Source organism: Paraburkholderia sp. AV2, from assembly GCF_054968425.1.
Map to the genome: position 1 here is coordinate 1 of NZ_JBANLK010000051.1, position 42,337 is coordinate 42,337.

36 protein-coding genes and 2 tRNA genes are annotated in these 42,337 nt (G+C 64.9%); 8 read left to right on the forward strand and 30 right to left on the reverse strand.

The genetic code is table 11. The annotated features are described in order from the left end of the window. Window positions 1-224: 224 nt before the first annotated feature. Window positions 225-362 carry an entericidin A/B family lipoprotein gene (locus V8683_RS25985; protein WP_411189986.1) on the forward strand — a complete coding sequence of 46 codons (138 nt, stop codon included), beginning with the start codon at window positions 225-227 and terminating at the stop codon, window positions 360-362. A 51-nt stretch (window positions 363-413) separates the two neighbouring features. Here V8683_RS25985 and V8683_RS25990 read toward each other — a convergent pair whose 3' ends face one another. Continuing rightward, the gene (locus V8683_RS25990; protein ID WP_411189987.1) at window positions 414-1,382 is read right to left on the reverse strand and encodes an EamA family transporter; all 969 of its coding nucleotides are present in this window, start codon (window positions 1,380-1,382) and stop codon (window positions 414-416) included. A 335-nt stretch (window positions 1,383-1,717) separates the two neighbouring features. Here V8683_RS25990 and V8683_RS25995 point away from each other — a divergent pair, with 335 nt between their 5' ends. From V8683_RS25995 to V8683_RS26005, 3 genes are all read left to right on the forward strand, one after another. Next, complete coding sequence (locus tag V8683_RS25995; RefSeq protein WP_411189988.1) at window positions 1,718-2,125, forward strand: GreA/GreB family elongation factor; 408 nt, start codon at window positions 1,718-1,720, stop codon at window positions 2,123-2,125. 361 nt (window positions 2,126-2,486) lie between these two features. Continuing rightward, on the forward strand, window positions 2,487-4,418 hold the full coding sequence (gene thiC / locus V8683_RS26000) for a phosphomethylpyrimidine synthase ThiC (protein WP_411189989.1): 1,932 nt from the start codon (window positions 2,487-2,489) through the stop codon (window positions 4,416-4,418). A gap of 434 nt (window positions 4,419-4,852) precedes the next feature. Beyond that, on the forward strand, window positions 4,853-6,451 hold the full coding sequence (locus V8683_RS26005; RefSeq protein ID WP_411189990.1) for an L-lactate permease: 1,599 nt from the start codon (window positions 4,853-4,855) through the stop codon (window positions 6,449-6,451). A gap of 107 nt (window positions 6,452-6,558) precedes the next feature. Here the strand turns inward: V8683_RS26005 and bamC are convergent, their stop codons facing one another. The 8 genes from bamC to xylA form a co-directional block, all read right to left on the reverse strand. Then, a complete protein-coding gene (gene bamC, locus V8683_RS26010) occupies window positions 6,559-7,848 on the reverse strand; it encodes an outer membrane protein assembly factor BamC (RefSeq protein ID WP_411189991.1) in 1,290 nt (429 codons plus the stop codon). A gap of 367 nt (window positions 7,849-8,215) precedes the next feature. Then, complete coding sequence (locus V8683_RS26015) at window positions 8,216-8,782, reverse strand: hypothetical protein (protein WP_411189992.1); 567 nt, start codon at window positions 8,780-8,782, stop codon at window positions 8,216-8,218. A gap of 64 nt (window positions 8,783-8,846) precedes the next feature. Next, window positions 8,847-11,708 (reverse strand): ATP-dependent Clp protease ATP-binding subunit, encoded by a 2,862-nt coding sequence (locus V8683_RS26020; RefSeq protein WP_411189993.1) that lies wholly within the window; start codon window positions 11,706-11,708, stop codon window positions 8,847-8,849. A 447-nt stretch (window positions 11,709-12,155) separates the two neighbouring features. After that, window positions 12,156-13,355, reverse strand: coding sequence for a sugar ABC transporter permease (locus V8683_RS26025; RefSeq protein WP_411189994.1), 1,200 nt, complete (start codon window positions 13,353-13,355; stop codon window positions 12,156-12,158). Further along, window positions 13,352-14,893, reverse strand: a complete 1,542-nt coding sequence (gene xylG, locus V8683_RS26030) for a D-xylose ABC transporter ATP-binding protein (RefSeq protein ID WP_411190576.1) — start codon at window positions 14,891-14,893, stop codon at window positions 13,352-13,354. The genes V8683_RS26025 and xylG overlap by 4 nt, the downstream gene beginning before the upstream one ends. An 87-nt stretch (window positions 14,894-14,980) precedes the next feature. Next, window positions 14,981-16,009, reverse strand: coding sequence for a D-xylose ABC transporter substrate-binding protein (xylF, locus tag V8683_RS26035; RefSeq protein WP_027793450.1), 1,029 nt, complete (start codon window positions 16,007-16,009; stop codon window positions 14,981-14,983). A 180-nt stretch (window positions 16,010-16,189) separates the two neighbouring features. Then, window positions 16,190-17,680 (reverse strand): xylulokinase, encoded by a 1,491-nt coding sequence (gene xylB, locus V8683_RS26040; protein WP_411189995.1) that lies wholly within the window; start codon window positions 17,678-17,680, stop codon window positions 16,190-16,192. Window positions 17,681-17,813: 133 nt separating this feature from the next. Continuing rightward, entirely contained in the window at window positions 17,814-19,136 is a 1,323-nt protein-coding gene (gene xylA / locus V8683_RS26045) for a xylose isomerase (RefSeq protein WP_411189996.1), read from the reverse strand. Window positions 19,137-19,366: 230 nt separating this feature from the next. On the opposite strand from xylA, the gene V8683_RS26050 reads away from it, so the two are divergent. Together V8683_RS26050 and V8683_RS26055 are read left to right on the forward strand one after the other, a co-directional pair. Further along, on the forward strand, window positions 19,367-20,572 hold the full coding sequence (locus V8683_RS26050) for a XylR family transcriptional regulator (protein WP_411189997.1): 1,206 nt from the start codon (window positions 19,367-19,369) through the stop codon (window positions 20,570-20,572). Between the two features lie 30 nt (window positions 20,573-20,602). Continuing rightward, window positions 20,603-21,694, forward strand: coding sequence for an aldose epimerase family protein (locus V8683_RS26055; RefSeq protein ID WP_411189998.1), 1,092 nt, complete (start codon window positions 20,603-20,605; stop codon window positions 21,692-21,694). Between the two features lie 41 nt (window positions 21,695-21,735). On the opposite strand, the gene V8683_RS26060 is transcribed toward V8683_RS26055, so the two are convergent. The 19 genes from V8683_RS26060 to V8683_RS26150 all read right to left on the reverse strand — a co-directional run bounded on the left by V8683_RS26060 (window position 21,736) and on the right by V8683_RS26150 (window position 39,621). Further along, complete coding sequence (locus V8683_RS26060; protein ID WP_411189999.1) at window positions 21,736-22,590, reverse strand: 3-hydroxybutyryl-CoA dehydrogenase; 855 nt, start codon at window positions 22,588-22,590, stop codon at window positions 21,736-21,738. Between the two features lie 168 nt (window positions 22,591-22,758). After that, entirely contained in the window at window positions 22,759-23,079 is a 321-nt protein-coding gene (locus tag V8683_RS26065) for a DUF190 domain-containing protein (protein WP_411190000.1), read from the reverse strand. A gap of 65 nt (window positions 23,080-23,144) precedes the next feature. Then, the gene (locus tag V8683_RS26070) at window positions 23,145-23,711 is read right to left on the reverse strand and encodes an acyloxyacyl hydrolase (RefSeq protein WP_411190001.1); all 567 of its coding nucleotides are present in this window, start codon (window positions 23,709-23,711) and stop codon (window positions 23,145-23,147) included. A 711-nt stretch (window positions 23,712-24,422) separates the two neighbouring features. Then, window positions 24,423-25,322, reverse strand: coding sequence for a DMT family transporter (locus V8683_RS26075; RefSeq protein WP_411190002.1), 900 nt, complete (start codon window positions 25,320-25,322; stop codon window positions 24,423-24,425). A 388-nt stretch (window positions 25,323-25,710) separates the two neighbouring features. Next, window positions 25,711-25,787 (reverse strand) — tRNA-Pro (locus tag V8683_RS26080). 71 nt (window positions 25,788-25,858) lie between these two features. Then, a complete protein-coding gene (locus tag V8683_RS26085) occupies window positions 25,859-26,260 on the reverse strand; it encodes a MerR family transcriptional regulator (protein ID WP_411190003.1) in 402 nt (133 codons plus the stop codon). A gap of 95 nt (window positions 26,261-26,355) precedes the next feature. Next, window positions 26,356-26,766 (reverse strand): integration host factor subunit alpha, encoded by a 411-nt coding sequence (locus tag V8683_RS26090; RefSeq protein WP_027793438.1) that lies wholly within the window; start codon window positions 26,764-26,766, stop codon window positions 26,356-26,358. Window positions 26,767-26,882: 116 nt separating this feature from the next. Continuing rightward, window positions 26,883-29,312: a phenylalanine--tRNA ligase subunit beta gene (gene pheT / locus V8683_RS26095; RefSeq protein WP_411190004.1), complete on the reverse strand. Its 2,430-nt coding sequence runs from the start codon at window positions 29,310-29,312 to the stop codon at window positions 26,883-26,885. A 104-nt stretch (window positions 29,313-29,416) separates the two neighbouring features. Further along, a complete protein-coding gene (gene pheS / locus V8683_RS26100; RefSeq protein ID WP_411190005.1) occupies window positions 29,417-30,430 on the reverse strand; it encodes a phenylalanine--tRNA ligase subunit alpha in 1,014 nt (337 codons plus the stop codon). A 214-nt stretch (window positions 30,431-30,644) separates the two neighbouring features. Beyond that, a complete protein-coding gene (gene rplT, locus V8683_RS26105; protein WP_028229343.1) occupies window positions 30,645-31,004 on the reverse strand; it encodes a 50S ribosomal protein L20 in 360 nt (119 codons plus the stop codon). Window positions 31,005-31,032: 28 nt separating this feature from the next. Beyond that, window positions 31,033-31,230 (reverse strand): 50S ribosomal protein L35, encoded by a 198-nt coding sequence (gene rpmI, locus V8683_RS26110; protein ID WP_027793434.1) that lies wholly within the window; start codon window positions 31,228-31,230, stop codon window positions 31,033-31,035. Window positions 31,231-31,526: 296 nt separating this feature from the next. Next, the gene (gene infC / locus V8683_RS26115; RefSeq protein WP_411190577.1) at window positions 31,527-32,048 is read right to left on the reverse strand and encodes a translation initiation factor IF-3; all 522 of its coding nucleotides are present in this window, start codon (window positions 32,046-32,048) and stop codon (window positions 31,527-31,529) included. A gap of 50 nt (window positions 32,049-32,098) precedes the next feature. Continuing rightward, entirely contained in the window at window positions 32,099-34,006 is a 1,908-nt protein-coding gene (gene thrS, locus V8683_RS26120; protein ID WP_411190006.1) for a threonine--tRNA ligase, read from the reverse strand. Window positions 34,007-34,303: 297 nt separating this feature from the next. Then, window positions 34,304-34,380 (reverse strand) — tRNA-Val (locus tag V8683_RS26125). 97 nt (window positions 34,381-34,477) lie between these two features. Next, window positions 34,478-36,703: a RelA/SpoT family protein gene (locus V8683_RS26130; protein WP_411190007.1), complete on the reverse strand. Its 2,226-nt coding sequence runs from the start codon at window positions 36,701-36,703 to the stop codon at window positions 34,478-34,480. Between the two features lie 59 nt (window positions 36,704-36,762). After that, on the reverse strand, window positions 36,763-37,116 hold the full coding sequence (locus V8683_RS26135; RefSeq protein WP_411190008.1) for a RidA family protein: 354 nt from the start codon (window positions 37,114-37,116) through the stop codon (window positions 36,763-36,765). Window positions 37,117-37,185: 69 nt separating this feature from the next. Then, the gene (locus V8683_RS26140) at window positions 37,186-38,079 is read right to left on the reverse strand and encodes an alpha/beta fold hydrolase (RefSeq protein WP_411190009.1); all 894 of its coding nucleotides are present in this window, start codon (window positions 38,077-38,079) and stop codon (window positions 37,186-37,188) included. A gap of 177 nt (window positions 38,080-38,256) precedes the next feature. After that, window positions 38,257-38,898 (reverse strand): CoA transferase subunit B, encoded by a 642-nt coding sequence (locus V8683_RS26145; protein WP_411190010.1) that lies wholly within the window; start codon window positions 38,896-38,898, stop codon window positions 38,257-38,259. 15 nt (window positions 38,899-38,913) lie between these two features. After that, window positions 38,914-39,621, reverse strand: a complete 708-nt coding sequence (locus tag V8683_RS26150) for a CoA transferase subunit A (RefSeq protein WP_411190011.1) — start codon at window positions 39,619-39,621, stop codon at window positions 38,914-38,916. A gap of 277 nt (window positions 39,622-39,898) precedes the next feature. Here V8683_RS26150 and V8683_RS26155 point away from each other — a divergent pair, with 277 nt between their 5' ends. Further along, window positions 39,899-40,465 carry a LuxR C-terminal-related transcriptional regulator gene (locus V8683_RS26155; protein ID WP_411190012.1) on the forward strand — a complete coding sequence of 189 codons (567 nt, stop codon included), beginning with the start codon at window positions 39,899-39,901 and terminating at the stop codon, window positions 40,463-40,465. An 84-nt stretch (window positions 40,466-40,549) separates the two neighbouring features. Here V8683_RS26155 and V8683_RS26160 read toward each other — a convergent pair whose 3' ends face one another. Further along, window positions 40,550-40,990, reverse strand: a complete 441-nt coding sequence (locus V8683_RS26160; RefSeq protein ID WP_411190014.1) for an acyl-CoA thioesterase — start codon at window positions 40,988-40,990, stop codon at window positions 40,550-40,552. Window positions 40,991-41,005: 15 nt separating this feature from the next. Continuing rightward, entirely contained in the window at window positions 41,006-41,785 is a 780-nt protein-coding gene (locus V8683_RS26165) for an SDR family oxidoreductase (protein ID WP_411190015.1), read from the reverse strand. A 176-nt stretch (window positions 41,786-41,961) separates the two neighbouring features. On the opposite strand from V8683_RS26165, the gene V8683_RS26170 reads away from it, so the two are divergent. Continuing rightward, window positions 41,962-42,337 (forward strand): NAD(P)/FAD-dependent oxidoreductase (locus V8683_RS26170; RefSeq protein WP_462880693.1); only part of this gene is annotated, 376 nt, incomplete at its 3' end.

Sequence of the window (42,337 nt, forward strand, 5' to 3'; positions counted from 1 at the left end):
GGAAATCTTCAGCCTCGAAGACGTCGAGTCCTGAGTGTTGGCGGCATCCGGCGGGGTCCCCCCCGCTCGGGTGGGCCCCCCGGGGGGGTTTAAACAAAACAGAGCCCCCGCGCCGCCCGGGGGGGGGCGGGCGCCGTGGCGCCCCGCCCCCGCGAAACTGGCAAAAATGCCCGGGCACGCTACGTGCTGATCAGGCAATCTCTTGACTACGGTGGAGATCGCTCATGAAACGCTTGATTGCCCTGGTGCTCGTTGCCGCTTCGGTTGGGGCGCTTGCCGCATGCAATACCGTTGCGGGCGCGGGTGAGGATATGTCCGCGGGCGGCCACGCCATCACGAATAGCGCCGAACAGGCGAAGTAACGCACGCGGAATCCGCCGCACGACCGCACCGACGCCCGTCGCCAGTCTCTGTCAAGCGCCGCGGCGCCGGTCGTCGAACACGAACGAGAGTCCCACGCTGCCGAGTATCAGCACGGTCGCCACGATCGTGCCGACCGTCACGGGCTCGCCCAGCAGCAACGCGCCCAGGGCAACGGCCACGACGGGATTCACGTACATGCAACTGCTCGCGACGAGCGGACTGGTATGGCGAATCAGATAGCCGTAGGCGACATAGGCTGCCATCGTGCCGATCAGCATGAGATAGACGAACGCCACGGCCGGCAGGAAATGCAGCGGCATCATGCGTTCGCCGCTGATCCACGCGATGAGCGTCGAAATCGCGCCGCCCAGCCCGATCTGCAGGGCTGTGGCGAGGAACAGATCCGAAGGCAGCTTGAGCCGCCCGGCCAGATGCGCGCCGATCGCCCAGAACAGCGCGCCGGCCAGAATCGCGAGACAGCCGCCGGCGGTGCCCGAAGCCCCGCCGCCGTGGCTCAGGATGCCGATGCCGGCGAGACCCAGCGCGACGGCCAGCCACTCTGCCCTCGCGACGTGCCGGCCGGTGGCCGCCGCAATGATCGTCGCAAAAAGCGGGACCGTGGCGACCATCACGGCTGCCGTGCCGGTGCCCACGGTGCGCATGCCGTACGCGAGCATGCCGCTCGACAGCCCCACGAGCGTCGTCCCGACGATGCCGGCATTGCGGACCTCCATGAGCGTCGGCATGACGGGACGACGACGCATGGCGAACACGAAGAGCCCGATGCCCGCCAGCAGGTTGCGCAGGCCCGAAAGCAGCAGCGGCGGAAACGAGCCGAGCGCCACGTGCACGGCAAGGTAGGTCGAACCCCACACGAAATAGACGACGGCCAGCGAAAGCGCGACGCGGCCGCCGCGCGATTGCGGCAAGCGCACCGAGCGGCAGAGCCGCCAAAATGCACTGGCCGCACCGGCGGCGAACTGCAGAGGCCGTGAAGGCGAACGGGGAGGCATAGTCATGGCGTCGCGGAAGAACGCGACGCGCACACCTTGGAGCCTCGCAGGCGCGCTGCGGGGCGGGTGGAGCTCGACGGCATGATGGAGTGGCGAAGAAACGGTAGTGCGCGGCCCGCAGCCCGGCGGCAGGCAGGTGCGGCGGCGACGGTTGGGTAACCGTAAGCCGGGCGCCCCGAATTATGCAGCAAGCCGGCCGGCCAGGGTCATGCGCGAAACGTTTTATGCTCGCTGGCTATCGCATGGGTCGAGGCAGAAGGCAGTAGCGCCTGTGCTAACATGGCCAATCCTTTCTTTTTCCTTTCGATCCCCCACTCCCAAGGATCGCAAAGAAAATCGCCATGACCCGGAAAATCCGTTACCTGACCGAACTCGACGTCGCCCGCCTCGAAAAATGCGCCGCGGAACCGGGCGCCGCGCCGGCACGCCATGTCATGCTCGACGAACTGCTGGAGCGCGCCGAAGTCGTCGCGCCGAAAGACATCGCCGCCACCGTCGTCACGATGAACTCCCAGGTCACGCTCAGGAACGAGCAGTCCGGCGAAATGCTCATCTGGACCCTCGTTTATCCCAAGGGCGCGGACGTCGACTCCGGGCGCCTGAACGTGTTCTCGCCCGCCGGTCTCGCGTTGCTTGGCCTGAAACGCGGCGACACCGTACGTTTCACGCCCCCCAGCGGCGCACAGCAAACGCTGAAGATCGACCGCATCCTTTACCAGCCCGAAGCATCGGACGATTTCACGCTGTAATCCCCCGCTGTCATCTACTTTACGATTCGCCGCTTCATTCATTTCGCGCGTAGCGCCTCGTGCCGCTATACCGCGAATTGCGGCGCCGGACACTTGCCAGATCGTCGCAGCGCGGTGTATTGTTTGGCCTGCTTACGCGGGGGTCCTGCGTCATGCGTCGCTTCGAACGAGTCTGAACGAAAGTCGAGCGGCGTATTGCGCGGGTGAGAAATACCCTTTGAACCTGATCTGGATAATGCCAGCGCAGGGAAGCGTCCGGACTTCGCAGCATCGCTATCCACCTCATCCCAGCGAAGTCCGTCCACGTTCCGTCTCGTCTCCTGCGAAGCTGCTGTTCCCATATTGCTTTAGAGAGAGATACATGAACGCGAACCCGAAGTTCGTTTCCGCCAACGCGCACGTCGACGAAGCCGCGGTCGCGCCGCTGCCCAATTCCCGCAAGATCTACGTGACCGGCTCGCAGCCGGACATTCGCGTGCCGATGCGCGAGATCACGCAGTCGGACACACCCACGGGCTTCGGCGGCGAGAAAAATCCGCCGATCTACGTCTACGACACTTCGGGCCCCTACACCGATCCCGAAGCGAAGATCGACATTCGCGCGGGCCTGCCCGCACTGCGTCAGCGCTGGATCGAAGCGCGCGGCGACACCGAATCGTTGCCCGGCCTCTCGTCGCAATACGGCCTCGAGCGCGCGGCCGACCCGGCCACGGCCGAACTGCGCTTTCCTGGCCTGCACCGCACGCCGCGCCGCGCGCAGGCCGGCAAGAACGTGACGCAGATGCACTACGCGCGTCAGGGCATCGTGACGCCCGAGATGGAATTCATCGCGATCCGCGAAAACCAGCGCCGTGCCGAGTACCTGGAGAGCCTCAAGGCGAGCGGCCCGAACGGCGCGAAGCTCGCCGCGATGATGGGCCGCCAGCACGCGGGCCAGGCGTTCGGCGCCGCGGCCTTCGGCGCCGACGCGCTCCAGGCGATCACGCCCGAATTCGTGCGCGAGGAAATCGCGCGCGGCCGCGCGATCATCCCCGCGAACATCAACCACCCGGAAAGCGAGCCGATGATCATCGGCCGCAACTTCCTCGTAAAAATCAACGCGAACATCGGCAATTCGGCCGTGACCTCGTCGATCGGCGAGGAAGTGGACAAGATGACGTGGGCGATCCGCTGGGGCGGCGACACGGTGATGGATCTCTCCACGGGCAAGCACATTCACGAAACGCGCGAGTGGATCATCCGCAACTCGCCGGTGCCCATCGGCACGGTGCCGATCTACCAGGCGCTCGAAAAGGTCAACGGCAAGGCAGAAGATCTCACGTGGGACATCTTCCGCGACACGCTCATCGAGCAAGCCGAGCAAGGTGTGGACTACTTCACGATCCACGCGGGCGTGCGCCTGCAGTACGTGCCGCTCACGGCCAATCGCATGACGGGCATCGTCTCGCGCGGCGGTTCGATCATGGCCAAGTGGTGCCTCGCCCATCACAAGGAGTCCTTCCTTTACGAGCACTTCGAAGAGATCTGCGAAATCATGAAGGCCTACGACGTGAGCTTCTCGCTCGGCGACGGCCTGCGTCCCGGCTCGATCTACGACGCGAACGACGAAGCGCAGCTCGGCGAACTGAAGACGCTCGGCGAGCTCACGCAGATCGCGTGGAAGCATGACGTCCAGGTGATGATCGAAGGTCCGGGCCACGTGCCGATGCAGCTCATCAAGGAGAATATGGATCTCCAGCTCGACTGGTGCAAGGAAGCGCCTTTCTACACGCTCGGGCCGCTCACCACCGACATCGCGCCGGGCTACGACCACATCACCTCGGGCATCGGCGCGGCGATGATCGGCTGGTTCGGCACGGCCATGCTCTGCTACGTCACGCCGAAGGAACACCTGGGTCTGCCGAACAAGGACGACGTGAAGGAAGGCATCATCACGTACAAGCTCGCGGCACACGCGGCCGACCTCGCCAAGGGTCATCCGGGCGCGCAGGTGCGCGACAACGCCCTTTCGAAAGCGCGCTTCGAGTTCCGCTGGGAAGACCAGTTCAACCTCGGCCTCGACCCCGACAAGGCGCGCGAATTCCATGACGAGACGCTGCCCAAGGACTCGGCCAAGGTCGCGCACTTCTGCTCGATGTGCGGCCCGCACTTCTGCTCGATGAAGATCACGCAGGACGTGCGCGACTTCGCGGCGAAGCAGGGTATGAGCGACGACGAAGCACTGAAGAAGGGCATGGAAGTGAAGGCCGTCGAGTTCATCAAGCAAGGCGGCGAGATCTACCAGCGCCAGTAACGCGCCTCGCGCGAGACTGGAAACACTCTCTTACGATTCCAACGGCTCGCTGACAAACGCGAACAACCAGATACGGAATCGGCCGATACGATGGGGTTATCGGCGCGGCGGTTTGTGCCGGACCCCCATAACGACAGGCAGTAACGGCAATCAGAGAGGCAACGCGGCGCATACCCGGTCACGGGATGCGCCGCGTTTCATTTGGACCCGCCCATCGCACGCCCCCACCCTGCGCTTACGGCAGCGCAACACGCGCCATTTCATGCCGGACCGTACTTTCCCTGCTTGACACCCTACCTGCATTTTCTATGCTCGACGTGGGCATCGGGGATTGAAACACCGCCTTACTTAATGTTCACGCCCACCTTCGCAAGCGCCCCGGCGCAATGAGCCGCATCGATTGCGCCGATTCCAGACAGCACAAAGGAGACGCCATGTTTCACCAGCTGTTGACTCCCATCGGTAATTCGCTACTGCCTTCGTTCATCGTCGCCGCACTGCCCATCGTCACCGTGCTCGTCCTGCTGGGCTGGGCACGGCGCCCGGCGTGGCAGGCCTCGCTCGCCGGACTCGTGGTCGGGCTCGTGGTCGCCATCTTCGGCTGGCAATTCCCGGCCGGCCTCGCCTTCGACTCCGTCGCCGCCGGTATCGTGTTCGCGCTGTGGCCGGTCATGTGGATCGTCGTCGCGGCGATCCTGCTCTACAACATCGCCTTGCGCTCGGGGCGCTTTGCCGCCTTTCGCATGTGGATGCTCGACAACCTGCCCAACGACCGGCGCATCGTGCTCGTGGTGATCGGCTTCTCGTTCGGGGCGCTGTTCGAAGGCATCTCCGGATTCGGCACGCCCGTCGCGATCACGAGCTCGCTCCTCATCATGCTCGGCTTCCCGACCCTCGAAGCGCTCACCTTCACGCTGATCTTCAACACGGCGCCCGTGGCTTTCGGCGCGCTCGGCGTGCCGATCACCGTGCTCGGCGCGGTCACGCACCTCCCCGCCGACGTGCTCGGACAGATGGTGGGCCGCCAGTTGCCGTTCTTCGCGCTCGCGCTGCCGTTCTACGTGATCGCCATCTATGCGGGCGTGGGCGGCATGCTGCGCATCTGGCCGGTGCTGCTCGTAGCCGGCGGCAGCTTCTCCCTCACGCAGTTCGTGACCTCGAACTACGTCAACTACAGCCTGACCGACGTGCTCTCGTCGCTTGTCTCGCTGATCGTCACAATTGCGTTCCTGCGCGTGTGGAAGCCGGCGCCCGATCCGCAGTTCGAGATCCGCGTCGACCGCGCCAAGGAAGTGCGCGGCAACGTGCCGGGCGTGCAAGGCTGGTATCCGTGGCTGATCGTATCGGTGGTCGTGATCCTCTGGACCATCGCGAAGGTCTTCGCGATCGGCGACGTGAAGCTCCCCTGGCCCGGCCTCGACAAGGCGGTGTACATCACGCTCTACAAGGTGCCTTACGGCGCGGTCTGGGACTTCCAGCCGCTCGCCACCGGCACGGCAATCCTCGTGGCGGCGATCATCACGGCCCTCGTCGTGCGCCTCAAGCCCGCCGATTTCGGCGGCGCGATCGTCGATACCTGGGTGCAGACGCGCATCGCCATCCTGACCGTCGCCGCCATCGTCGGACTCGCCTATCTGATGAACTACTCGGGGCTCACTTATACGCTCGGTCTCGGCGCCGCTTCGGTAGGCGCGTTCTTCCCGCTCGTCTCGGCGTTCCTCGGCTGGGTGGCCGTGTTCCTCTCGGGCAGCGACACCTCGGGCAATGCGCTCTTCGGCAACCTCCAGGTGGTCGCCGCGCATCAGCTCAACCTGAATCCCGTGCTGATGGCCGCGACCAACTCGTCGGGCGGCGTGATGGGCAAGATGATCTCGCCGCAGAACATCTCGACGGGCGTCGCCACGACCGAACTCAAAGGCAAGGAAGGCCACGTGTTCGCCCGCACGTTCAAGCACTCGATCCTGTTGACGGTGCTGCTCGGCATTCTCGTCTGGCTCCAGCAGAACGTGTTCACGTGGATGATCCCGCACTGAGCACGGGGCCGGCCGCGAGGCCATTGCAGAGGACGTAAAAAAGCCCGCCTGCGCGCACGTCGCGCAGGCGGGCTTGCTTCAGCCGGGGATCGAACCCGAACCTTTCTTTACTGCAGTTCCGAGACGACTAGGCCCATGATCTCCTGAGCGGGGCGCGACGTATCGACCTGACCTTTGTCGTCGACGACGGCGATACGCGTCTGGTTCTCGGTCACGGCGCGCACGTTCAGCATGTACTGCTTCGCTTCCTTCTCCTTGCGGCCATGGAACACCTGGTTCCAGAAGCCCTGCTCGTCGGACGTCATGTCCTTCGGATCGACGTAGCGAATGTAGTAGATGCCCTTCCCACGGTCGCTGTCGTCCACCGTGAAGTTCGCGCGGTCGAGTGCATGGCCCACGCGCAGCCAGGCGCTGTCGTACGACTCGCCGAGCGTGAGCTCGGTGGACGTGTAGTGGCCGCCCGTCTCAGCCGACGGCTGACCCTTGCCCGGCTGCCCCGGCTGCCCCGGCTGCCCCGGCTGCTGACCGGCGCCCGTCTGCTGGCCCGCTGCCGCCACGTTCTGCGCGGCGACGGCGGCCGCGGCCGCATCCGGACCGCTCGAATTCGAACCGACCGCGCCAGCCGCCTTGCTCTTGACCTGCGCATCCGCCGCGTCGGCAATCTGCACGTCGGGCACGCCCGGCTTCGCGCGCGAGAGCGACAACATGAGGCGCTTCAGATACTCGGTTTCGAGCGCGGGGTCGTTGGGCTTCGGCACCCACTTGCTGCTCTCGTCGTTGGTGCCCGACACTTCTTCGGCGAGGCCCTTCTGGCTGACGAAGATATAAGTGCCGCCGGTCGGCGACGTTTCGAGACGCGTGCGGTACTTGTTGCGTTCCGCGCCGACGTACGAGTTGCCCATGGCCCACGTGAGCGAGTTGCGGATGATGCCGTCCGAGATCTTCGGACGCGTCTCGTTCCAGTCGGTTTCCATCAGACCCTTGTCGCGCTGGTCGACCACCAGCAGGAAGCCCTGCTCCTGCCAGAAGCGGCGCACCTGGGCCCAGACCTGGTCGGGCGTCTTGTCGTCGATGACGAGCCAGCTTTCCGTGCCGTCACGCTGGATATGCATGCCGGGCACCTGCGGCAGCACCTGGTTTACGTCCGACGGCGGCGCGTCGGTCTGGACCTGCTTGAGCGTGGAGAGCGAAGTCTCGCCGCCCTGCGGAGCCGTCGAGCGCTGGTCGGGGGTTTCGTCGAGCAAGTTCGGCGGCACGGCGAGCGACGACTCCTTCGCCTTTTGGTCACTGCGGTAATCGATCTTGGTCGGCGACGGCGTGCTGCAGCCGGCGACCAGCCCGCCCGCCATCAGGAGCGCGACGGCGCGGATGGCAAGACGTTGATGAAAATCACTCATGTTCGGGTAATCCTTCGGCTACGCCACGGCCAGTTTCCGTGGATCAACCAGCCATTTTACCGGGCGAGAGGCACCCTGTGCAAAAACCGCCGTGCGGCGCGGCATTGCCAGGTCTGTCGAACGCCTCCGAGGGAGGCGAAGCTCGGTATTCTAACGTTTCTCAACATTTAAAAAACACCTCAGCCCCCCTTTCACGGAGATTTTTTCTTTTTATTTCAAAGCATTAAAGAGAAGGGGCGCCACCACCCGGCGTCACCCAGCGTTACGCGGGCCGACATGCAGAGAATGCCGCTCTTGCACGGCAGAAACCAGCGCTAGCTTCGGCGCACATCTCAAAACAAACCACCGGATTGCTGCGCGGGCGATGTCAGTCGTCGGAGGCGTGCGGGTCGGGGGTCGTTTTGGCGAGCTCGGGGGGAGCAAGCCAGCGGAAGGAAGCAAGACCGGATTCGTTGAAGAGGCACTCGGCGGCGGCGGGTGTGTGCACAGGCTTCTTGATGCCCAGCTTCTGGGCAAGCGCGGCGACCGGCGTGCCGGGCTTGGGCTCGACCTTGACAGCCGAAGCACCCGACGCCGCGGCGGCCACCACCGCCCCGCTTGCCGCGGCGGCCTGCGATCCCGAAGCTGCGGATGCCGCGGACGCAACCGATACCGCCGATGAGCCCGACGCCGCTTCAACTGCGGAAGCCCCCGATGCCCCCAATGCCGCGACCGCCGGCTTCAGCGCTTTGTCGAGGTGCCCTTCGACCACCACGCGCTGGCCGCGATAAGCGACCGCGCTATCCGTCACGGAAAGCTTGCCCAGCGACGTTTCCGCGAGCCGGTGCCGCATCTCGTCTTCGCACGTGCTGGGGTTGCGGTATTGCGCGACGCATCCCGCCAGCAGGGTGGCAACGGCCGCAAGGCCGACGAAGCAAGCTTTCCGTTTGTTCATCGCGATTCCGTATTCAGGCAGCCGCAATTGTAGCCGAAGGGCCACAGCACCCCGCAGCGCCCGATCAGACGGACTTCGACTTGCCCGCGCCCTTGCCGTTCTTTTTCTTCGACGGCGGAGGCGGTTCGGCCGTCACGTCGTCGGCGGCGATATCCGCGGCAATCGCCTTGCCGTCCGGTACCGGATCGGCGGCGCCGTCCCGCGCCTTTTTGGCGGGTTTGCCCTCCTTCACGTCGGCCGGCACGGCGAGCTTGTTGAACGTGGTCTCGTCGTTCTCCTTGTCGTAGCCGATCTCGACGGTGTCGCCCGACTGCAGCGCATCGCCGAGTATCTCCTTCGCCAGCCGCGTTTCCACCTGTTGCCGGATCTGCCGCTTCAGTTCCCGCGCGCCGAACTCGGGCTGATAGCCCACCTCCACCAGATGATCGACGAGCGCCTCGCTCATCTTCAGCGTGATGTCCTGCGCCGCCGCCGTGCGCACCACCCGGTCCAGCTGGATCCGCACGATCGAGCGGATGTTCTCCTTCGAGAGCGCATGGAACACGATGATCTCGTCGATGCGGTTCAGGAACTCGGGACGGAAGTGCCCCTTGAGCACCTTCATGAGTTCCTCGCGCACGACCTTCTCGCTCTTGCGCTTCGCTTCGGGCTGCTCCAGGTTCTCCATGATGATCGAAGCGCCCAGGTTGCTCGTGGCGATGATGATCGTGTTGCTGAAGTCCACCACGCGGCCCTTGCCGTCGGTCAGCCGCCCGTCGTCGAATACCTGCAGCAGCACGTTGTAGACGTCCGGGTGCGCCTTCTCGATCTCGTCGAGCAGGATCACGCTATAGGGACGGCGCCGCACGCGCTCGGTCAACTGCCCGCCCTCGTCGTAGCCCACGTAGCCCGGCGGCGCGCCAATGAGGCGCGCGACCGCGTGGCGCTCCATGTACTCGCTCATGTCGATGCGGATGATGGCCTGCTCGTCGCCGAACACGCTTTCCGCCAGCGCTTTCGCGAGCTCGGTCTTGCCCACCCCCGTCGGCCCGAGGAACAGGAACGTCGCGATCGGCCGGTGCTCCTGGCCGAGACCCGCGCGCGAGAGGCGTACGGCGTCGCTCACCGCGACCACCGCATCGGCCTGGCCCACCACACGCTCGCGCAGCTTGTCCTCCATCTTCAACAGCTTCTGGCGCTCTTCCTGCGTAAGGTCCGCCACCGGTATGCCCGTGAGGCGCGAAACCACATCGGCAATCGAGGCCACCGTCACTTCCAGCGTCTCGGAGCCGGTCTTGCGCTGCCACGCTTCCATCTGCCCGTCGAGCTGCTTCTGCTTCTCGCCGATGCGTTCCTCGAAGCCCTTCGCCGCGTCGTAACGCTTGCGCGAGGCCGCGTAGTCCTGCTCGCGCCTGAGCTGCGCGATCTCCGCTTCGAGCTCCTGAATGTCCGCGGGCCGCGACGTGGCGCTGATGCGCACGCGCGCCGCCGCCTGGTCGATCAGGTCGATGGCCTTGTCGGGCAGGAAGCGCGAGGTGATGTAGCGGTCCGAAAGCTCGGCGGCGGCCACGAACGCGTCATCGGCGAAGGTCACCTGGTGGTGGGCCTCCAGTTTGTCGCGCAGGCCGCGCAGGATCACGATGGTCTGCTCGACCGTGGGCTCCGGCACGAGCACGAGCTGGAAGCGCCGTTCGAGCGCGGCGTCCTTTTCGATGTACTTCTGGTATTCGTTGAGCGTCGTGGCGCCGATCAGGCTCAGCTCGCCGCGGGCGAGCGCGGGCTTGAGCACGTTCGCGATGTCGAGGCCGCCTTCGCCGCCGCCCTGCCCGGCGCCCACGATCGTGTGCAGTTCGTCGATGAAGAGGATCAGCTCGTCGTTCTTTGCCGTCACCTCGTCGATGAGCTGCTTCGCGCGCTCTTCGAATTCGCCGCGATACTTCGCGCCCGCGACCATCGAGTTGATGTTGACCTCGACGAGGCGCTTGCCGCGCAGCACTTCCGGCACGTCGCCGTTGACGATGCGCTGCGCGAGCCCTTCGACGATAGCGGTCTTGCCCACGCCCGGCTCGCCGATCAGCACCGGGTTGTTCTTCTTGCGGCGCGCGAGCACTTCGATCGTGTTCTCGATCTCCTGCGCGCGGCCGAGCACGGGGTCGAGCTTGCCCTGGCGCGCCATGGCGGTGAGATCGCGCCCGAACTTGTCGAGGTTCGGCGTACCGGTGGGCGTATCCACACGGCCGTCTTCCGCGCCCTTGCCCACCACTTTCACGACTTTCTGGCGCAGCGCCTCGGGCGTCACGCCGTACTTCTTCAGCAGCGCGCCCGCGATACTGTCGGGCACGGCCGCGAGACCGATGAGCAGATGCTCGGGCCCGACGTACGAGTGGCCGAGATCGCGCGAGGCCTGGAACGCGTACTGGAACGCCTTTTTCAGGCGCGGCGAGACGGTCATCCTGTCGAGGGCTTCGTCGTCGCCGGCGGTGCCTTGTCTCGCGTGCTCGTCGATATAGTTCCTGATGTCCTGGGGCGAGAGCTTCAGCTCTTTCAGGAGTGCGGTGCAGACGTCCGTGTCGGCCAGCACGTAGAGCACGTGCTCCGTATCGAGCTCGTTGCGGTGCAGCTCGTGGGCTTTTTCGGCCGCGCGCTGCAGCAGTTCCATCGTTTGTTCGCTGAAGGCGTCGGTGGCGTCCACGGACTCGCGCGGCACTTCGGCCGCGAGGCCCGGCCCCTCGTCGTCGTGGTCGCCTTCGCCACCGGGTCCGCCGAAGAAGCGCGACAGCCCGCCGCCGCCCAGCAGCGAATCGAACGGATTGAGCATGCTTTGATGGCGCATCAATTGCCGGTAGTCGTAGTCGCAGATCGATAGCGACTTGCGCTGACCGTCCTGCACGACAGTCACGCGCGCGACGGCGGGCCGGGCATTGCAGATTTCACATAGGGCTGGCATGGTCGACTTGTCTCCAGTTCGGCGCCGCACGGCGCGCGGCCATGCGGCTCGGCGCAACGCAGCGGTGCGCCGGAAAAGTGACGAAGCGGCAGGCGGCGCGCGAGGGAGCGCGACGCTGCGGCGGACGAGCCCCGTGCCGGCGGCGGGATCGCGCGCGTGCGCAGGAACCGGGCAGCACAGGTCGAAAATATTCTGGCAGGAATCGGCATGGCACGCGCGCTACGTGCAACGCCCCTTTTTGCACACGAATCGCAGACGGATCGCACAAAAGAAAAAAGGCGGGACAGACGTCCCGCCGAATAGCGTGCGTTCAGGTGCACGCGAGGAGAACAACGGCAGACCCGCTGCGCCACCAGACCACTGACGCGCTACAACGCGGACCCTGCGCAAGACAAGGAAAATCCCGTCTGCCGATACCTCATGGGTAACAGGTTTGCAATCGTGCGATCAACGCCGGTTCGATCCCGAGACCACATCGATCCACACGGCTAGCACGAGAATGCCGCCCTTCACGATCATCTGCCAGTAAGCATCGACGTCGAGCATCGACATGCCGTTGTCGAGGCTCGCCATCACGAGCGCGCCGATCAGCGCGCCATAGACCGTGCCGGAGCCGCCGCGCATCGAGGTGCCGCCGATGAAGCACGCCGCGATCGCGTCGAGCTCGCCCATCGTTCCCGCGGAAGGCGAACCCGCCGCGAGACGCGCCGTGTTGACGATACCGGCGAATGCGCACATGAGCCCCATGAGCGCGAAGATCGCGAGCTTCACACGGTTCGTGTTGACGCCCGAAAGACGCGTGGCTTCGAGATTCGAGCCCACGGCGTAGATGCGGCGGCCGAACACGGTCTGCGTCGCGATCCACGTGAAGATGCCGAGCATCGCGAGCAGCAGCAGCACGGGCACGGGAATGCCGCCGTAGCTGTCGAGCGTCACGACGAACGCCAGCACGATTGCGCCGGCGCCCGCGATCTTCACGCCGTCCTGCCAGACCGGCACGACCGGCAGTTGATAGCGCCGCCGGTTCGCGCGCTGGCGCACCGTGAGGAGCGCCAGCAGCAGGAACAGCACGAGTGCGAGCACGTCGCCCGCGAGACGCGGCAGATAGCCCTGGCCGATGAATACGAAGTTGTCGGAGACCGGCGCAATCGTCGAACCGCCCGTGATGCCCAGCAGGATGCCGCGATACGCGAGCATGCCGCCCAGCCCCACGATGAACGACGGCACGCGCCGATAGGTGGACCACCAGCCGTTGAACAGCCCGACCAGCACGCCGAGCGCGAGCACGGCCGGGACGGTCGCCACGATCGGCCAGTTGTGATTGGCGTCGAGGATGGCGCCCACGCCGCCCAGCAGGCCCAGTAACGAGCCTACCGACAGATCGATCTCGCCCGCGATGATCACGAACACCATGCCGCACGCGAGCATGCCGGTGACGGACATCTGCCGCAGCAGGTTCGAGACGTTGCGCGGCGTGACGAACGCGCCATGCGTGAGCACCGAGAAAAATGCCCAGATCGCCGCCACGGCGATGAGCAGCGCGAGGATCTTGTAGCGCGCGAACAGTTGCTGGAAACGCAGGGCGAAGCCGCTGCCGCCGTGTGGCGCGCCTTCGCGCGCAGGTTGGGAAGTGACGTCGGGGGTCATGCTGCACTCGCTCGGTTGGATGGCGGGCGCGCGCTCTGGATCGCCGCGCCCAGTATGTGTTCCTGTGTCAGGCCCTCGTTGACGAAGTCGCCGCGCAACTCGCCCTCGCCGATCACCAGCACGCGATCGCTGACCCCCAGCACCTCGGGCAGCTCCGACGACACCATGACGATGGCAACGCCGCGCTTCGCCAGCTCGAACATGAGCTTGTAAATCTCGTACTTCGCGCCCACGTCCACGCCGCGCGTGGGCTCGTCGAGAATCAGCACCTTGGGATTCGTGAGCAGCATCTTCGTGAGCACGGCCTTCTGCTGGTTCCCGCCCGAAAGGCTCGCGATCGAGAGCATGGGATTCGCCGCGCGCACGGAAAGACGCTGCATCTCCGTGCGGATCGTGTCGAGCTCGGCCGCCGTATCGATGCGCCCGCCCTTCGTATAGCGTTCCAGCACCGAAAGCGTGATGTTGTGGCCCACGCCGAGCTGCGGGACGATGCCGTGGCGCTTGCGGTCCTCGGGCACCATGGCGATGCCGGAACGAATCGCTTCGAGCGGCGAGCGGATCTTCAGCGCCTTGCCTTCGAGCAGCACCGTCGCCGAACAGGCGCCCGCGTACGAGCCGAAGATGGCCTGCATCGTCTCCGTGCGCCCCGCGCCCACGAGCCCGGCCACGCCGAGAATCTCTCCGCGCCGCACCGTGAACGACACGTCGTCCACGCGCTTGCGGCGCGGGTTCGTCACGTCGTAGCAGGTGACGTTGCGCGCCTCGAACACCACTTCGCCGATATCGTGCGGCTCGCGCGGAAAGAGGTTGCGGATCTCGCGGCCCACCATCATGGAGATGATGCGGTCCGTGGTCATCGTCGCCATCGGCTCGGTGGCCACGTGCCGGCCGTCGCGTATCACCGTGACGGTATCGCATACGGCCTCGACTTCGTCGAGCTTGTGCGAGATGTACACGCAGGCCACACCGCGCCGCTTGAGGTCGCGCACGATGTCGAGCAGGATTTTCGTTTCGGCGGCGGTGAGCGACGACGAAGGCTCGTCGAGAATCAGCAGCTTCGCGCGCTTGTTGAGCGCCTTGGCGATCTCGATGAGCTGCTGATGTCCGCCGCCGTAGTTCATCACGGGCTGCGCCACGTTGATGGCGTCGATCTTCAGCTCGCGCAGCAGTTCGTCCGCGCGCCGGTACATCGCCGCGTAATTCATGCGGCCGCCCGGCAGGGTGATCTCGTTGCCGAGGAAGATGTTCTCGGCAACGGAAAGCTCCGGCACGAGCATCAGCTCCTGATGGATGATGACGATGCCCGCGCGTTCCGTGTCGCGCACGCTCGCCGCCTTGAGCGGCTCTCCTTCCCAGCGGATCTCGCCATCCCAGGTGCCGTGCGGATACACGCCGGAGAGCACCTTCATGAGCGTCGACTTGCCGGCGCCGTTCTCGCCGCACAGGCCCACGCACTCGCCGGGCCGCACGGTGAGATCGATGCCGTCGAGCGCCTTCACACCCGCAAAGGACTTGACGATGCCGCGCATCGTCAGCAATGGTTCGGTCATACGGTTTACGCCTCGCTGCTAAGGCCCGCGCACATGCCGCCGCCATGGCGGCGCATGCGCGCGGGCCGGCTGCCGTTACTGGCTGGCCAGTTGTTGCTGCGTATAGAAGCCGTCCTTGACCACGATGTCGACGTTGCTCTTCGTGAGCAGCGTCGGCTGCAGCAGGACCGTATCGACCTTCTTCTTGCCGTTGTCGTACTGGGCGTTGTACGCGGGCTGCTCGCCCTTCGCGAGTTCGACGGCCAGCTTCGCGGCTTCGCCCGCGATCAGCTTGAGCGGCTTGTAGACCGTCATCGTCTGCGTGCCGGCGATCACGCGGCGAACGGCGGCGAGATCGGCGTCCTGGCCCGACACCGGCACCTTGCCCGCGAGATGCTGCGCGGCAAGCGCCTGGATCGCGCCGCCCGCCGTGCCGTCGTTCGAGGCCACGACCGCGTCGATCTTGTTGTTGTTCGCCGTGAGCGCGTCTTCCATGATGCTCAGCGCCGTCGAAGCGCTCCACTCGGGCACCCACTGCTGGCCGACCACCTTGATGTCGCCGCGGTCGATGGCGGGCTGGAGCACCTTCAACTGGCCTGCGCGCAGCATCTTCGCGTTGTTGTCGGTCGGCGCGCCGCCCAGCAGGAAGTAGTTGCCCTTCGGCTTCACGTTATAGACGCCCTGAGCCTGTAGTTCTCCTACCTTTTCATTGTCAAATGAAATGTAGGCGTCGATGTCGGCATCGAGAATCAGGCGGTCGTACGAGATGACCTTGATACCCGCCTTCTTCGCCTCGGCCACCACGTTGCCGAGCGTCTTCGAGTTGAACGGCACGATCACGATCACGTCGACGCCGCGCGAGATCAGGTTTTCGATCTGCGAGATCTGGCGTTCCTCGCTGGCGTCGGCCGACTGCACCGACACCTTGGCGCCCATCTTCTCCGCGGCCGCGACGAAGTAATCGCGATCGCGCGACCAGCGCTCGACGCGCAAGTCATCGATACAGAAGCCGATCTCCGGATGATCCTTGCTTGCGTGCGCAAGCGGCGCCGCGAGCGACAGGCTCGCGAGCACGGCCCCGCATACCAGCGAACCCAGAACCGAACGGCGTTTTGCGAATTTCATGTCTCCACTCCTCTTGATGGTCGAAGGCCATCCCCACGCGATGCGCGGAAATGGCACGGCTATGGTGGTTGGACGCACACGCGCCGGCACAATGCGGCGCTTCGGCATGACCACAGGACTGCCAGGCATGCGCGGCTGCTTTGGCCGCGCGTTCTTTTTGCGTCACCGGCGCCGGATGAATCAGGCGCCGGTTGCAAAAACGGGTTCGAGCGCGCGATAGAGCGCGCCGAAGGTGGGACGGCGCGCCTCGCGATACCACGCGTGGCGAGCGGTGTCGGGCTCGCGCACGGCAATCACGGGCGGCTGCGGACAGACATCAGCGAGCGCGGCGTCCGGTTCGAGCGCGAGGTGCGCGAGGCGCGCCGCACCCAGCGCGGGCCCAACTTCTCCGCCCGCACGCAGCGTGAGCGCGCGTCCGCTGATATCGGCGAGCATCTGCGTCCACCACGCGCTGCGCGAGCCTCCGCCGATCACGGTGATCGAGTCCGGCACGAGACCCGCCGCATGCAGCGCATCCATGCCGTCGAGCAGCGCAAAGCCCACGCCTTCGAGCGTCGCGTTCGCGAGATCCGCACGCGTGGTCTGCGGCGTCATGCCGTAGAACACGCCTTTGGCGTTGACGTTGTTGTGCGGCGTACGCTCGCCGCTCAGATACGGCAGGAACCACGGACGGCGCGCATCGGTCTGCGGGCTCGCATGCGCCTCGGCATCGGCGAGCAGGGCCGCCACGCTCTCGTAACCCGTCAACTGGGCCGTGAAGTCGAGGCAACTGGCCGCGTTCAGCATCACCGACATCAGATGCCAGGTTTGCGGCAGTGCGTGGCAGAAGCTGTGCACGGCGGAATCGGGATTGGCGCGAAAGCCGTCCGAGACGGCGAAATACACGCCGGACGTGCCGAGCGAGAGCATGGCGTCGCCGGGGCGCACGATGCCCACGCCCACCGCACCCGCCGCGTTATCGCCGCCGCCGGCCACAACCGGCACTTCGCGCAGGCCGAACTCGCGCGCCAGTTCCGGGCGCAGCGTACCCGTGATCTGGTTGCCTTCGAAAACGCGCGGCATCTGCTCGCGCGTCAGCCCGCAGGCGGCAAGCAAAGCGTCGCTATAGTCGCGCTTCGCGATGTCGAGCCAGAGTGTTCCCGCGGCGTCCGAAGCGTCGGTGGCAAACTCGCCCGTCAGCAGATAGCGCAGATAGTCTTTCGGGAGCAGCACGTGGGCGACGCGCGCGAACACCTCGGGCTCGTGCTTGCGCACCCACAGCAGCTTGGGCGCCGTGAAGCCCGGCATCGCCAGATTACCCGCCACGGCATGCAGTTCGGGAACCGCGCGTTCGAGCTCGATACATTCGGCATCCGAACGACCATCGTTCCAGAGAATGGCCGGCCGCAGCACTTCGCCGTTCGCATCGAGCAGCGTGGCGCCGTGCATCTGGCCCGTGAGGCCGATAGCCTCAATACGCGCGGCCTCGATACCCGCGCCCGCCGCTTCGGCAATCAGCGCGCGCAGCGCCGTGCGCGCGGCCTGCCACCAATCCTGCGGCGCCTGCTCGGACCAGCGCGGCTGCGGGCGGCTCGCCGTGAGCGGCGCGCTCGCACTGCCGAGCACGTCGCCCGCGCGATCCAGCAGCACGGCTTTCACGCCGGACGTGCCGAGGTCGATTCCGATGAACATGTCTCCATCCTTCCTGGTCGCGCACCTGCGCGTCGACAGCGCGTACCGCTTTCGCAGCGGCTTGCGCGCGTTCGTTCAAGTGCTGCACATGCGCCCGCGCGCCCTGCCCTCGCGGCACGGCGCGTGCGGAGGCTCAGCGCTGCCCGTAGATCGCCTGGTTGACGATGTTTTCGAGCCGCTCCTGCTGGCCGCTCACGTGGTGCGGATTCACGCCGTGCGCGACGGCATCCGCGGCGAGCGACGACAGCGAATAGCCGCCGGCCAGGATCTTGCGGCCGAACTCCGTGTCCCAGCCCGCATAACGTTGCTTGCGCAACTGATCGAGGCGTTCGTTCTCGACCAGCACGGCGGCACGTTCGAGCGCGATCGCCAGCACGTCGATCGCACCGGCGTGGCCGTAGAACAGGTCTTCGGGGTCGACGCTCTGGCGCCGCACCTTCGCGTCGAAGTTCATGCCGCCGGTCGTGAAGCCGCCGTGGCGCAGGATCTCGTAGAACGCGAGCGCGAGTTCTTCCACGCTGTTCGGGAACTGGTCGGTATCCCAGCCGTTCTGCGGGTCGCCGCGATTGGCGTCGACGCTGCCGAACACGCCGAGCGCATACGCCGAGGCGATTTCGTGGTGGAACGAATGACCCGCGAGCGTGGCGTGGTTGGCCTCGATGTTCACGCGGATTTCGTTCTGCAGCCCGTATTGCGTGAGGAAACCGTGCACCGTCGCGACGTCGTAGTCGTACTGATGCTTGGTGGGCTCCTGCGGCTTCGGCTCGATCAGCAGCATGCCCGTAAAGCCGGTGCGATGCTTGTGCTCCACGACCATCGAAAGGAAGCGGGCGAACTGCTCGCGCTCGCGCACGAGGTCGGTGTTGAGCAGCGTCTCGTAGCCTTCCCGGCCGCCCCACAGCACGTAGTTCTCGCCGCCCAGCTTGCGCGTGGCGTCGAGCGCGTGGCACACCTGGGTCGCCGCGTACGCGAACACCTCGGGATTCGGGTTGGTCGCCGCGCCCGCCGCGTAGCGCGGATTCGAAAAGAGGTTCGCCGTGCCCCACAGCAGCTTCACGCCGCTCGCCTGCTGGCGCTCGCCGAGGTAGTCCACCATGCGGGAGAAGTTTTCTGTGTAGTCCTTCAGGTCCTTGCCTTCGGGCGCAACGTCGGTGTCATGGAACGTGTAGAACGGCGTGCCGAGCTTCGAGAAGAATTCGAAAGCCGCGTCGGCCTTCTGGCGTGCGCGCTCCATGGCGTCGCCGGGCTGCTGCCACGGCCGGTGGAACGCGCCTTGCCCGAAGATGTCGTTGCCCGGCCACACGAACGTATGCCAGTAGCACACCGCAATACGCAGGTGCTCTTCCATCGTCTTGCCGAGCACCTTTTTCGTGCGGTCGTAGTAATGGAAGGCGAGCGGGTTGTCGGACTGCGGCCCCTCGTAGCGGAGCGCGGGAATGGATTCGAAATACGACATGGTGTCTCCAGTCATGTTGCGGCGCAGCGATGCGCGCCTTGCTGTGTGACGCCATACTGCCCGCCGCGCGCGATGAGCGGCAATTGCGAAATTGCGGGATACCGATAATGTTTCCTGCCAGCCCCGCCTCCCCTCTGCACGGCAGCCGCGATGTCGGCCTAAAATAGCCGCACGCCTAAAACACGAGACAACGGACGAGACGCCCCGCGCCGCCAGCCATCCGCGCCCCCATGACCCGCCCTTCCCAGACGTCGCACCGCATCGCACTGTTGTTCAACGCGAACAAGGTCTATGACCGCGAGATCATCGCGGGGATCGGCCAATATCTGAGCTCCACGCGCGTGGCATGGGATCTCTTTCTGGAGGAGGATTTCCGCTGCCGCCTCGTGGGCATCGAGCGTTTCGACGGCGACGGCATCATCGCGGACTTCGACGACCCCGCCGTGGCCGACGCCCTCGCGGGCTGCCGGCTGCCCGTGGTCGCGGTGGGCTCCTCGTTCGAGGACGCCGCGCAGTACCCGCCCGACGTCCCCTACATCGCCACCGACAACGCCAAGCTCGTCTCGCTCGCGTGGACCCATCTGATCGGCGCGGGGTTGCCGCATCTCGCGATGTACAGCCTGCCCGCCGCCGAGGAAAACCGCTGGGCCCAGCAGCGCGAGCTCGCCTTCCAGAAGCTCGCGCACGACGAGGGGCTCGATGCGCCCGTCTACCGCGGGCTCGCGACGAGCGCCCCCTCCTGGAACCAGGCCATCGAGCAACTGAGCGTCTGGCTGCACAGCCTGCCGAAGCCCGTCGGCGTGATCGCCGTGACCGACGCGCGGGCACGCCACCTGCTGCAGGCCTGCCTGATTCACGGTATCGCCGTACCCGAGCAGGTCGCGATCCTCGGCATCGACAACGATCCGCTCACGCGCACGCTCACGCGTATTCCGCTTTCGTCGGTGATCCAGGGCACGGGAGAAATGGGCAAGACTGCCGCCCACCTGCTGCATCAGATGCTGCGCGGCGCACGCTTTCCCGGGCGGCGCATTCTGGTGCCGCCGGTCGGCATCAACGTGCTCGAATCGACGAAGCACGAGCCGCTCTCGAGCCCGCACGTCATGCGCGCGCGCCACTTCATCCGCCAGTACGCGTGCCAGGGCATCAAGACCGAGCAGGTGGCGGACTATGTCGGCATCTCGCGCTCCTCGCTGGAAGAGTATTTCCGGCGCGAGCGCCAGTGCACCGTGCATCAGGAAATCCTGCGCCACAAGCTCGACGCCGCGAAGGCCATGCTCGCGAGCCGCGACGCGTCGAGCGCCGAAGTGGCCATCCGCTGCGGATTCACCTCGCTGCAGTACATGTATGCCGTCTTCAAACGCGAGCTGGGCTGCACGCCGCGCGAGTACCAGGACAGCGCCGCACCCGCGCCTGCCGCGCCGCCCCGAGCCTGACGCCCGCGCCCGCTCAGACCCCGGCCACCCATGAATTCAACCGAACCGCGCCTCATGAACAGCCTCGCCCATCTGCCTTCCGAATCCTGGGGCACCCTGCCCGGCGGCGACCCCGTCCGGCTCTACACGCTGCGCAACGCGCAGGGCATGAAAGTCACGATCAGCGATCTGGGCGCGACCCTCGTTTCATGGTTCGCGCCGGACCGCGCCGGGCGCCTCGCCGATATCCTGCTCGGCCACGACACACCCGCCGCCTACTACACGGCCAGCACCTATATGGGCGGCCTGGTCGGCCGTTGGGCGAACCGCATCGGCGGCGCGCACTTCACGCTCGACGGTGTCGGCTACGCGCTCGACCGCAACGAAAACGGCAATCTGCTGCACGGGGGAGCGCAAGGTTTTCATCGGGCGATCTGGGAGGTCGTCGACGACCGTGGAGCACTCACGCTACGGCTCGACTCGCCCGAGGGCGACGCGGGATTTCCGGGCAACGTGAGCGTGGAGGTGCGCTATACGCTCGACGACGACGGCACCCTGACACTCGACTACGAAGCGCTCACCGACGCGCCGACGCCGCTCAATCTCACGAGCCATCCGTATTTCAATCTTTCGGGGGAACCCGGTTCCGATATCCGCGGCCACGTCCTCACCATCGACGCCGACGCCTACCTGGAAGTCGATCCGCAGATGATTCCGCTCGGCATCGCGGACGTCTCGGGCAGCGCGTTCGACTTCCGTCATGGCGCGCCGCTGGGGGCGCGGCTCGACTGGCCAAACGCGCAGCTCGCGCGGGCAGACGGCTTCGATCATTGCTACCGGCTGCGCAAGCCCGGGGGCGAAGCGGCGCTGCGCGCCGTCGCGAGCGTCTACGAGCCCGCAAGCGGGCGCGAACTTTTCGTCGCGACCGACCAGTGCGGGCTGCAGTGTTACACGGGAAACCACCTGGAGGGAACGCCTGGCCGCCACGGCACCGCCTGCGTACGCCACGCGGGTCTATGCCTCGAAGCCGGCGGCTTTCCGAACCAGATCAACATGGGCGAGCCCGAGCACGAGGCCGCGGTGCTGCGCCCCGGCTCGACCTACCGCCAGGTGACGCAGTACCGCGTGGGCGTGCGGGGCTGAGGAAGCGGCGGCGATAGCGCGGGAGCCCCGCGCTATCGCCGTCATTTGTCGTACTGATACACGCCGCGGCCGGTCTTGCGGCCCAGATGGCCCGCGGCCACCAGCTCGCGCAGCAACGGGCAGGCGCGATACTTCGAATCGCCGAAGTCCTTCAGGAACACGTCCATCACCGAAAGGCAGACGTCGAGGCCGATCAGGTCCGCCAGCGCGAGCGGCCCGATCGGATGATTCGCGCCGAGCTTCATGCCCGCGTCGATCTCCTCGGCGCTCGCAATGCCGTCCGCGAGCACGAAGAACGCTTCGTTGATCATCGGCACGAGGATACGGTTCACGACGAAGCCTGGGGCATTCTTCACGGCAATGGGCGTCTTTTCGAGGCGCAGCGCGAGCTGCCGCACGTCCTCGGCCACCTGCGCACGCGTTTGCAGACCGCGGATCACCTCGACGAGCGGCATCATCGGCACGGGGTTGAAGAAGTGCATGCCGATGAAGCGCGACGGGTCGGCCAGCGTCGTGGCGAGCGCCGTGATGGAGATCGACGAGGTGTTCGACGCGATGATCGCGTCCGGGCGCGCGGCCGCCTCGATCTGCTTGAGAATGCGCGTCTTGAGTTCGGCGTTCTCGGTGGCGGCCTCGATCACGAGGTCCGCGGCGGCGAGGCGCTGATAGTCGGTGGAGGTTTCGACGCGCGCGAGCGCGGCATCGCGCACGGCTGCATCGAGCTTGCCCTTCGAGACGAGCCGCTCCATGCTGTGCGCGAGCGTCGCCATGCCCCTGGCGAGCGCCGCATCGGTCACGTCGATCATCACGGCCTTCAGGCCCGCCACTGCCACGGCCTGCGCGATGCCGTTGCCCATCGTGCCCGCGCCCACGATCCCTACTGTTTCGATTGCCATCCTCGTCCTCGCTCCTGGGTCTGCGACGCCGGCCGATCGCGTATCGGAATGAATGCCGGCGAGGCGGTGCGTGCTGCACCGCGTCAATAGCCGACAGTTTAGCGGGTTGCGGGACGCGACCGGAACTCGCGCGTCGGGTGGGTGCCGCGGGCTACGGCCGGCGGGCGTTCACGCGCCGCCGATGTGCCCGAATTCGAGCGGCGTGCGCGTGTAGAAGAGCGGCACGCCGCCCTTGCCGAGCGTGGCGAGCAGTCCGTCGATAACCGCGTCCTCGGCGATGAGCACGACCATGGCCGGCTCGTCCGCCAGCTCGAAGAAGCGCGCCGCATGCAGACGCCCGCGCGCGTCGACGCCCTCGGAGCCCTCCATCACCGTCGCGCCCTGCACGCCCGCGGCCCTGGCCGCGTCGAGAATCCAGTCGACCGCGGACTGGTGACCGTGCTTCAGACTACGGCTCGCGTAGAGCGTGAGCTGACTGCCAACTGCCATGACGTCTCCTCTTCGCGCCATAGCGCGAGGGTTGAGGTGCTGCAGGCCGCCGCGAGCGGCCGGGTCTAGAAGTTGTACTGGATATAAATCTCGCTGAAATCCTCGCCGGGATTCGGTTCCTTGATGTCCGCGTTCGAAATGTGCTGAAAGCGGAACCCGGCCTGGTAGTTCTGATGCTCGCCGAACTGCGCGCCGATGCCCACCATGTCGGCGAACTGGAACGACGTCGACAACGTTCTATCGGGCGTCAGGCGCGTATGGGAAAGCAGCCGCACGCCCACGCCGGCCTCGAAGAACGGCCGGAACCAGCCCGTGTCCTTGATGATGCGGAATACCGGCGTTACACCGAATTCCCAGATGTTCGGACGCACGGCATCCTGCGCATGCAGGTCCCAATATGCCGCATGGGCCTCGCCGACCACCGTGAAATGGAATCCGCCAATATGCCACCACTGCAGGCCCGGATCCCAGACAAGGCCGAGATCGAGCTTCTTCACGTCGTGGTCGGCCACGCCAGCCGCCATTTGAACGCCGAACTGGTCAGCCTGCGCGCCGGCGGCCCCGAACGCCAGCAGCGCGGTCAGCGCGCCGCACACGGCACGCCTTTGCCAGACCGATTGCTTTTCAGTCATATAAGTCCCCGAGACGAATGTCGACCGCACTGCACCGTCGCCTCGTTCGCCCCGCGCATGGGTGACTGGTGCGACGTACGTTCAGGCCTCGCCGCATACGTGGCCTGCCCTGCGCGGTTCAAGCTTGCTCATTCGCGCCACACACATGGACAATGCGTCCCCCTGCCTGGCGCGGGGCTAAAACTACCGGTTCTTCTGTTCCCGATAAATCTTCAATACCGCAATTCAGCGTTACGCAATTGGTGCAGGCTCGATATACGCCGCCCGCCTCATTGCGAAAGCCGCGGCGGATAACCGAAGATTACACCGCTGACCCAACGACATTAACGCAGTTTAAACGCGAATCTCCGCGGCTGCCCGGACGTGGCCACGGCTAGTCGTTCGAAGGCCTTGTGGAGAGCCAGAAGTCATACGAAATTGAGTGCGCTCCGCCTGACCAATGGCTTTCACACGCGCATTATGAAACGCGCCAATGGCGCATTAATTCGGCATTTCGAGGTAGTTTTTTCTTGCGAGTACAGTCATTGCATTCCGATTTACCGACTACTTCACATTAAACCGTGAATGTCTGTATCGCACTGCACATGGCGTCCAATATCACGGCCGGTGGATGAAAAAATGCCGTGTATTCACGTATTTAAGTGCAAGGGAATAGCGTGTCGCCGGAGCGCGGCGGCTCGAGGCGACCGAACGACGGTTGGGGCCACGCGCCTATTGCTTCGCGCCGGCCTCGCCCCGGCGTGCGCCGAAGCCGGGCAGGCGCTTGACGAAGCCTGTCGCGAGCGCCGTGCCGGCGAGGATGGCAAGACACGCTTCGACCATGCCCGGCGATACGCGCTCGCCGAGAAAGAGCGCACCCCACAGGATGCCGAACACCGGGATCACGAACGTGACGGTGATCGTGCGCGCAGGGCCGATGGCCGCGATGAGCTTGAAGTACAGCAGATAGGCGACACCCGTGCAGACAACACCGAGCGCCAGCACCGAACTCCACGCGGTGAGCGAAAGAGCCCCCGTGGGCCAGGTGGCCACGGCGAACGGCAGAAGCACGATCGTCGCGCCGGTCAGATGGCGCTTCGTGTAGCTCGCGGCGATGCCATAGAGCAGCGCGGCAGCCAACGCGGCGAGCGCCGCGAGCGCCGTGGCCGTCGAAGACGCGCCGTCGCCCGCATGCGTGAAAATCTGGTCGCCGACAAGCGCGAGCACGCCCGCGAAACCGATCACGAGGCCCGCGACACGCAGTCCGCTCAGACGGTCCTTGAGCCACAGCCAGGCCACGACCGCGCCCCACAGCGGCGTGGTCGCATTGATGACCGACGTTACACCGGCCGAAAGCGTCAGTTCGGCCCACGCGAAAAGACAGAACGGCGCCGCCGAGTTAAGGATGCCGACCACCAGCAGCGGCCAGGCGCGCTCGCGCAGGGTGCTGATCGCCTCGCGCGCGCTGCGGCGCGAAAACAGCACGAGCAGCAGGAACAGCGCCCCAATGCCGACGCGCAGTGCCATGAGCGGCGCCACACCGAAGCCGGTCACGCCAAGACGGATGAACAGGAACGAACCGCCCCAGACAGCGGCGAGAAAGAGCAGTTGCGCGAGATTGGCGGGATTCATGACGTGGGGGCTCGAAAAAAGCTTGCCGGACGCGGGCGGGCGCGCGCGAGGCGCATCGCATATCGTACGGTGCGCAGCGCAGGGTTCATAACGAAGGATTCTCACCGATATGTGAGAAAAATTGACAGCCGATTCTTGCTCGCTCATTCGAGCGGTGTTGCGAAGCGGCGCCCTCCTTCCGAGAGCCTTCGCGCCAACGGTGCGCGGATTCCATCAGTCCGACGATCGGCGACGGCCCACGGGTGCCGCAACCTGTTCGCACTGCCAGGTCTATGCGTTGCGAATGCAACCAACCGGGCCACTTGCGGGAATGAAGCAAGCCGAAGGAATTTCTGCCGGCGCAAAGAAAAAGGGTTACAGACCGAAATCTGTAACCCTTTGATTCTTCTGGTCGGGGCGAGAGGATTTGAACCTCCGACCACCTGCACCCCATGCAGGTACGCTACCAGGCTGCGCTACGCCCCGAAAGAGCTAAACAGTATAACAGAGCCTTTGGCCAATTAGAACCGCCGCCACGAAAATTCGCGCCGGGCACTTCATTGCCCCAGCAAGTCGAGCACGTGCAGCAACTCCTTGCGCAGCTGATCGACGTCCACCATCGCCATCGTCCCCTGCCCGCCTGCCGGCGCCTGCACCACCTCCGGCTGCCCCGGCTCCTCGACCATGCCGCCGTGCGCATCCAGACGGTTGCGCGCGCCATTGATCGTGAAACCCTGCTCGTACAGCAGCTCGCGTATGCGCCGGATCAGCAGAACCTCGTGATGCTGGTAATAGCGGCGATTGCCGCGCCGCTTCACCGGCTTCAACTGCGTGAACTCCTGCTCCCAGTAACGCAGTACATGGGGCTTCACGCCGCAGAGTTCGCTCACTTCGCCTATCGTGAAGTAGCGCTTGGCGGGGATCGGAGGCAGGACGACCTTTTCGCTTGTCGATGTCATCGCCGGGTTGCCGTCGTGGTGGTTGCGCAATATCGCGTGGCCGCTTCGTCATGCTCCCCGCCTCACTGTCCCGCGGCGGGAGCACCGCTGCGGCTCTAACGGGTAAAGCTCGCTTCAGCGCCGCTTTCCACCAGCGCCTTCAATTTCTGGCTCGCATGAAACGTCACCACGCGGCGCGCGGCGATCGGAATCGCCTCGCCCGTCTTCGGATTGCGGCCAGGGCGTTGCGGCTTGTCGCGCAACTGGAAATTGCCGAAGCCCGACAGCTTGACGCTGTCGCCGCTTTCCAGCGCGTCGCGGATCACTTCGAAGAATGCTTCGACCATGTCCTTCGCTTCGCGCTTGTTGAGCCCGACGTTGTCGAACAGCAGTTCCGCCAGCTCGGCCTTGGTCAGCGTGGGCGTGTCCGTCGTGGTGTTCGACGACGAGGCAGGAATTTCGCGAATCATGGCGCTACGCTGTGCCGCAAGGAGGGCTTCGAAATCACTCGAGTTCATTTCGTTCATCTATCTTTGAAATGGCGCGCTTCCGGTTGCAACGAAGTCACATGCCGGAAGCCTGTCAACGGAACGCGTGAGCCTCTGAGGCTTTAAGTCTGAGGCCTTGAGTTTCTACCGAGGCCTCAGCCGCGCAGCCGGGCGCCATACACTCGAGCCAGGCGATCCACCAGGGACTTGATGGCCGCATCGACCGTCTCGTCCTGAAGGGTCCCGCCAGTATCTTGCAGGGTCACCCGGAAGGCAAGGCTTTTCTCGTCCGCGCCAAGTCCGGAAGTATTTGATTTTGCACGAAATTCATCGAACAGCGCAACCCTCTGGACAATCCGGCACGGCTCGTCCTGCATGCCCTGGTGGAACTCGTCCAGCAGGGCTTGCACCTCGATCTTCTGATCGACGACCAGCGCGATATCGCGTCGCACCGGCGGGAACTTCGAGACATCCGAAGGCGTCGGCAACTCGCGCGCCATCAACGCCTCCGCCTCGACCTCGAACAGGATCGGTGCGTGCGGCAAGTCGTACTTCTGCATCCAGCGCGGATGCAGTTCGCCGATCCAGCCCACGGCCTGGCCGTCCGCTTCCACGCGTGCGCTGCGGCCCGGGTGCAGCGCCGGGTGCTCCGCCTTCACGAAGCGCACCGCGCTCGGGGCAAACAGCGCTTCGAGATCGCCCTTCACGTCGAAGAAGTCCACGCCGCGCGTCGCTGTGCCCCACTGCTCGTCGAGCGCGGGACCATACGCGAGCGCACCGATCATCTTCGGCTGCGCGAAGCCTTCCACGGCCATCTCGCCGGCCTTGATCGACGGATCGTTCAGGAACACGCGGCCGGCCTCGAACACGCGCACGCGGTCTGCGCGGCGGTTGAGGTTATGGCGCAGCACGTTGATGAGGCTGCCAAAGAGCGTCGTGCGCATCACCGAAAGCTGGCTCGCGATCGGGTTCAACAGACGCACCGGCTGGTCGTTGCCCGCGAAGTCCTGCTCCCACTCGGCATCGACGAAACTGAAGTTGATCGTCTCGGCATAGTCGCGCGCGGCGAGCGCGTGACGGATCGCGTGGATCGAGCGGCGCGTCTCGTTCGTCGCGCGCATCTCGCTGCGTGCAACGGGCGGGTTCGCCGGGATTCTCTCGAAACCGTAGATACGCGCGACTTCCTCGATCAGGTCTTCCTCGATCTCGATGTCGAAGCGGTACGGCGGCGGCGTCACGCTGAAGGTATCGGCGTCACGTTCGAAGGCCAGACCAAGGCGCGTGAAGATCCCGGCAATCTCGTCCGCGCCGATCTGCACGCCGATAATGCGAGCCGCACGCGCCACGCGCATCTTCACGGGCTCGCGCGTGGGCACATTGACAGTCTGGTCGTCGACCGGGCCGGCTTCGCCGCCGCAGATATCGAGGATCAGTTGCGTGATGCGCTCGATGTGCTCGACGGTCGTGGACCAGTCCACACCGCGCTCGAAGCGGTGACCCGCGTCGGTCGAGAAATTGTAGCGGCGCGAGCGGCCGCGAATACTATCGGGCCACCAGAACGCGGCTTCCAGATAAATATTTTTCGTGTCGAGCGAGACAGCCGTGCTGTCACCGCCCATGATGCCCGCGAGGCTTTCGATCTCGCGATCGTCGGCGATCACGCCTACCGTTTCGTCGACTTCGACGGTATTGCCGTTGAGCAGCTTGAGCGTTTCGCCCTTGCGCCCCCAGCGCACGTCCATCGAGCCGTGAATCTTGTCGAGATCGAACACGTGCGAGGGGCGGCCCAGTTCAAGCATCACGTAGTTCGAAATATCGACGAGCGCCGAGATGCTGCGCTGGCCCGAACGTTCCAGGCGCTCGACCATCCATTGCGGCGTCTTCGCGTGCGCGTTCACGCCACGGATCACTCGGCCCGAGAAGCGGCCGCACAGATCCGGCGCCGAGATCTTCACAGGCAGCTTTTCGTCGAGCTTCACTTCGACCATCGGGAACACGGGCGCCTTCAATGGCGCGCCGGTGATCGCCGCGGTCTCGCGCGCGACGCCATACACCGAAAGGCAATCGGCCTTGTTCGGCGTGAGCTTGACTTCGAAGACGGTGTCGTCGAGGTTCAGCGTCTCGCGGATGTCCTGGCCAATGGGCGTGTCTTCCGGCAGGATCAGAAGGCCGCTGTGGTCCTCGGAAAGCTTGAGCTCGCGTGCCGAGCACAGCATGCCCTGGCTTTCCACGCCGCGCAGCTTCGAGAGCTTGATCGCGAACGGCTTGCCGCCCTCTTCGGCCGGCGGCAGTTCCGCGCCGACGAGCGCCACCGGCACCTTGATGCCGGGCGCGACATTGGGTGCGCCGCAGACAATGTTCAGCGTCGCGCCCGTGCCGGCATCGACCTGACACACGTTCAGCTTGTCCGCGTCCGGGTGCTTGACCACTTCGAGCACACGGCCGACCACGATCTTCGAAGTGGGCGGCGCGGCGGGACGCAGACCTTCGACTTCGAGGCCCGACATCGTGAGCGCGTGGGCCAGCTCTTCGGTCGTGAGCTTCGGATCGACAAAGCTTCTCAGCCAGGATTCGGGAAATAGCATTTCGTTTTACGTTCCAGACAGATTGAGACCGACGTGTTGCGGGCTACCGCGCACTGGTACTTCAGTGCTGCGTCCGCAACACGAACCGCGGATGCGTGGCTTCTTTACGCGAACTGGCGCAAGAAGCGCAGATCGCCTTCGAAGAAGAGGCGCAGGTCCTGCACGCCGTAGCGCAGCATCGTCAAACGCTCCAGGCCGCTGCCGAATGCGAAGCCGATATAGCGCTCCGGGTCGAGGCCCATGTTGCGGATCACCGTTGGATGCACCTGGCCCGAGCCCGAGATCTCGAGCCACTTGCCCGCATTCTTGCCTTCTTCGAACATCATGTCGATTTCGGCGGACGGCTCCGTGAACGGGAAGTACGACGGGCGGAAGCGCACCTTGATATCGTCGCGTTCGAAGAACTTCTTCAGGAAATCGGAGTAGACGCCCTTCAGGTCTGCGAAGCTGATGTTCTCTTCGATCCACAGGCCTTCGACCTGGTTGAACATCGGCGAGTGGGTGGCGTCGCTGTCCACGCGGTACGTACGGCCCGGCACGATCACCTTGATGGGCGGCGTGTGCGTGCGCGCGTAGCGCACCTGCATCGGGCTCGTGTGAGTGCGCAACAAAAGCTGACGGCCATCGGCGTCCTTGCCGTCCACGTAGAACGTGTCCTGCATCGAGCGCGCCGGATGGTTCTCGGGGCTGTTGAGCGACGTGAAGTTGTACCAGTCGGTCTCGATCTCGGGGCCGTCGGCCACGTCGAAGCCGATCGAGCCGAAAATCTGCTCGACACGCTCCCACGTCTGCATCACCGGATGCAGGCTACCCGTGCCCGTGCCGCGACCCGGCAGCGTGACGTCGATCGCTTCGGCGGCGAGGCGCTGGTTCAGCAGCGCGTCGGCAAGCGCCTGGCGGCGCGCCGTCAGGGCGGCCTCAACCTGCTGCTTCACGGCGTTGATGCGCGCGCCTTCGGTCTTGCGCGTTTCGGGATCGAGCTTGCCGAGTCCCTTCAGCAGTTCGGTCAGCGCGCCCGACTTGCCGAGAAAGCGCGCCTTCTCGTTCTCGAGCGTGTTGACGTCAAGGGCGGCAGCGAAGGCACTTTGCGCGTCGGCGACAATCTGGTCCAGATCCATTGATCCCATCTTTTCAGCGTCAGTGTTTGAGTCTTGAGCCGCGCCTCGCGAAAGACAAAGCGCGGCATGAAGCATGCGCATGAACCACGCAGGTCGCGATTCACCAACAAAAACGGGGCTCGGTGAGGAGCCCCGTTTTTGTTGCAGCATCACCGAAACAACCGGAATGTCTGCTGCAACGAACCTGCGCAATACCCGTTTGACGGGGTAACGATCAGGCGGCGACGGCGGCCTTCACTTGCTGGACGATCGCAGCAAATGCAGGCTTGTCGAATACCGCCATGTCGGCCAGGACCTTGCGGTCGAGTTCGATCGACGCCTTCTTCAGGCCGTTGATGAACACGCTGTAGGTCATGTCGTGCTGACGCACCGCCGCGTTGATACGCGTGATCCACAGTGCGCGGAACACACGCTTCTTGTTGCGGCGATCGCGGTAGGCGTACTGGCCCGCGCGCATGACCGCCTGCTTGGCGATGCGATAGACGTTATTGCGACGGCCGCGGTAACCCTTGGCCAGCTTGATGATCTTCTTGTGACGGGCCCGTGCGGTAACCCCACGTTTGACTCGAGGCATGTTTAGCTCCTGTGAGTTATCGGTTGAGTTACGCGAACGGCAGCATTGCGCGCACGGACTTCAGATCGGAATCGTGAACGGCCGTGGCACCACGCAGATGACGCTTGTTCTTGGTGGTCTTCTTGGTCAGGATGTGACGCTTGAAGGCTTGACCGCGCTTGACGGTACCACCCGGACGCACCACGAAGCGCTTTGCAGCGCTCTTCTTGGTCTTCATCTTGGGCATGACGAATAACTCCATTATTTGATGGACATGGGTGTGCGGCTGGCTCGATGTTCAAGACACCTTGCCCTTCGACCGCCCTTCGAAACCCACTCCACTTGTTTTCGCAGCTGGCCGCTTTTAAAAAGCCTGATACTGGCCGCCGCTTTCAGGAAAAACGCCCGTTTGCCGCACGCTCGTGCGGCGCGCGGGTGCCGTTCCGGAACCTGCTTCCCGCCGCGGCTGCAAATGTCGCCGCGGCGCACTTCAAACTTCACCTGCCTGCCTCTGCCGTGCCGCCTGAGGCGCACAGCATACGCTTACTTCTTTTTCTTCGGAGCGAGCACCATGATCATCTGGCGCCCTTCCATTTTCGGCATCTGCTCGACCTGGCCTACCTCATCGAGGTCGGTACGCAGACGCTCGAGCATGCGCATGCCGATTTCCTGGTGGGCCATTTCGCGCCCCCGGAAACGCAACGTGATCTTCGTCTTGTCGCCGTCTTCGAGGAAGCGGACGAGATTGCGCAGCTTGACGTTGTAGTCGCCGTCGTCGGTACCCGGGCGGAACTTGACTTCCTTGACCTGGATGACCTTCTGCTTGAGCTTGGCCTCGTGCTGCTTCTTCGCCTCCTGGTACTTGAACTTGCCGTAGTCCATCAAACGGCACACCGGGGGCGCTGCCTGCGGGGCAATTTCAACCAGATCGACGTCCTGTTGTTCCGACAGGCGGAACGCATCGGCCAGCTTTACGATGCCGAGCGGCTCATTGTCGATTCCGACGAGACGCACCTCGGGTGCAGTAATTTCACCGTTGATGCGATGCGGCTTATCAGTAGCGATGTTACGTTTCCTCTAAAAATTAAAAAAACGAGCCGCGCTGCTCCGGTGGTTTACCGGAACGTCTGCACGTCTTCGCGCAGACGCTCCAGGAACGCGTCGACGGGCATCACGCCCAGATCGACACCGCCACGGGCACGCACGGCTACCGTTTGTGCTTCACGCTCTTTGTCGCCGACGACAAGCAGGTACGGAACCTTTTCGAGCGTGTGCTCGCGTATTTTATAGCTAATTTTCTCGTTGCGCAAATCCGCCTGCACTCTAACCCCTTGTTTTTGCAACGATTGGGCCAGATTAGCGGCATATTCGGCCTGACTTTCCGCGATATTCATCACAACGGCCTGCACGGGCGCGAGCCACGGCGGCATCGCACCGGCATGGTGCTCGATCAGAATGCCGAGGAAACGCTCCATCGAACCGAGGATCGCCCGGTGCAGCATGATCGGACGGCGGCGGCTGTTGTCCTCCGCCACGTACTCGGCGTCAAGGCGCTCCGGCAGCACCATGTCGAGCTGCAGCGTGCCGCACTGCCACGAGCGGCCGAGCGCGTCCTTGATGTGGTACTCGACCTTCGGGCCGTAGAACGCGCCCTCGCCCGGCAGTTCTTCCCACGCGAGGCCGCAGGCCGTCAGCGCGTTGCGCAGGCCCTGTTCGGCGTGATCCCACGTCTCATCCGTCCCCGCGCGCGAATCGGGGCGCAGCGAGAGCTTGATGTCGATGTGATCGAACCCGAAATCCTTGTAGATGCTCATCGCGAGCGTGTTGAACGCAATCGACTCGCTGATGATCTGGTCTTCCGTGCAGAAGATATGCGCATCGTCCTGCACGAAACCGCGCACGCGCATCAGGCCATGCAGCGCGCCCGACGCCTCGTTGCGGTGGCACGAGCCGAATTCGGCGTAGCGCAGCGGCAGGTCGCGATACGAACGCAGGCCGTGATTGAAGACCTGGACGTGGCCCGGGCAGTTCATCGGCTTGATCGCGTAGTCGCGCTTTTCCGATTCCGTCGTGAACATGTTTTCACGATAGTTCTGCCAGTGGCCCGACGCTTCCCACAGCGAGCGGTCCATGATCATCGGCGTCTTGATCTCGTCGTAGCCGGCCTCGCGCAGGCGGCCGCGCATGTACTGCTCGACCTGCTGCCAGAGCGTCCAGCCCTTCGGGTGCCAGAACACCATGCCCGGCGACTCGTCCTGCATGTGGAACAGGTCGAGCTGCTTGCCGAGCTTGCGGTGGTCGCGCTTCTCGGCTTCTTCGAGCATATGCAGGTACTGATCCTGGTCTTCCTTCTTCGTCCAGGCCGTGCCGTAGATGCGCTGCAGCTGCTCGTTCTTCGCGTCGCCGCGCCAGTAGGCGCCCGCGACCTTCATGAGCTTGAAGACCTTCAGCTTGCCCGTGGACGGCACGTGCGGGCCGCGGCACAAGTCCGTGAAGCCGCCGTGCGAATAGAGCTTGATCTCCTGGTCGCCCGGAATCGACTCGATGATCTCGGCCTTGTACTTTTCGCCGATGCTCTTGAAATAATCCACCGCATCGCCACGCGAAACGACGCGGCGCGACACCGGCTCGTCCTTCTTCGCAAGTTCCTGCATGCGCTTTTCGATCTTTTCGAGATCTTCGGGCGTGAAGGGGCGGCTGTAGGCGAAGTCGTAGTAGAAGCCGTTGTCGATGACCGGGCCGATCGTGACCTGCGCCTCCGGGAACAGCTCCTTCACCGCGTAGGCCAAAAGGTGCGCCGTGGAGTGGCGGATGATGTCGAGGCCGTCGGCATCCTTGTCCGTGACGATGGCGAGCGATGCGTCGCGATCGATCAGCGCCGACGTGTCGACCAGTTCGCCGTCGAGCTTGCCGCCGAGCGCCGCCTTGGCGAGACCGGGGCCGATCGAGGCCGCCACTTCGGCGACCGTGACGGGATGATCGTACTGTCGAACCGAACCATCGGGCAGACGTATCGCAACCATGTTTTTCTCCAGAGGTGCCGCAGCGGCACGTCGTTTCGTTTGTCAAACCGATCCGCGCAAAAGCTCGCGGCGAAAAAAAATGCGGCCCCGCTTTCGAGGGGCCGCATTCACTTTTTCAAACCAGACTGCAGGGGGCGAAAGAGGTCCTCGACTAGCGTCGTTCCGAAGTCGTTTCGGTAAACGTTCGCGGTGTCATAACCGTATTCGCCCTTTGGCGCTTCCTTGTGAAACAAGCAGGAACCGGCGCTTTACTGCACTTGAAGCCTCGCCAGTGTTCAGGCGTTGCTTCGATTTCGTTGGTAGGCTCGATTGGACTCGAACCAACGACCCCCACCATGTCAAGGTGGTGCTCTAACCAGCTGAGCTACGAGCCTAAAGAAGTGAGATTATATGAAGTTCCGGTGGGCCTGACAAGCATTTTTTGCAGCGCGGCATTTCGCGCGCCGCCGCCGGGCATTCGCCCCGGCGCCTTCACCCCTTGCGCGACGCCCTCACCACGCCGCCCACCTCGCCCAGCAGCACGCACGCGCGCTGGATCTGGGCTGAACTCGACACTTCGACCGTGAACTGCATGTACGCCGCGTTACGCCGCGACTGTGTCTTCACGCCGATCACGTTCATCTTCTCGCGCGCAAACACTTCCGAGATGTCGCGCAAGAGCCCCTGACGGTCGCTCGCCTCGATCAGGATATCGACCGGGTAGACCGACTGGCCGCGCCCACCCATCACGTCGGACGACCAGGTGGTCTGCAGCAGGCGTTCCGGCGAACGGCGCGCCATGCGCAGGAAGGTCGGGCAGTCGCTGCGGTGGATCGACATGCCCTTGCCGCGCGTGACGAAGCCGCTGATGTCGTCCGGCGGCGCCGGCCGGCAACAACGCGCAAGCTGCGTCAGGAGCGCATCCACGCCCACCACGAGCACGCCCGACGACGCGCCGTGCGCCACATTGGCCCCGCTCGCGCGCTTGGTGAACTGCTCGGGCGTCGCTTCTTCCTCCGGCTCGGCAACCGGTGCGTCGTGCAGCGCCTGCTCGACGTTGCGCAGGCTGAATTCTTCCTTGCCCACCGCGGCGAACAACTCTTCGGGCGTCTTGAAGCCGAGCCTGGCCGCCAGCTGATCGAGGCTGACCGAGGTACGGCCCTCGCGCTGCAGCGTCTTTTCGACCAGCACGCGGCCGTTCGCGATGTTCTCCTGCGAGTCGACCGCGTTGAACCACGCGCGCACCTTCTGCCGTGCGCGCGTGCTGTGCAGATAACCCAGTTGCGGATTGAGCCAGTCGCGCGAAGGACCGCCCTCCTTCACCGAAACGATCTCGACGGTCTGGCCGTTCTGCAGTGCCGTGTTGAGCGGCACCATCGCGCCATCCACGCGCGCGCCGCGGCAGCGGTGCCCAAGCTCGCTGTGCAGGTGATAGGCGAAGTCGAGCGGCGTCGCACCCAGCGGCAGCGCGATCACGCGCGCCTGCGGCGTGAGTACGTAGATGTGGTCGTCGTCGAGCGTAGCCTTGCGCAACTCTTCCCACGGCTGACGGGTATCGGCAACGTCGTCTTTCCAGGCAAGCAGTTGGCGCAGCCACGCGATCTTCTCGTCGTAGCTGCCGCTCGTGCTGAACTGGCCGCCATAGCCCTTCGACCCGGCCTCCTTGTAGCGCCAGTGCGCCGCGACGCCGTACTCCGCGAACTGGTGCATTTCCTGCGTGCGGATCTGCACTTCGAATGCACGGCCGTCGTCGCCGATCACGACCGTATGCAGCGAGCGATAGCCGTTCGGCTTGGGCCGCGAGATGTAGTCGTCGAATTCTTTCGGCACCGGCTGCCAGAGGTTGTGCACGATGCCGAGCACCGTGTAGCAATCCTTGATATCCGGCACGATCACGCGAAACGCGCGCACGTCGTAGAGCTCGGAGAAGTCGAGATCCTTGCCCCGCATCTTCTTCCAGATGCTGTAGATGTGCTTGGGCCGCCCGCTCACCTCGGCCGGGATATGCGCGGCCGCGAGTTCCTGCTGAAGCCGCGAGATGGCGTCGGCGACATAGCTCTCGCGCTCGACGCGCTTCTCGTCGAGCAGCTTCGCGATGCGCTTGTAGGTAGCGGGCTCCTCGAAGCGAAACGCGAGGTCTTCGAGCTCCCACTTCAGTTGCCAGATGCCGAGCCGGTTCGCGAGCGGCGCGTAGATCTCGAGCGTCTCGCGCGCCACTTCGGGCGCGGGCGTGATCTTCGCCGCGGCGTAATAGCGGAGCGACTGCAGCCGCGACGCGAGGCGGATCAGCACGACGCGAATGTCCTGCGCGAACGCGAGCAGCATCTTGCGCAGCGACTCGACCTGGGCCCGGCGCTCGGCCTGCGCGTCGCGGCCCGTGTCGGCCGCGGCGTTCTGCGCCACGCGCACGCTCACGGTGCCGAGCCGCAGCAGTTTGCGCACGTCGAAGACGAGTTTCGCCACTTCCGCGCCGAAACGCGCTTCGAGCGTCGTCTCCGGATCGTCGAGATGCGGCGCGAGATTGAAGAGCGCCGCCGCGAGCACCGCGGGCGGATCGACGTTGAGGCGCCCCACGGCCGCAGCCGTGCCTCGCGCGTGCTCGACGAGCAGTTCGCCCGTGGACAGGCGTGCGTCGCCCGCGTGCTCGTGCACGAACGCAAGCGCGTCTTCGATCGACGGCAGCGCGGCAGGCGGGGGCGGAAGGGAATCGCTACTCATGAGACAGTGCCCGTCAGGTAATGGAACAGGAACGGGCTACGGCAAAACGAACGAATAAATCAGTCGCGCTGCGCGGCCACCACGACGACTTCGACGAGGCATTCCGGATTCGCGAGCTTCGCTTCGACCGTCGCGCGCGGCGGCGTCGCACCCTGTGCGACCCAGGCGTCCCATACGGCGTTCATGCCCGCGAAATCCTTCATGTCGGCGATATAAATCTGCACCGAGAGCAGCAGCGACTTGTCGCTGTTCGCTTCGCCCAGCAGACGATCGATATGGCCGAGCACCTCGCGCATCTGCCCGGTGATGTCCTGCTTCGTGTCTTCCGCGATTTGCCCTGCCAGATAAACGGTGCCGTTGTGAATGGCGGTTTCCGAAAGACGCGGGCCGACGTGGTGACGAATGACTGCCATGAAAATTCCCGTAGAAGTTGAATGCATGCGCCCACCGCTCAAGCGAGGTCGGCGCCAGCCAATCTCATATTATGACGCGTCGGCGCGGGCTCCGGAAAAGAAACCCCGCGCCACCTCGATCTGGTCGGCCGACAAAAACGCCGGCGCGTGACCCACGCCCGCGATTTCGACGCTTGACACGTTGTGTCCCACCTCAACCATCTTCGCGACCGTGTCGCGCGACAGCAGATCCGACTGAGCACCGCGCACGACCCGCACCGCGCCCTTGAACGCCGCCAGCGAACGCCACAAGAACTGCTCGCCCTGTTCGGTCTGCTCGGGCGTGACCGATTTGATCGGCTCGGCGATGCGCGGGTCGTACCGGAAGCGCCACTCGCCATCCACCTCGTGCAACAGCGGCGTGTTGATCTCGCGCCATTCCCCGGCAGCGAGCGGGCCGAACGATGCCGCGAGCAATGCGGCGTGATCGACACCCGCCTGCAGCGAAGGGAAACGCTCGTCGCGGCCGACGTATTCGCCGATCCGGGCGAGCGCCTCGGGCTCGATATGGGGGCCGACGTCGTTGAGCAGCATGCGCCCGATCGGCATATCGGGCAGACCGGCGAGCGCCATGCCGATCAGCCCGCCCATCGATGTGCCGAACCAGTCCACGGTCTCGACGCCCGCGCGCGCGATCAGCGTCACCATATCGGCGACGTACTGCGCCACGCCATAGCCGCGCGGGTCGACGAGCCACGACGACAACCCACGGCCGACGACGTCGGGACAGATGACGCGATACGTGTCGGACAACGCGGCGGCAAGCCGGTCGAAATCGCGGCTCGAACGCGTGAGCCCATGCACGCAGACGAGCACGCGCGGATTGGCGGGCTCGCCCCATTCGGTATAGGCAATGCGATGCAGGCCCGAGGGGCTGAGGCACTGAACATGGTGTTGACGCGGCACGGCGGAGGGTACGCTCATCGCAGGGTCTTCATGGAAGGCTGTGGGCCGATTGTAAACGGCTTTGCGCCGCGGGATGGGCCGGCGCGGCCAATGCGTCCGCCCGAATCCACCCGAATACCGGCGCTGGAAAACAAAACGGGCGGAACCGAAGTCCCGCCCGCGTGCAGCAAGTCATGCTGCCAACGGCCAGCGCGATCAGCCCACCGCGCTCACGTCGAGCGGTGCGCCCGTCTTCGCCTTGATCTCATCGACGCTCACGCCCGGCGCCAGCTCGGTCACCTTCAGGCCCGAGTCGGTCACTTCGATCACGCCGAGGTCGGTGATGATGATGTCCACCACACCCACGCCCGTGAGCGGCAGCGTGCACGCTTCGAGAATCTTGTGCTGGTCGCCCTTCGCCACGTGCTCCATGAGCACGACCACGCGCTTGACGCCCGCCACGAGATCCATCGCGCCGCCCATGCCCTTGATCATCTTGCCCGGGATCATCCAGTTCGCGAGGTCGCCCTTCTCGCTCACCTGCATCGCGCCGAGGATCGCCAGATTGATGTGGCCGCCGCGGATCATCGCGAACGAGTCCGCCGAAGAGAAGATCGACGAGCCGGCCAACGTCGTCACCGTCTGCTTGCCGGCGTTGATCATGTCGGCGTCCACCTGATCTTCCATCGGGAACGGGCCGATGCCGAGCAGGCCGTTTTCCGATTGCAGCCACACTTCCACGCCCGCGGGCACGTGGTTCGCCACGAGCGTCGGCAGACCGATGCCGAGGTTCACGTAGAAGCCGTCCTGCAGTTCCTTCGCCGCGCGCGCGGCCATTTCGTCACGATTCCATGCCATGATCGCTCTCCCCTCTCAGGCGCTCGCCGAAGCGCGCACGGTGCGTTGTTCGATGCGTTTCTCCGGGTGCGCATTGAGCACGATGCGCTGCACGAAGATACCTGGCGTATGGACCGCGTCCGGATCGAGTTCGCCGTTCTCGACGATCTCCTCCACTTCCACGACCGTGATCTTGCCCGCCATCGCGCACATCGGGTTGAAGTTGCGCGCCGTGCGGCGATAGATCAGATTGCCCGACTTGTCGGCCTTCCACGCCTTCACGAGCGCCACGTCGGCCGTGAGCGAGGGCTCCAGCACGTAGTGCCGGTCGCCGAACTGGCGCGTTTCCTTGCCCTCGGCGATCAGCGTGCCGTAGCCCGTGTTCGTGAAGAACGCCGGGATGCCCGCGCCGCCCGCGCGCAGCTTCTCGGCCAGCGTGCCCTGCGGCGTGAATTCGAGTTCGAGTTCGCCCGAGAGATACTGGCGCTCGAATTCCTTGTTCTCGCCCACATACGACGAGATCATCTTCTTGATCTGGCGCGTTTCCAGCAGCAGGCCGAGGCCGAAGCCATCCACGCCCGCGTTGTTGCTGATGCAGGTAATCCCCTTCACGCCCGAATCGCGCAGCGCGCCGATCAGCGCCTCGGGAATGCCGCACAGCCCGAAGCCGCCAACCGCGAAGATCTGGCCGTCCTCGACGATGCCTTCGAGCGCGGCGGCCGCGCTTGCATAGACTTTGTTCATCAGTGTGTCCCTTCCTCGAATGGAAATCCGTCGATCCGCTTTGTTCCGCTAATTCCGCTTCGTCCCGGCCATGCCGGCCGTGGCGCACCGGGCGTACCAAGCGTCGGGCACGCCCCGGCAAAGCCTCATTCTATCCACGCAGGAGTGGCGTTGCCGTGAACCTGACACGCGCCGGATTGCCCCTGCAACCGTCCCTCCAATGGGTGCAAAGCGTACGCTTGCGGCCCGATGCGGCACAATACGCAAAACTACATAAAGCAATACCCGCACCGCCGCCATGCCATCCCCGTCCGCCACGTCCGCCCCGCTCGATTACCAGACCGCGTTCCACCTCGCGCCCATCGGCCTCGTGCTCGCGCGCGAACGCATCGTCGAGGACTGCAACGACGAGGTAGCGGCCATCTTCCGCTGCACGCGCGAGGCGCTGATCGGCCAGTCGTTCCAGGTGTTGTATCCGTCGGCGGACGAGTTCGAGCGCATCGGCGCGCGCATCCCGCCCATCATGACGGCGCAAGGCAGCTACGCGGACGACCGCATCATGAAACGCGCCGACGGCGAGCTGTTCTGGTGTCACGTGACGGGCCGCTCGCTCGACCGGACGGCACCCCACGGGGCCGGCGTCTGGACTTTCGAGGATCTGAGCGCGACACGGCGCGTTGCGGTCGAGCTCACGCCGCGCGAGCGCGAAATCGCCGCGCAACTGGTGACGGGCAAGACGAGCAAGCAGATCGGGCGGATTCTGGATATCAGCTCGCGCACGGTGGACGTCTACCGCGCGCGGCTGATGCGCAAGTACGACACGGGCAACGCGACGGAATTGCTGCAAAGGCTCCTGGGACAGTGAAGGGACTGCCGCGGGAACGCCCTGGGGCGCGCGGCCCCGTTGCGGCCACGGCGCCCTGCCTGGGCGGCGGATCAGCGCCGCGGTTCAGCCCGGCCGCCCGGCTTTGACGAGCGGCGCGTGCTCGAGCGTGTCGCGCAACGCGTCGGGAATCGGCACGGACTTGCCCGCGTCGTAGTCGATCCAGACACAGCGGGCACTGCCGCGCGCGTAGAGCGTGTCCGGCTCGTCGGTGCGGCGCAGCTCGAAACCGGTATCGAAGCTGCTGCGCCCCGGCTGGCCGACCGTCAACGTGCAGACGACGTCGCCCGGATAATGCAGCTGCCGGAGAAACTCCATCGACGCATTGACGATCACCGGCCCCTGCCCCTCGGGGTTGCGGCCGGCCACGCCCAGCTGCTCGAACCAGGAGATCCGCGCCTGCTCCATGTAGCGGAAATAGACCGTGTTGTTCACGTGGCCAAAAGCATCCATGTCGCCCCAGCGGATCGGCATGATCATCTCGAAGACGGGATGGTAGTCGCTCATTGCACTTCTTCTTGCTCAGGCGAGCCCGAAACCGTCGTCGGCGCTGATGATCGAGCCGTTCAGGAAAGCCGACTCGTCGGCGGCCAGCAACAGCAACAGGCCGTCCAGGTCTTCGGGCGTGCCGACGCGATGGCGCGGCAGCATCGAGATGAGTTTCTGGCCCTGCTCGGTCGCCCAGTGGTGATGGTTGATCTCGGTGTCGATGTAGCCGGGGCAGATGGCGTTCACGTTGATGCCGTAGCGGCCCCATTCGAGCGCCATCGCCTTCGTCATGTGCACGACCGCCGCCTTGCTGATCGCGTAGAGACCGATCTGCGGCAGGACGCGCAGCCCGGCCACCGAGGCGATATTGATGATCCGGTACGCGGGCTTCGGACCGCCGCCGTTGCCGCGCATGATCATGCGCTTCGCGACTTCCTGGGCCACGAAGAAGGCGCCGCGCGCGTTGGTGTCGAATACGTATTCGAAGTCGGCGGGGGTGACGTCCGCGAGCTTCTGCGTTGTGGAGACGCCGGAATTGTTGACGAGGATGTCGATGGTGCCCGCCTCGGTTTCGGCATGAGCCACGGCCGAGCGGATGCTTTGATAGTCGGTCACGTCGAGCGAGACGACGTGCGCCGCGCCGCCTTCGGCTTCGATCTCGGCACGCAGCTCCTTGAGCCGTTCCACGCGCCGGCTCGCCAGCACGACCTTCGCGCCGGCCTGCGAGAGCACCTGGGCAAAGCGCTTGCCGAGCCCGCTCGACGCGCCAGTGATCATCGCCACCTTGCCTTCCAGATTGATCGAACGGCCCATTTGCGGTTCCTGTTCAAGTATGAGGAAACACCAGAACGCATTTTGCCCGGTCGGCCTGACATTCTGACATAGAATAGAACGACCGTGCTAAATTTAGCTCGTTGGGTTGCAGGTCAGGGAACGTTACCCGACAATACGAACCCGAAAAAAGTATTCTAATGGCAAGAGGAGCTTTGATGACCCCCGCAAGTCTTTTGGAGCAATACGGCCCACGCGAATCGATGGAATACGACGTGGTGATCGTAGGCGGCGGCCCGGCGGGCCTGTCGGCGGCGATCCGCCTGAAGCAGCTCGCGGCAGAGAAAGGCGTCGAGATGGGCGTGTGCGTACTGGAAAAGGGCTCGGAGATCGGGGCGCATATCCTCTCGGGCGCAGTCATGGACCCGCGCGCCCTCAACGAACTGATCCCCGACTGGAAGGAACAGGGCGCACCGCTGGACGTGCCCGTCACCGAAGATAAATTCCTGTTCCTTTCGGAAACCGGCGCGAAGGCCGTGCCGAACTGGGCGCTGCCCGAGAACTTCAGGAACCACGGCAACTACGTCATCAGCC

Excerpts from the sequence above, each read along its gene's own strand:
- V8683_RS25990 (WP_411189987.1), bottom strand. The coding sequence starts at position 1,382 with ATGACTATGCCTCCCCGTTCGCCTTCACGGCCTCTGCAGTTCGCCGCC.
- V8683_RS26060 (WP_411189999.1), bottom strand. The coding sequence starts at position 22,590 with ATGGCAATCGAAACAGTAGGGATCGTGGGCGCGGGCACGATGGGCAAC.
- xylF (WP_027793450.1), bottom strand. The coding sequence starts at position 16,009 with ATGAAATTCGCAAAACGCCGTTCGGTTCTGGGTTCGCTGGTATGCGGG.
- thiC (WP_411189989.1), top strand. The coding sequence starts at position 2,487 with ATGAACGCGAACCCGAAGTTCGTTTCCGCCAACGCGCACGTCGACGAA.
- V8683_RS26075 (WP_411190002.1), bottom strand. The coding sequence starts at position 25,322 with ATGAATCCCGCCAATCTCGCGCAACTGCTCTTTCTCGCCGCTGTCTGG.
- V8683_RS26090 (WP_027793438.1), bottom strand. The coding sequence starts at position 26,766 with ATGAACGAAATGAACTCGAGTGATTTCGAAGCCCTCCTTGCGGCACAG.
- V8683_RS26135 (WP_411190008.1), bottom strand. The coding sequence starts at position 37,116 with ATGGCAGTCATTCGTCACCACGTCGGCCCGCGTCTTTCGGAAACCGCC.
- V8683_RS25995 (WP_411189988.1), top strand. The coding sequence starts at position 1,718 with ATGACCCGGAAAATCCGTTACCTGACCGAACTCGACGTCGCCCGCCTC.
- thrS (WP_411190006.1), bottom strand. The coding sequence starts at position 34,006 with ATGGTTGCGATACGTCTGCCCGATGGTTCGGTTCGACAGTACGATCAT.
- V8683_RS26160 (WP_411190014.1), bottom strand. The coding sequence starts at position 40,990 with ATGAGCGACTACCATCCCGTCTTCGAGATGATCATGCCGATCCGCTGG.
- V8683_RS26165 (WP_411190015.1), bottom strand. The coding sequence starts at position 41,785 with ATGGGCCGTTCGATCAATCTGGAAGGCAAGGTGGCGATGATCACTGGC.
- pheS (WP_411190005.1), bottom strand. The coding sequence starts at position 30,430 with ATGGATCTGGACCAGATTGTCGCCGACGCGCAAAGTGCCTTCGCTGCC.
- V8683_RS26025 (WP_411189994.1), bottom strand. The coding sequence starts at position 13,355 with ATGACCCCCGACGTCACTTCCCAACCTGCGCGCGAAGGCGCGCCACAC.
- V8683_RS25985 (WP_411189986.1), top strand. The coding sequence starts at position 225 with ATGAAACGCTTGATTGCCCTGGTGCTCGTTGCCGCTTCGGTTGGGGCG.
- xylA (WP_411189996.1), bottom strand. The coding sequence starts at position 19,136 with ATGTCGTATTTCGAATCCATTCCCGCGCTCCGCTACGAGGGGCCGCAG.
- bamC (WP_411189991.1), bottom strand. The coding sequence starts at position 7,848 with ATGAGTGATTTTCATCAACGTCTTGCCATCCGCGCCGTCGCGCTCCTG.
- V8683_RS26130 (WP_411190007.1), bottom strand. The coding sequence starts at position 36,703 with ATGAGTAGCGATTCCCTTCCGCCCCCGCCTGCCGCGCTGCCGTCGATC.
- pheT (WP_411190004.1), bottom strand. The coding sequence starts at position 29,312 with ATGCTATTTCCCGAATCCTGGCTGAGAAGCTTTGTCGATCCGAAGCTC.
- V8683_RS26155 (WP_411190012.1), top strand. The coding sequence starts at position 39,899 with ATGCCATCCCCGTCCGCCACGTCCGCCCCGCTCGATTACCAGACCGCG.
- xylB (WP_411189995.1), bottom strand. The coding sequence starts at position 17,680 with ATGTTCATCGGAATCGACCTCGGCACGTCCGGCGTGAAAGCCGTGCTG.
- V8683_RS26070 (WP_411190001.1), bottom strand. The coding sequence starts at position 23,711 with ATGACTGAAAAGCAATCGGTCTGGCAAAGGCGTGCCGTGTGCGGCGCG.
- V8683_RS26015 (WP_411189992.1), bottom strand. The coding sequence starts at position 8,782 with ATGAACAAACGGAAAGCTTGCTTCGTCGGCCTTGCGGCCGTTGCCACC.
- V8683_RS26055 (WP_411189998.1), top strand. The coding sequence starts at position 20,603 with ATGAATTCAACCGAACCGCGCCTCATGAACAGCCTCGCCCATCTGCCT.
- V8683_RS26085 (WP_411190003.1), bottom strand. The coding sequence starts at position 26,260 with ATGACATCGACAAGCGAAAAGGTCGTCCTGCCTCCGATCCCCGCCAAG.
- V8683_RS26065 (WP_411190000.1), bottom strand. The coding sequence starts at position 23,079 with ATGGCAGTTGGCAGTCAGCTCACGCTCTACGCGAGCCGTAGTCTGAAG.
- V8683_RS26140 (WP_411190009.1), bottom strand. The coding sequence starts at position 38,079 with ATGAGCGTACCCTCCGCCGTGCCGCGTCAACACCATGTTCAGTGCCTC.
- V8683_RS26145 (WP_411190010.1), bottom strand. The coding sequence starts at position 38,898 with ATGGCATGGAATCGTGACGAAATGGCCGCGCGCGCGGCGAAGGAACTG.
- rplT (WP_028229343.1), bottom strand. The coding sequence starts at position 31,004 with ATGCCTCGAGTCAAACGTGGGGTTACCGCACGGGCCCGTCACAAGAAG.
- V8683_RS26050 (WP_411189997.1), top strand. The coding sequence starts at position 19,367 with ATGACCCGCCCTTCCCAGACGTCGCACCGCATCGCACTGTTGTTCAAC.
- V8683_RS26150 (WP_411190011.1), bottom strand. The coding sequence starts at position 39,621 with ATGAACAAAGTCTATGCAAGCGCGGCCGCCGCGCTCGAAGGCATCGTC.
- V8683_RS26020 (WP_411189993.1), bottom strand. The coding sequence starts at position 11,708 with ATGCCAGCCCTATGTGAAATCTGCAATGCCCGGCCCGCCGTCGCGCGC.
- V8683_RS26005 (WP_411189990.1), top strand. The coding sequence starts at position 4,853 with ATGTTTCACCAGCTGTTGACTCCCATCGGTAATTCGCTACTGCCTTCG.
- rpmI (WP_027793434.1), bottom strand. The coding sequence starts at position 31,230 with ATGCCCAAGATGAAGACCAAGAAGAGCGCTGCAAAGCGCTTCGTGGTG.